This is a genomic window from Streptomyces sp. bgisy100 (assembly GCF_057709105.1).
The window spans coordinates 1-46,287 of record NZ_JBYITE010000054.1 but is presented as its reverse complement, the minus strand read 5'-3'; the positions used below and the strand labels follow the sequence as shown (position 1 = coordinate 46,287).

The 46,287-nt window shown below is 73.1% G+C and carries 35 protein-coding genes and 1 pseudogene; 10 read left to right on the top strand and 26 right to left on the bottom strand.

Annotated elements, in window-relative coordinates; all coding sequences use genetic code 11:
- Nucleotides 1–180: 180 nt before the first annotated feature.
- From AC3EQ1_RS27030 to AC3EQ1_RS27020, 3 genes are all read right to left on the bottom strand, one after another.
- Nucleotides 181–891 (bottom strand): TetR/AcrR family transcriptional regulator, encoded by a 711-nt coding sequence (locus AC3EQ1_RS27030; RefSeq protein ID WP_432096943.1) that lies wholly within the window; start codon nt 889–891, stop codon nt 181–183.
- A gap of 385 nt (nt 892–1,276) precedes the next feature.
- On the bottom strand, nt 1,277–3,289 hold the full coding sequence (locus AC3EQ1_RS27025) for a hypothetical protein (protein WP_432096945.1): 2,013 nt from the start codon (nt 3,287–3,289) through the stop codon (nt 1,277–1,279).
- A 382-nt stretch (nt 3,290–3,671) separates the two neighbouring features.
- Nucleotides 3,672–6,830: an alpha-N-acetylglucosaminidase gene (locus tag AC3EQ1_RS27020; protein ID WP_432096942.1), complete on the bottom strand. Its 3,159-nt coding sequence runs from the start codon at nt 6,828–6,830 to the stop codon at nt 3,672–3,674.
- A 159-nt stretch (nt 6,831–6,989) separates the two neighbouring features.
- Here AC3EQ1_RS27020 and AC3EQ1_RS27015 point away from each other — a divergent pair, with 159 nt between their 5' ends.
- On the top strand, nt 6,990–7,544 hold the full coding sequence (locus tag AC3EQ1_RS27015) for a hypothetical protein (RefSeq protein WP_432096941.1): 555 nt from the start codon (nt 6,990–6,992) through the stop codon (nt 7,542–7,544).
- A 181-nt stretch (nt 7,545–7,725) separates the two neighbouring features.
- Here AC3EQ1_RS27015 and AC3EQ1_RS27010 read toward each other — a convergent pair whose 3' ends face one another.
- Entirely contained in the window at nt 7,726–9,195 is a 1,470-nt protein-coding gene (locus tag AC3EQ1_RS27010; RefSeq protein ID WP_432096940.1) for a DUF1996 domain-containing protein, read from the bottom strand.
- A 293-nt stretch (nt 9,196–9,488) separates the two neighbouring features.
- Here AC3EQ1_RS27010 and AC3EQ1_RS27005 point away from each other — a divergent pair, with 293 nt between their 5' ends.
- Both AC3EQ1_RS27005 and AC3EQ1_RS27000 read left to right on the top strand, forming a co-directional pair.
- Nucleotides 9,489–10,187, top strand: coding sequence for a hypothetical protein (locus AC3EQ1_RS27005; protein WP_432096939.1), 699 nt, complete (start codon nt 9,489–9,491; stop codon nt 10,185–10,187).
- Nucleotides 10,188–10,659: 472 nt separating this feature from the next.
- Nucleotides 10,660–12,444 carry a PepSY-associated TM helix domain-containing protein gene (locus AC3EQ1_RS27000; protein WP_432096938.1) on the top strand — a complete coding sequence of 595 codons (1,785 nt, stop codon included), beginning with the start codon at nt 10,660–10,662 and terminating at the stop codon, nt 12,442–12,444.
- 129 nt (nt 12,445–12,573) lie between these two features.
- On the opposite strand, the gene AC3EQ1_RS26995 is transcribed toward AC3EQ1_RS27000, so the two are convergent.
- The 6 genes and pseudogenes from AC3EQ1_RS26995 to AC3EQ1_RS26970 all read right to left on the bottom strand — a co-directional run bounded on the left by AC3EQ1_RS26995 (nt 12,574) and on the right by AC3EQ1_RS26970 (nt 17,193).
- Nucleotides 12,574–13,194 carry a winged helix-turn-helix domain-containing protein gene (locus tag AC3EQ1_RS26995; RefSeq protein ID WP_432096937.1) on the bottom strand — a complete coding sequence of 207 codons (621 nt, stop codon included), beginning with the start codon at nt 13,192–13,194 and terminating at the stop codon, nt 12,574–12,576.
- 704 nt (nt 13,195–13,898) lie between these two features.
- Nucleotides 13,899–14,204 (bottom strand): annotated as a pseudogene (locus tag AC3EQ1_RS26990) (VOC family protein); the annotation flags it as partial.
- Nucleotides 14,205–14,258: 54 nt separating this feature from the next.
- Nucleotides 14,259–14,777: a hypothetical protein gene (locus tag AC3EQ1_RS26985; protein WP_432096936.1), complete on the bottom strand. Its 519-nt coding sequence runs from the start codon at nt 14,775–14,777 to the stop codon at nt 14,259–14,261.
- A gap of 277 nt (nt 14,778–15,054) precedes the next feature.
- Complete coding sequence (locus tag AC3EQ1_RS26980) at nt 15,055–15,528, bottom strand: hypothetical protein (RefSeq protein WP_432096935.1); 474 nt, start codon at nt 15,526–15,528, stop codon at nt 15,055–15,057.
- Between the two features lie 422 nt (nt 15,529–15,950).
- Nucleotides 15,951–16,277 (bottom strand): divalent-cation tolerance protein CutA, encoded by a 327-nt coding sequence (gene cutA, locus AC3EQ1_RS26975; protein ID WP_388845004.1) that lies wholly within the window; start codon nt 16,275–16,277, stop codon nt 15,951–15,953.
- Between the two features lie 109 nt (nt 16,278–16,386).
- Nucleotides 16,387–17,193: a phosphotransferase family protein gene (locus AC3EQ1_RS26970; protein ID WP_432096934.1), complete on the bottom strand. Its 807-nt coding sequence runs from the start codon at nt 17,191–17,193 to the stop codon at nt 16,387–16,389.
- A gap of 312 nt (nt 17,194–17,505) precedes the next feature.
- Between AC3EQ1_RS26970 and AC3EQ1_RS26965 the strand changes: the two genes are divergently transcribed.
- The 3 genes from AC3EQ1_RS26965 to AC3EQ1_RS26955 all read left to right on the top strand — a co-directional run bounded on the left by AC3EQ1_RS26965 (nt 17,506) and on the right by AC3EQ1_RS26955 (nt 19,868).
- The gene (locus AC3EQ1_RS26965) at nt 17,506–18,906 is read left to right on the top strand and encodes a DNA-binding protein (protein ID WP_432096933.1); all 1,401 of its coding nucleotides are present in this window, start codon (nt 17,506–17,508) and stop codon (nt 18,904–18,906) included.
- Nucleotides 18,907–19,045: 139 nt separating this feature from the next.
- Entirely contained in the window at nt 19,046–19,549 is a 504-nt protein-coding gene (locus AC3EQ1_RS26960) for an NUDIX domain-containing protein (RefSeq protein ID WP_432096932.1), read from the top strand.
- Nucleotides 19,550–19,736: 187 nt separating this feature from the next.
- Nucleotides 19,737–19,868 (top strand): hypothetical protein, encoded by a 132-nt coding sequence (locus AC3EQ1_RS26955; protein ID WP_432096931.1) that lies wholly within the window; start codon nt 19,737–19,739, stop codon nt 19,866–19,868.
- A gap of 112 nt (nt 19,869–19,980) precedes the next feature.
- Here the strand turns inward: AC3EQ1_RS26955 and glnA are convergent, their stop codons facing one another.
- Nucleotides 19,981–21,390 carry a type I glutamate--ammonia ligase gene (gene glnA, locus AC3EQ1_RS26950; protein ID WP_388844995.1) on the bottom strand — a complete coding sequence of 470 codons (1,410 nt, stop codon included), beginning with the start codon at nt 21,388–21,390 and terminating at the stop codon, nt 19,981–19,983.
- Between the two features lie 406 nt (nt 21,391–21,796).
- On the opposite strand from glnA, the gene AC3EQ1_RS26945 reads away from it, so the two are divergent.
- Nucleotides 21,797–22,264, top strand: coding sequence for an RDD family protein (locus AC3EQ1_RS26945; RefSeq protein WP_388844992.1), 468 nt, complete (start codon nt 21,797–21,799; stop codon nt 22,262–22,264).
- A 459-nt stretch (nt 22,265–22,723) separates the two neighbouring features.
- On the opposite strand, the gene AC3EQ1_RS26940 is transcribed toward AC3EQ1_RS26945, so the two are convergent.
- The 4 genes from AC3EQ1_RS26940 to lipB form a co-directional block, all read right to left on the bottom strand.
- Entirely contained in the window at nt 22,724–23,413 is a 690-nt protein-coding gene (locus tag AC3EQ1_RS26940; RefSeq protein ID WP_432096930.1) for a DUF4191 domain-containing protein, read from the bottom strand.
- A 10-nt stretch (nt 23,414–23,423) separates the two neighbouring features.
- Entirely contained in the window at nt 23,424–23,633 is a 210-nt protein-coding gene (locus AC3EQ1_RS26935; protein ID WP_351513726.1) for an SCO2195 family GlnR-regulated protein, read from the bottom strand.
- A 237-nt stretch (nt 23,634–23,870) separates the two neighbouring features.
- The gene (lipA, locus tag AC3EQ1_RS26930) at nt 23,871–24,836 is read right to left on the bottom strand and encodes a lipoyl synthase (RefSeq protein ID WP_432096929.1); all 966 of its coding nucleotides are present in this window, start codon (nt 24,834–24,836) and stop codon (nt 23,871–23,873) included.
- A 133-nt stretch (nt 24,837–24,969) separates the two neighbouring features.
- Nucleotides 24,970–25,800, bottom strand: coding sequence for a lipoyl(octanoyl) transferase LipB (gene lipB, locus AC3EQ1_RS26925; RefSeq protein WP_432096928.1), 831 nt, complete (start codon nt 25,798–25,800; stop codon nt 24,970–24,972).
- Between the two features lie 313 nt (nt 25,801–26,113).
- Between lipB and AC3EQ1_RS26920 the strand changes: the two genes are divergently transcribed.
- Nucleotides 26,114–27,607 carry an NsdA family TPR-like regulatory protein gene (locus AC3EQ1_RS26920; RefSeq protein WP_432096927.1) on the top strand — a complete coding sequence of 498 codons (1,494 nt, stop codon included), beginning with the start codon at nt 26,114–26,116 and terminating at the stop codon, nt 27,605–27,607.
- 182 nt (nt 27,608–27,789) lie between these two features.
- Here AC3EQ1_RS26920 and AC3EQ1_RS26915 read toward each other — a convergent pair whose 3' ends face one another.
- Nucleotides 27,790–29,121 (bottom strand): NAD(P)/FAD-dependent oxidoreductase, encoded by a 1,332-nt coding sequence (locus tag AC3EQ1_RS26915; RefSeq protein ID WP_432096926.1) that lies wholly within the window; start codon nt 29,119–29,121, stop codon nt 27,790–27,792.
- 434 nt (nt 29,122–29,555) lie between these two features.
- The gene (locus tag AC3EQ1_RS26910; RefSeq protein ID WP_432096925.1) at nt 29,556–30,458 is read right to left on the bottom strand and encodes a TIGR01777 family oxidoreductase; all 903 of its coding nucleotides are present in this window, start codon (nt 30,456–30,458) and stop codon (nt 29,556–29,558) included.
- Between the two features lie 73 nt (nt 30,459–30,531).
- Here AC3EQ1_RS26910 and AC3EQ1_RS26905 point away from each other — a divergent pair, with 73 nt between their 5' ends.
- The gene (locus tag AC3EQ1_RS26905) at nt 30,532–31,038 is read left to right on the top strand and encodes a GNAT family N-acetyltransferase (protein WP_432096924.1); all 507 of its coding nucleotides are present in this window, start codon (nt 30,532–30,534) and stop codon (nt 31,036–31,038) included.
- A gap of 195 nt (nt 31,039–31,233) precedes the next feature.
- Here the strand turns inward: AC3EQ1_RS26905 and AC3EQ1_RS26900 are convergent, their stop codons facing one another.
- The 7 genes from AC3EQ1_RS26900 to AC3EQ1_RS26870 all read right to left on the bottom strand — a co-directional run bounded on the left by AC3EQ1_RS26900 (nt 31,234) and on the right by AC3EQ1_RS26870 (nt 41,480).
- Entirely contained in the window at nt 31,234–32,010 is a 777-nt protein-coding gene (locus tag AC3EQ1_RS26900) for a GNAT family N-acetyltransferase (RefSeq protein ID WP_432096923.1), read from the bottom strand.
- Nucleotides 32,011–32,366: 356 nt separating this feature from the next.
- The gene (locus AC3EQ1_RS26895) at nt 32,367–32,885 is read right to left on the bottom strand and encodes a DUF4240 domain-containing protein (protein ID WP_432096944.1); all 519 of its coding nucleotides are present in this window, start codon (nt 32,883–32,885) and stop codon (nt 32,367–32,369) included.
- Nucleotides 32,886–33,317: 432 nt separating this feature from the next.
- A complete protein-coding gene (locus AC3EQ1_RS26890) occupies nt 33,318–34,331 on the bottom strand; it encodes a helix-turn-helix transcriptional regulator (protein ID WP_432096922.1) in 1,014 nt (337 codons plus the stop codon).
- A gap of 466 nt (nt 34,332–34,797) precedes the next feature.
- The gene (sucB, locus tag AC3EQ1_RS26885; RefSeq protein WP_432096921.1) at nt 34,798–36,513 is read right to left on the bottom strand and encodes a 2-oxoglutarate dehydrogenase, E2 component, dihydrolipoamide succinyltransferase; all 1,716 of its coding nucleotides are present in this window, start codon (nt 36,511–36,513) and stop codon (nt 34,798–34,800) included.
- A 52-nt stretch (nt 36,514–36,565) separates the two neighbouring features.
- Nucleotides 36,566–37,954, bottom strand: a complete 1,389-nt coding sequence (gene lpdA / locus AC3EQ1_RS26880) for a dihydrolipoyl dehydrogenase (RefSeq protein ID WP_432096920.1) — start codon at nt 37,952–37,954, stop codon at nt 36,566–36,568.
- Nucleotides 37,955–38,652: 698 nt separating this feature from the next.
- Nucleotides 38,653–40,182 carry a leucyl aminopeptidase gene (locus tag AC3EQ1_RS26875; RefSeq protein ID WP_432096919.1) on the bottom strand — a complete coding sequence of 510 codons (1,530 nt, stop codon included), beginning with the start codon at nt 40,180–40,182 and terminating at the stop codon, nt 38,653–38,655.
- 434 nt (nt 40,183–40,616) lie between these two features.
- Nucleotides 40,617–41,480 (bottom strand): adenosylcobinamide-GDP ribazoletransferase, encoded by an 864-nt coding sequence (locus AC3EQ1_RS26870; protein WP_432096918.1) that lies wholly within the window; start codon nt 41,478–41,480, stop codon nt 40,617–40,619.
- An 85-nt stretch (nt 41,481–41,565) separates the two neighbouring features.
- Between AC3EQ1_RS26870 and AC3EQ1_RS26865 the strand changes: the two genes are divergently transcribed.
- Entirely contained in the window at nt 41,566–42,303 is a 738-nt protein-coding gene (locus AC3EQ1_RS26865; protein WP_432096917.1) for a hypothetical protein, read from the top strand.
- A gap of 744 nt (nt 42,304–43,047) precedes the next feature.
- On the opposite strand, the gene AC3EQ1_RS26860 is transcribed toward AC3EQ1_RS26865, so the two are convergent.
- Entirely contained in the window at nt 43,048–44,916 is a 1,869-nt protein-coding gene (locus tag AC3EQ1_RS26860; protein ID WP_432096916.1) for a phosphatidylglycerol lysyltransferase domain-containing protein, read from the bottom strand.
- A gap of 53 nt (nt 44,917–44,969) precedes the next feature.
- On the bottom strand, nt 44,970–46,064 hold the full coding sequence (gene cobT, locus AC3EQ1_RS26855) for a nicotinate-nucleotide--dimethylbenzimidazole phosphoribosyltransferase (protein ID WP_432096915.1): 1,095 nt from the start codon (nt 46,062–46,064) through the stop codon (nt 44,970–44,972).
- Nucleotides 46,065–46,287 lie beyond the last annotated feature (223 nt).

Genomic DNA, 46,287 nt, shown 5'->3' with positions numbered 1-46,287 from the left:
CCGGAACCCCCCACCCCGCAGGTCCCGGCCCCCGGCACCACGTCCGCACCCCGCGCACAGAGCCGCACCCGGGACGGCCCCCGCACCCCGCGCTCCGAACCCGCACCGGGGCCCGGCCCCCGCACCCCGAACGGAACCCGGCACCCGGACACGGCACCCCGCACCCGGCCCCCGCACCCGCTACAGGCCGGCCCCCGAGCCCCCCGACCCGAACGCGCTCAACCGCGCCGCCAGATCCCCGAACGTCCCGTCCACCGGCTCCTGGTCGACGATCCGCCGCACCAGCGCCGCGGCCTCCTCGTCGTACGCCGCGCTCACCGCGAGCAGCGCCATGAAGCTGTGCACCAGCTGCAACTCCAGTTCGGTGCGGGGAATGTGCCGCCCGTCCAGCCACGTGAGCGCCGTGGTCTCGGACATCCCGATCCAGGACCGGACGGCGAGGGCGATCCGCGGGCCCGGGTCGGTGATCCCCAGGTGGAACAGCATGTGGTCGTACGCCGCCTGCCGCACCTTGTCGATCAGTGCGTTCGCCCGCTCCGAGCCGACCGACGTACCGCCGCGCAGCAGCGCCTCGAACCCCGGCGCGTGGTCGTCGACGAAGTCGAAGAAGCGGGACATCACCCGCAGCAGCCGCGCCCCGAGCGGGCCTTCCTGCGGCTCGGCGAAGCGCCGGGTCAGTTCACCGGCGGCCCGCCGGACCACCTCGTCGTACAGGCTGTTCTTGCCCGGGAAGTAGTGGTAGACGAGGGGGCGGGATATGCCCGCGGCCGACGCGATCTGGTCGATGGACACCTCCCCCGGAGGGCGTTGGCTGAACAGTTCCTGTGCCACGGCGATCAGCTGCTCCCGCCGCTCCTCTACGCCCATCCTGCGGCGCACCCCAGTCGTCATATGAACACCATAACGGGGGAGCGGAAGTTGCCGTTCAGGGCATTGGCGCAGGCAGAGGGCGCGTTCCGGGACGAGCCGACCCTTTGCCGCACCGCCCGAACCGGGCGCCCAGCACCCGAAATCCGCTGCCGCGCCCCGCGCGGCCCCGACCGCATGCGCCCCCGGCACACCCGTCACCAGGGCCCCGGCACACCCGTCACCGAGGCCCGCGGCGCACCCGTCACCAGGGCCCGCGGCGCGCACGCACCATCGCACCCGCCGTCCGCCGGCCCCAGCGCAACGCCGTCAGCGGACGGCCGTCCCCAGCCCTCAGCGGAACGCCGCCAGCCGACCGCCCTCCCCAGCCCTCAGCGGAACGCCGCCAGCCGACCACCGTCCCCAGCCCTCAGCGCAACGCCGCCAGCCGACCGCCGTCCGCCAGCCGCGCGTCGAGATCGGCACGGGCTCCCGGGCCGGCGGGCAGGGCCAGTACACGCCCTTCCGCGCTGCCGCGCACGCCCCCGGACGCCGTGATGGACGCGACATCGCCGCTGCCCGCGGCCAGCACGTACCACCGGCCCGTGCCCGACTTCCACACCACACCCGCCAGCACCCGCGGCGCCCGCGGACCACAGGCCCGGGAGTCGGCCGCGCGGGCGGTCACCGCCCCCGGCGTGCCCACCCGCGCGACCGGCGGCTGGAACTGGGCGAGCACCCTGCTGCCCGCACCCCGCCAGGTCTCCGCCCGGGTGCACACCCAGGCGGCGCTGCCGCCGCCGGCCGGCAGGGTCTGCGTGGCGAACCGCCAGGAGTTGACCGTGCGCACCCCCAGCGAACGCATCGCCGGAAGGTGGCAGGCCGTACGGGCCCAGCTCACCCGTGCCCGGTCGCCCGCCGCCTCCCCGGGCCGCCCGGCGGGGCCGCCGTACGTCAGCCGGGCCGGGGCCAGCTCGCCGAGGTCCGTCACCAGGTGCGGGCCCCGTCCGGCACCCGCCGCGACCGCGTCGCGGAACTCCAGGGCCGGCCAGCTCCGGCAGGTCGCCGAGGGGACCGGGCTCGGCATCGGCTCGGTCACCCCGTCCGCGGCGCGGTGCAGCGGACGTCCCTCCGCTCCCGGCCGCAGCAGGTCCAGCAGCCGCGCGCCGGACACCCAGGGGGCGGTCAGATAGCGCACATTGCCGTCGGTGCGGTTCACCACGAGCGCCGAGGCGGTGGCGGTGTCCGCCCCGTCCGTCCGGGCGAAGTCCAGCGCCGCCCCGCCGCGGTCCGCACCCTTGCCCTCCGCGTACCGCACCACCCGGAGTCCGTCGTACAGCAGCACCACCGTCGCCCGGTCCACATCGCCCGCGTACAGCAACTGCGCCGGCCCCGACGGCGGCCCGGACGCGGTGCCGGGTGTGGCCGACACCTGCACCGCGCGTCCCGGCCGCGCCCAGACGGCGAGGGCGCGCCGCAGCAGCTCCCGGTCGTCGGCGCGGTCGCCCCGGGCGGGCCAGGCGGCGAAGCCGGCACGGTCCGAGGTGCGCCAGTCCCCGGGGGCGGCCCGGGTCAGCGCGGCCGGCTCCAGGGCGCGTTCGGAGGAGGCGTTCCGGGCGTACGGCGGTGCGGCGGCCCCGTCCGGTCCCCATCCCTCGCCGGGCAGCCCGAGGAGGGTGCCGCAGACCACGGCCGCCGCTGCCGCCGCCGCGGCGGCCCGCAGGTGCTGGCGGCGGCGCACCAGGTCGGTGGGGCGGGCGTGGAGCGAGCAGGCGTCGAACTCCGGGGACTCCAGGAGCAGCTCGTCCCGGCTGCCGCTGGGCGGGGTGACCCCGTCCGCCGCGAGCAGCGCGGCATGCGGGTCGCGGACCCCGGCCGCCGTCAGCAGCCGGCGCACCTCCCGGTCGGGCAGCCGCTCCAGCCCGCGCAGCACATACCCGGCACGGGCGGGCGCGGGCACCCGTGACAGGGCCTGGTCCAGCGCGAGTTCATCGGCCCCGCCCGGACGCGGGAACAGCCGCAGCCCCCACACCTGCGGAAAGAGGGGAGGGAGCGGGGAGCGCAGCGGCCGCTGCCAGGAGCGGCGGGGGCGCCCGGCGGCGAGCGCGGCCCGCAACACCCGCAGCCGCACGTAGGCATAACCGGCGGCCCGCGCCTCGGCGGCGTCCTCGGACTCCGCGGCCTCGTCCGCGCGCTGGGCCGGGAGGTCGTACGGGGTGCCGGCGGTGCGGCGCCGGGGGAGTGCCCGCTGGACGACGGCGTGCGCGGTGAGGACCCGGCGGCTGCGGCCGAGCGCGGGCGACAGCACGAGATAGGCCATCCGCACCAGCCGCGGATAGTGCTCGACGAGCGCCGCCTCGGCCAGTTCGGTGCCGACGGGCTCGATCGGCGCGGGCGGGGGACGGTGAGCGGTGGTCGCATCCCGGGAAGTCACGTTCAACAGAACGAGCGAATGGTGGGATGGTCACCTGACCCGGACCGCACCCTTCGGCCGACCCGCCACCGCACCGCCACCCGTACCACCTGCGCCCCGCCACCGCCCTGCGCGGAAGCCGCCCCACACAGCACGGCCCCACACGGCGCCGCACCGCACCACGGGCACCACAAACCCGCACTCACACCGCCCTGCGCCGCACCGCATCACCCGCACCGCATCACCCGCACCGCATCACCCGCACCGCATCACCCGCACCGCATCGCCCGCACCGCCGCACCCCCACCGCCGCACCCCCACCACACCGGGCCGCCGCCGCGTCCCCCGAACCGACGGCCCGGCAGCACCCCCTGCCGGGCCGTCGAAGCGGATCAGCGGGCGCCGCAGCCGGTCAGCGCACCTGCCAGCCGCTGAACTCCGCCGTGCCCCGGGCGTCGCCCCCACCGTTCGAGGCCGTCATGAACAGCCCCGCGTCCTGGGTGGCGGAGGCGCCCGGCACAGTGACCGTCGCGACCGTGCGCCACGTCGCGCCGTCGTCCGTCGAACACGCCCCGGTGTACGCCCCCGAGGCCGCCCGCGTCAGCCGCAGCAGCACCGGGGTGCGCACTCCGGTGAGGCGCTGGTACGCGTCGATGGTGCCGTCGCCGTTGGTGTCGTGGCTCAGGACCACGCCGTTGCCCGGGGTGACCGACAGGTTGAGGAAGCCGGGGGACCCGGCCGTCGCCAGCTTGTTGCGGACGATGATCCCGGCCCGCGCCCAGGGGCCCGTCACCGTCTGGCTGTCCACCCGCACCGTGACCGACCGCCCCGCCGTCAGCACGCCCTCGCGGTAGGCGGCGCCGAACTCGGACGTGGCCTTCCACAGGTCCGCGCCCGCCCCGTTGACGCCGATCCGGTCCGCCAGCTGCCCGAAGACGGCGCCGTTGGTGCTCACCGTCCGCCACGGCCCGTCGAGCGGGTTCCCCACGAAGAGCGTGCCGGGATGCCGGGTGCGCACCCGGTCCTCGCCCTGCGGCCCGTAGTCCGTGCTCAGGTCGTAGGGGAGCGGCTTCAGCGGGTGTTCGAGCGGCCCGGCGGGGGCCGTCACCCGCCAGCGGACCGTGCCGCTGCCGCCCGGCGCCACCCGCGGCAGCGAGACCGGACCCTGCGCCTGGGCGTCCACGCCGGTCAGGGCGAAGTCGACCCGGCCGGTCGGTGCCAGACCGCTGACGTTCCGGAATGTCGCCGTGACCAGCGCGCTCCCGCCCGGCGGCAGCGTCGGCGGCTCGGCGGTCACCGTCACACCGCCCTGGTACGGGGCGGTGGCCAGGGCAGCGTGCACCCGCCGGGCGGTCCGGTACGCGTCGTTCACCGGCCGCAGCGGGTAGGAGCGGCGCTCCCGGGTCCAGGGCTCCTCGATCGCGTACCAGTCGAACGCCTTGGGCTCCCGCCCGTCGGCCAGCGCGTCCTCCAGCTCGTCGAGGAACGCCTGCCACTGCGGCAGATGGAAGTCCCCGATGAGGCCGTGCCAGTCCCGGTTGGCGTAGTTGGCGAGCTTCCCGCCGTCGGCCGTCACCCGGTCCGCCCAGGTGGTGACCAGCACCCGGGCCGACCGCTCCAGCCGCGCCGCCTCGTCCGTGCCGGACGCCATCCGGCGGGCGTCGTCCAGCCAGGGGCCGAGGAGGAAGAGGCGGTGGGCGCCGGTGATGTCCTCGCTCAGCCGCATCAGTTTCAGCCAGAGCCGGGCCAGCGCCCGGACGGTGTCCCGGTCCTTGCGCTCGAAGGCGGTGCGCAGCTGGGGCAGCAGATGCCAGGAACGGTTCGCCAGCGCCTGCCGGGCGGCGTCCGTCAGGTCGTAGCGGTAGGCGTCGGACCCGCGCAGCCCTTCCCGCACGCCCAGCAGCGCGGCGAACGCGGTGTCGAAACCGGCGGCGTCGAACGCCGGGGTGTGGGTGGCGTAGTTCGTGCCGGACCGGGCGGTGAGGCTGGGCCGGGCGGCGAAGATGCTGTCGTGCGGGCGGCCGTCCCGGCTGCTGATCTCGTACGCGGTGTCGCGCAGCGCCGCGAACGCCGCCCGCGCCTGCCGGTCCCGCCCGCCGTACCGCAGATCCGCGTACGCCTCGAACCACGCGGTCCGGTCCACCGCCTCGCGGCGCCACGCCAGCTCGCTGAAGAGTTCCAGCGCCGCCGGGTCGCGCTCCACCGCCTCCGGCATGTACGCCGTGCCGACCAGCTTGCTGCCCGGCTTGTCGCGCCACACGGTGAAGCGCTCCGTCCACATATGGGTCTTGGCGCCGATCGTGGTGCGGCCCCCGAAGTTGGGGATGGTGCCGAACGCGTACGGCGTGCCGCCCCAGTCCTTCTCCCGGTCGGTCACGGTCTCCAGGTCGGAGAGGCCGTCGACGACGAGCATCCGGTCCTTGTCCAGGGCGTCCAGCAGATCCCGGCGCGGGTTGTCCTGCCAGCCCAGAATCACCCAGGTGGCTCCCGGCCGGGCGGTCTGCAGGGCCTTCTCCACGGCCCGCGCCGCGTCGGGCACGGGCACGTCCCCGGCGCTGCCGCCCTCGTGCAGCAGGTCCATCTTGAAGTGGGCGGCGGGCCCGAACAGCTCCCGCTGGTGCCGGTAGAAGGAGGCCGCCACATCACGGAACGCGGCCGTCCGCGGGTCCAGCCAGTCCGGGCGCTTCAGCCCCGCCCAGACGCCCTGCGGCACGGTACGGGCCCCCGGATTGCGCTGCTCGAAGCCGTCCGGGACGGTCCCGAAGTAGCCGGGGAGCACCGGCGCCATGCCCAGCTCGCGCAGCCGCTCGCAGATCCTGCGGCCCAGGTCGGCGCGGCGCGCCAGCAGCTCCGTACTGACCGGCCCGCCGTAGCCGCTCATGTTCTGCAGCAGCCACCACGGCTGGTGGGACGGGGCGGGCAGCCAGGCGCGGGCCTCCGTGTCCGAGTAGCCGAAGTCCTGGAGCAGCCGGTGGTAGACGGCCTCCTGACCAGGGGTCACCAGGACCTCGTTGAGGCCGTGCAGCGCCATGACGTCGATCAGCCGCTCCCAGCGCGCCCAGTCCGCGTACGGCCCGGTGTAGCCGTCGTGGGTGTCGTTGAGCGCGAAGCGGTGCGCCACGGTCGCCGACCGCTCCAGCGCGCGGCCCGGCGCGGGCAGCCGGCGCGGCAGCCCGGTCCGGCTGCCGGCCCAGGAGATGTGCGCCCCGCAGACGTACTTGAGGTACCAGTGGACGCCGGTCAGCAGGACCGCCGGGCCGGTGCCCGACACCTCGATCCGGCCGGTGGAGCCGGTGACCCGGAAGCGTTCCGGGCCGCCGGTGAGGGCCGTCAGCCGGAACTGCTCGGCATGGTCGGGCAGCAGCCGCCGCAGCGCCGCGCGGGCGGGTGCGACGAGGTCTGCGGAAACCTTTTCCCCGGTGGCTGCGGCCCCGGTTCGTGCCGCGGTCCCGGCGGCTCCGGGCCCCGCGGCGATCGCGGGCGTTCCGCTGCCGAGCGCCGTGGCCCCGAGGGCTCCGGCGGTCCCCAGCAGCGTCCGTCTGGCCACGTTTCGGCTGTTCAGGTCAGTCACGTGCGCTCCCCACGAGGCGGGTGGTGCTGCGACAGGTATGAGTGGGGTGCACGTTAATGACCGGAATATGGACGAGCAATGGGACGCGCGATTGAGACGATCACCGATCGTTCCCGTATGCGGTAGTGCCGACGTGCGTCTACTCAGAGGAGGGCATCCATGCGTGTTCGAGGCAGGGGCCGGTCGGGCGCGGTTCTCGCGTCCGCCGTGGTGACCGGAGCGCTGCTGCTCACCGCCGGGTGCGGCAGCGGGGAACAGAAGGAGAAGACGCCGAAGACGGCGACCGGAACCGTGGAGCAGCTCGCGAAGAAGGTCACCTGCAAGCCCGACATGCAGATCGACGCCAAGGAGCTGCGGCAGGGGCTGTGCAAGTCGAAGAAGGCGCGTTATGTCCTCACCACGTTCGCCACGAACAAGGGCCAGATGGACTGGCTGGGTGAGGCACAGAACTACGGCGGGTCCTATCTCGTGGGCCCGAAGTGGGTGGCCGTGGGCGAGCCGAAGACCCTCGGCAAGCTGCGCGGCAAGCTCGGCGGCGAGGTGGAGACGGCGCCTTCGCACGGAGGTTCGCACGGGGGAGGCTCCCATGAGGGCGATTCCCACGAGGGCGGTTCGCACCATGGTTCCGGGGAGGGCGGCTCGCACGACTCCCACAAGGCCTCGGAGCACAGCGGCCACCAGGCGTCGTCGCACCACATGGACATGGGCTCGTAACCCGTTCGCCCCTGGCCGGCTCACCGGCTCGGCTTCGCCCGGACGCTCCCGTCCTCGCGTCCCGTCACACAGAACCGCGGCCGGTGACACCGGAAGGACATCCGGTGTCACCGGCCGCGGCGGTGACCGGTGAGCACGCGGCCGGCACGGATGCCGGCCGCGTTGCCCGCGGGCTGCTCGGCTACTGGCACTCCTCGCCGTTGTTGATGCAGGTGACCATCTTGTTCATCAGGTTGTCCGAGAAGACATTGATGAAGTCGCCGTGGTCGGTGATCGGCTTGTGCAACTGCTCCGGGAAGGAGTCGACCGCGAAGCCGGGGCCGGGCGGCACGTCGTAGACGATGCGCTGCTTCAGCTGCGGAATGGCCTTGAAGCCGTTGTCGCAGGAGCCGTCCTCCTTGGCGAACGCCACATGCGTACGGTGGTTGGCGCTGTCGATGTTCTGACCGTCCCAGCAGCTCTGGAAGGCGAAGGAACGGACGACCTTGCTGCCCTCGGGGCAGATCGGGTACTTGTCCTTCAGCTGACGGTCCTCGAACCCGGTGCAGCTCCACGACGCGTTCGCGTTGGCGTCGCCGTTGGTGAACGCCTTGGCGTCACCGGTGATGATGCGCAGGAACTTCGGCATCGCGACGACATCGCTGCTCGGGTTGCCCACGAACTCGTTCGTCACCTCCACCGGCGTCTGGATCTGGCCGATGTTGCCGTCCTGGCCACCGCCCGCGGCGTTGGCGTCCTGCTCGTTCTGGCCGTTCTGCAGTCGGATGACCGGCCAGTAGTAGGTGGACTGGTCCTCCTGGTTCTTGCACGTGGTCTGACCGGCCGCCAGGTCGTCGTCGCTGGCGAAGGCGTCGTTGGCCTGGTTGCCGATGTAGTCGTGCATGTGGTGCGCGCCGTTGCTCACACCGGGGGCGGCGATCACGTTGTCCGAGTTGCGGAGTGCGTTCTCGTTGACCCCGCAGTCGGAGGTGAACTTGCCGGTGCCGTTGCCCTGGTTCGGGTCCTGGGCGTTCGGCTGGACCTGGGTGATGTCCTGGAAGTCGTCGGGCGAGGGACCGCCGCCCTGCTGGCCGCCCTGGCCCTGGTCCTGGCCGTCTTGCTCCTGGCCGCCCTGCTGCTGGTCCTGACCGGCCTGCTGGCCGTCCTGCTGCTGGCCGTCGAGGGTCTGGCCGTCCCCTCCTGCTGCGTCATTGCCCTTGAGCTGACAATCGGCCAGATCCGTCAGGCCCGCGGGGCTCTGTCCCCAGCGGTCGAGGGAGGAGTTGATCTCATTGATCGACGCTTTGCGCTTGGCCTCCAGTGGATCAAGGATGGAGCTCTGCATGGCGTCGGCGTCCATGGACCCCTTCGCCCGCGCGCTCACCATCTTCTGGTATGCGTCGCCGATCTGGCTGTCCAGCTGTGCGAGGTTCCGGTCGACCTCCGCCCGTGCCTTGCTCGGCACTTCGGGAATCTGGTCGACCACCTCCGGGCAGGCGATCGTCGAAGCGTTCTGTGCGGAGATCTGCTCCGTCGAGCCACCGTCATCGCTCTGTCCGGCGTTGGCGGTGACATTGACGGCGACGAGGCCTCCGCCTCCCAGCAGGAGGGCGGCCGCCGCGGCGATCGCCCTGCCCACGAGCGGGGAGCGTTTGTGCGAATTCTGTTTCATGGAACCCCTCTTGCGTCTTTCCGGGAGATGGGGGGACTCCCGGTCGGAGAAGCTCCGTTTCATACGGCGGGGGTCGTCGCCGTGTTCACACGGGCATCAGATTCTTCGGAATCTGCTTCCGGGGCAGTGGGCAGAGCCGAGCAATTCCGGGCAGGGCGGGTACAGCCGTCGAATGGGCCTGTGTGCGGTGATGTCCGGATATGGCGTCGCGTCCGACAGGCCGGGACGGGGCGGGGCGGACATTTCGTACTGGCGCGCTGCCCGCCGCCACGGGATGGCAGCATGTGCGCACCATGACAGATGCCCGGTCGCTCTCACGCCACCTACGGGCCGCGGTGTTCGCGGCCGTATGTGTGCTGCTCGCCGCGGCCGGACACGTCACGGCATCGGGCCGCCAACTCCCCGCGCACGCACTGCTGGCCGCGTTCGCGGTGACGACGGCCGCCGCCTGGCTCGCCGCCCGCCGCCGACGGGGCATCCTCGCCATCGGAACCGGCCTGCTGACCACCCAGGCGGCCCTCCACCTCCTCTTCTCGGGCGGGCACCGGGGCCTGCGGCCCGACGCGGCCCGCGAGATGGCCGACATGGCCGCCACATCGGCCGCCGACGGCATGCGGCACGCGGCCGGGACACCCGGCACGGCGCACACCGTCGACGCCGGCGATTCCGGTGTCATGCTCATCGCACACCTGGCGGCCGCGCTCTGCTGTGCCCTGTGGCTCTGGCGCGGAGAGGCGGCCTTCTTCCGGCTGTTGGGCGCCCTGAGCGCGCTCGCCTTCAGCCCGCTGCGGCTGCTCCTCGCCGCCGTCCTGCGGCCGACCCTGCCGCGCCCGGCCCGTCCGGCACCCTGCCCGGAGGAGCCGGGACGGGAGCGGCGGCTCCTTCTCGCCCATGTCCTCTCGCGGCGGGGTCCGCCGTACGGCGCGGTGCACCGCCATGTCACCCCCACCGGCGTGAACCTTCCGGGGTTCCGTTCCGTACTCGGTAGCTGACGTCAGCACATCAGGCACTCCGGCGTCTCGGTTCGGCCTCCCGGTGTTCCGGCATTCCGCCGGGGCCCGCGTCCCGCCTTCCGTGTTCCGTATTCCGTGTTCCGGTCCGTGCACCGGGCCCCGTCCGTCAGGAGCGGGTTCCGGTGTCCCGCTCCGGGGAATCCGGCGTTCGTGAGGCCGGTCCCGTGAGGCCCTGACCCCGTGAAGTGGCCTGCGAGGGCCGGTTCCTGTGAGGCCGGGCCTGCGAGGGCCGGTTCCGTAGGTCCGGTCCCGTGAGGTCTGATCGGGGCTCGGGACGTATACCGGGCGCGGTTCCGCGGATTCCGTCCGCGGACGGACCTGCCGGTGGGTGCTTTCCACCACGGCCGTCGGCCGCTGGTGCGGCTGCCTTGCCCTGCCGCCCATCGCACGACGGTCTCCACCCCGCCGCGTACCGGTCCACCCGTACGCGGAGCCGAGACCGAAGGACCCCATGTCCGTTGACGACCCCGTAACGGGGACCGAGAACACCCCCTCCGCGCCGCCCGGCCCGGAGAAGAGCATCGGCTCGCTGAAGTCCACCGACGCCGAGAAGGCCACAGGTTCGGAGAAGGCCACCGGGCCGGAGACGAGCACGGCCGCGGAGAAGACGGCTCCGGAGCAGACGGTCCCGGAGCAGACGGCTCCGGAGAGGAGCACGGCTCCGGAGAAGGCCACAGGCTCGGAGAAGAGCACGTCCCCGGAGGCCGACCCGGGCGACGCCGGATCGCAGGGTGCCTCCTCGGAGTGCATCGATAGGGACACCGACAAGGGCACCGCCCCGTCCACCGGCGCAATCGACGACCCGTCCACCGACCCGTCCACCGACCCGGGCGACGACGGCCGCCGGAGCGGCTGGGCCGCCCTGCGCCCGCTCGTCCTGCGCATGCACTTCTACGCCGGCGTCCTGATAGCCCCGTTCCTGCTGGTCGCGGCCGTCACCGGGCTGCTCTACGCCGCCTCGTACCAGATCGAGAAGGTCGTCTACGCCCACGAGCTGACCGCGCCCGTCGGCGACCACACCGTCCCCCTCTCCCGCCAGGTCGACGCGGCCCTGCGGGCCCACCCGGACGGCAGCCTCACCGCCGTCTGGCCCTCCACGGAGGACGGCGCCACCACCCGGGTCCTGCTGAGCGACCCGAGCGTGGACGAGGGCAAGTCCCTGGCCGTGTTCGTCGACCCGTACACCGCCGAGGTCCGCGGCTCGCTGGAGAGCTACGGCGGATCGGGCGCGCTGCCGTTCCGCACCTGGGTCTCCGAGTTCCACGCCAATCTGAAGCTCGGCGAACCGGGCCGCCTCTACAGCGAACTCGCCGCCAGCTGGCTCTGGGTGGTCGCCCTCGGCGGCCTGCTGCTGTGGATCAAGCGCCGGCGCACCGTCCGCGGCGCCCGCGGTCTGCTGCTGCCGGAGCGCGGTGCGACCGGCCGCCGCCGCACCCTCTCCCGGCACGGCGCGGTGGGCCTGTGGGCCGTGCTCGGCCTGGTCTTCCTCTCGGCGACCGGTCTGACCTGGTCGACCTACGCGGGGGAGAACATCGACGTGCTCCGCACCCAGGTGCACGGCGCGACCCCGGAGATCTCCGCCGAGGTCGGCGGCGGGCACGGCGGTGGCCAGGGCCACGGTGACCACGCGGGCCACCACGGGGGCGGCGGTCACGGCGCCCACACCGGCCAGGACGTCGGCCTCGACCGGGTGCTGGCGACCGCCCTCGACCGGAAGCTCACCGGCCCGATCGAGATCGCCGCCCCCACCGAGCCGGGCACCGCGTACCTCGTCAAGCAGACCGACAAGGAGTGGCCGGTGCACCTGGACGCGGTGGCCGTGGACCCGGCCACCGGCGAGGTCACCGACGAACTGAGCTTCTCCGACTACCCGTTGCTCGCCAAGCTCACCCGTTGGGGCATCGACGCCCACCAGGGGCTGTTCCTCGGGCTGGTCAACCAGATCGCGCTGATCGCGCTCGCGGGGGCGCTGATCCTGCTGATCGTCTGGGGCTACGTCATGTGGTGGCGGCGCCGGCCCGCCCAGAGCACGGGCCTCACGTTCGGCAGGCCGATGCCGCGCGGCGCCTGGCGGCGGGTGCCGTTGCCGGTGCTGCTGCCGCTGGCGGCCGCAACGCTGGTGATCGTCTGGCTGGTTCCGCTGCTCGGGCTGAGCCTGCTGGCGTTCCTCGTCGTGGATGCCGCGCTGGGAGCCGTCGCCCGCCGTCGCGCCGGCTCGACCCAGGCGCATTCCTGACGCAGAGAGCCCCGGGTCCCCGGTACGCCGTTCGCGTACCGGGGACCCGCGCGGTTCGGGGTCGTCCGAGCCGCGCGGTGACGAAGCGGAGATGACCTGCCGGCCGGCGAACTGCCCGGTGGAGTCGGGCTACCGTCCCGGCGGCGTGTACTTGTAGCCCACGCGCCGCACCGTCACGATCGACTCCCGGTGCACGCCCAGCTTGCGGCGCAGCCGGGCGATGTGGACGTCCACGGTCCGGCCGTCACCCACGTGCCCGTACCCCCACACCGTGGTGACGAGCTGGTCGCGGCTGTGCACCCGGTGCGGGTGGGCGACGAGATGGGCGAGCAGTTCGAACTCGAGGTAGGTCAGGTCGAGCGGCCGGCCGTCGACGGTCGCGATGCGCCGGTCGGCGTCGATCCGCACCGGCCCGGCCTCGGGTGCGGTCTCCGGCGCGGGGCGGGTCTCCGGCACCGGTCCGGCTCCCCGCGCCGACTCGTGGGCCGGGTACGACGGATCAGCCGACGGGACGGGGACCACGCCCGCGGCAGGGGCGTCCGCCGGCACCAGGACCAGGTAGCCGACCATCGGCGGCTGGCCCGGCAGGGTCGGGAGTGTGTGCTGCGGCGCGGGCAGCCAGGTGGTGCCGGGCGGCAGGAAGTCGGCGAGTTGCACCACTTCGTCCCGGTCGACGGCGCGGAGCCGGTGCCGGCCCAGCGGAGCGGACGGCGAGACGGGAGCGGCGGACAGCGAACGGGTGTTGGTCATGGAAGCTCAGCTCTTTCGCGCGGAGAAGTCGTCGAGGGACGTACGGCGCGCGGGCCGGTGGCCGACCGGAACGGTCGGCGGCTGACTGCGACGGGACGGCGTCAGCGCTGGAAAGGGGCCTGCGCGGGAATCGCGCGGCAACACACTCGGTCGAAGTCGTGGTGCTGCCGTGAAGGCCAGAACGGCTCGAGGTCGTGGCGACCCGGTGCGGTGTTCTGGAAGCTGGCCATGACCCCATTGAAGCAGAACCGGCATCGCCCGCGCTCTCCTCGACCAGGAGTTGATACGGAATGCGACGCACGTCTCCGGCCGATTCCTTTCGGCGGAACGGCGACCGGGGGTGACCGGGCGGGACGGCAGCCCGGTCGCCCCGGGCCTCACTCCCGGACGAGGCAGAACGGATGGCCGGCCGGATCGGCGTATACGCGCCAACCCGGCTCGTCCTGAACGGAGTCCGAGCCGGGGCCGGAATCGGAGCCGGAGCCGTTCTTGGGAACGGTCGCGGAGCCGGTCCCGGAATCGGCTGCGGAACCGCCCCCGGAATCGGCCGTGGAGCCGGTTTTGGAGTCGGCCGTGGAACCGGGCCCGGAACCGGCCGCGAAACCGCTCCCGGAACCGTTCCCGGAACTGGCCGCGGAGACAGGGTCGGCACCGGTCTCGGAGACAGCGTCGGCGTCCGGCTCGGAACCGGACTCCGTGACCGCCGGAGCGAGCCGTGTGGCCCCCAGGGCGAGCACCCGCGCCTCGGCCCTGTCCAGGTCGCTCACCCCGACGTCGAGGTGGAACTGCTGCGGATGCGCCGGGTCCGGCCAGCGCGGTGGCCGGTGGTCCGCCGCCCGCTGGAAGGCGAGGACGGGGCCGCCCGGGGTGTGCAGGGTCGACCACTCCGCGTCGAGCGACCAGCGGCGGTCGGGCCGGTCGACCTCACCGCCGAGGACCGCGGCGTAGAAGCGGGCGAGGGCCCGCGGGTCGGGACAGTCCAGCACCACACACTGCAGATTGCCGATCATGGGGCCATTCTGCTGCCTGAACGGGACCCGGCCCGGTCACTTGATCCGGCCCAGTCACTTGATGATGGCGTTGGCGATCGCGATGAGCAGGCCCACCGCGGCGTCGGCGAGCCCGATGAGGATCGCCCCGCCCTGCTTGTAGCCCATGCGCAGCGCGGCGAACATGCCCAGTCCGAACAGCAGCACCGTGTTCACGCCGAGCCCCGCCGCCGTGGCCGGTTCCTCGGACCAGTGGGCCAGCTCGGCCACGCACAGCAGGAGCACCGTTGGAAGGGCCGCGGTCACGAGCGGCCACTCGCGCAGCAACGTCCGGAGGAGCATCAGCCAGCGGTGGCCCGCCGTGCCGGGACGATAGGTCGACATATGGCGTGCGTAGCCGTGCGCGAGAGCCGACGAGATGGCCGTGACCAGCACCCACAGGGCGTCGTAGACCGGGGTGTAACTGGCGCCCTCGGCCTGGAGCGCGGAGAGCAGGGCGCTGGCCAGCACCAGCCCGTACACCCCGCCGAAGAGACTGTCGGAGGTCTCGACGTGGTACTCGGCGGGCGCGGGCGGCGACGGCTGCTCGGACACGGGGGCGCTCCTCCCGAAGCAACGGGACGCGGCGATGGCGGCCCCACGCTACGGCAGTTGATCACCCACTTTCGCCCTCCGTGGGGCGTTTCGTCCTTCGGGGTCGCCGAGTCGCCGGTCGTCGGGTCACTGCCGAGGGACGTGCGGGTGCTGCGCCGCAGGCCGCTCCGCCGGGCGGCCTGCGCGGCATCTTGTCCCGGCGGCCCGCAGTGGAGGAGCAGGCCTGGGAGGCCCTGGGGGCCTCGGGCGGGCTTGGGCGGCGTGGATTGCCGCGGACTCAGCCGGTATTGCCCAGCGTTCCGGTGTCGCCAGGTGTTCCGGTCCCGCGGGGAGCGCCGTTCCCGGGGGGAGTGCAGTGCCTGACCGTGTCGACGGGGGACTCGCCACTGGCAGAGGGGGGAGCGGGAGCGTCGCTGCCGTCCTCGTAGGAGAAGGGCTCGATGGACCAGGGCTGGTCCGGCCCGTCCCGGTAGGCGGCATAGCCGGCCGGCAGCGAAGCGGTCTCCGCGAGCGAGGGATCCGCCTCGGCGAGATGGACGAGGCAGTGGACGATGCACGCGCCCGGCAGATTGGGGTCGTTCACGCCGTCCCCGACCAGCCAGTCGCCGTCCGTGTCATGCACCACGGTCAGCGCCGGAAGGTCTCCTTCGGCCACGGTTCGCTGGACCACGGCCCCCAGGTCCCGGGGGAAGCGCCCCTCGGGAAAGGGAAAGGTGACGGTACGGAAGAGCTCATGTTCTTCATGCCTCACGCGCGCAGTGTGTCACTTGAGGCCCGGTTCGTCTGCAGTTACCGAATCATGCACCCCATAGATCTCACCAGCCCCACCAGTCCCACCGAACCGGGACATCCGGGGGCAGGGTGTAGCGCAGGGGACACCGACCGCGCACGCACCGCCCCGGCGCACTGCTGCGGGTCCCGCCCACGGTCGGAGAAGGGCGCGGGTGCACCGCTGCCGGGGCCCTGCCCGGTGCGGACCGGACGCGCGCAGGCCGGCCGGTCACGGGCCCGGACAGGCAGCCCCTCCCCGGTACACACCGGCAGGTCATGGGCCCGGACCGGGGCAGCCGGCCACGGGCCGGGCCGGCTCAGGTCCGCTCAGCTCAGGTGAGTTCAGCCCAGCACGGGTCAGGTGACTTCAGCCCAGCCCAGCCCAGCCCAGCCCAGCCCAGGTCAGCCGACGGTCTCGGTCCGCAGCCACGCGAGGTACTCATCGCTCCCCGCCGTGATGGGGGTGACGATGACCTCGGGGGTGTCATAGGTGTGCACGCGCTTGATGTGCGCCTCGAGCTCCGGGTAGCGGGCGGCGGTGGTCTTGTAGAGCACGCGCCACTCGGCGTCCGCCTCGATCTTCCCCTGCCACTGGTAGACGCTCGTGACGGGCCCGTCGATCTGAGCACACGCCGCGAGCCGCTGCTCCACCGCGCTCGCGGCGAGCCGCTGGGCGCGGTCCTCGCTGTCGGTCGTGGTCAGCACGGCAAGGAACTCGGCATCGGCCACGGTGTCCCGCTCCCTTCGATCATCGGCGCCAGCGACCGTACAGCACGGCACAGACACCGTCCTCGCCCACAGCAAGGCCGCCGAGGGATGTCCGAGCGGGCAGCGGCTCTCAAGCCCCTTCCGCGCCCTCCGCCAGCAGCCATCGGACCCGATCGAAACCGGCCGCCCTCAGCCGTGTCCCCTCCGCTCCCGCTGCCAGGGCCCACGCGGCAACAACGAGCGTGCGCGCCGTGACCAGGAGACCCAGCCGGGGATCGCGCGGATCCGCGCCGTACGCCCGGATCGCCGCGTCCGCCCACTCGGGGCCGTACCCGCTCTCTCCCTCGCCCAGGACCCGTGCACGGGCGGCCAGGCATGCCAGATCCCACAACGGGGGCCCCACGGTGACATCTTCGAAGTCGGTCCACACCAGCCCACGGGGCGTCGCCATCACATTGCCCGCATGGGCGTCGCCGTGCAGAACCTGCTCTCCGGACCCCAACCCGTCCACCGCGGCTCGGACTTCGGCATGACGGTCCCGGATCCGGGCCAAGGTCTCCTCCGGCAGGTCCGCGTCCGGCGACAACCGGTCCCACCACATGGCGCACTCGTCCAGCAGCCCGAGCCGTGGCAGCTCCAACTCCAGCCCCCGCAGCCCCTCGTGCAGCCTGCGCAGGGACAGGCCCGTCTCGACAGGATCCAGCACGGCGGCGGGATCCGGCCGCTCCAGAGCCACAAAGGTGAGGGCCAGCCCGTCGTACAGGTGCGGCCCGGGCGGCAGACGGGACACCGTGACCGCGCCTCGCCCACCGAGGTGCCGCACGACGGCGACCTCCCGCGCGAGCCACTCGGCCGCGCCGTCCCGCAGGTCCCCCATGATTCCGGCGACCCGCGCCACCACCGGATGCGGCGCCAGATGGACGAGCACATTGCTCATCCGCCCGAGAACCACAGGCTCCGTACACCGGAGGCCGTACTCCGCGGCGACACTCACCGCGGCGCGGACCGCGCGATCGTTCGGTAACGAGGACATGCCCGGCATCCTCTCAGCACGGCCAACTCCCTTACCCGGAAGGCGGGCGGGGGAGGTCGCACCATCGGCGGGACGTCCGAACAGGGCAGAGCAACCGGATTGTGCAGTGTCCAGCGGATTCGGTCGGACTGATCTCGATACTTCCGTTCCTGCGTGAAGTGGCCCGGCCCCGGCCTAGACTCCCCGCACATCTGACCCACAGCCAACGGGGGACGCGTGGACCATCTCCTCACGGTCACCGGACAGTCGGCCGAGCCGGCGACGCCGACGACCCTGGCCACCGAGAGCCTGTACGAGCGCAAGCACCTGCAGGAATGGGTGATCGCCAACCCGGAGATCCTGGGTGACTCCGTGCTGGTCGTCACGGCGGAGTACGACCGCTGGGCCGACACCGACGGGGTGCCGGCACGTGACCGGCTGGACGTGCTGGGCCTGGACACCACCGGGCAGCTCGTGGTCGCGGAACTCAAACGCGGTATGGCGGACCGGGACGTCCATCTCCAGGCGATCACCTATGCCGCGTTGGTGTCCCGGTTCAGCCTCGACACGCTGGCCGAGGCGCACCGCGACTTCCTGGCGGGAAGGGGCGAGCCCCTCGGCCTGGACGACTGCCGGAATCGCCTGCTCGATCACGTGGGCGGTGAGTTGTCGCCCGAGGTGCTGCGACGGCCCCGCCAGGTGATCATCGCCGGGTCCTTCCCCAAGCAGGTGACGCACACCGTGGTGTGGCTGTCGGAGATGAACCTCGACATCGACCTCATCGAGGTGAATCTCTGGAAAGTGGAGGAACGCCTCGTCGCCGGCTTCACCAAGGTCTATCCGACCCCGGAGGCGGAGGAGTTCACCCTCGCCCCGGCCCGGAAGGAATCCGGTGTCGTCGCCCAGACCTTGCAGGAGCGCTCACAGTCCAGGAACGCGGTCCACAAGCTGTTCGCAGCCGCGTTGCTTCCGGATGGGGCCCGGCTCCGTCTGATCCCCCGGCACGGTGCTCCGCAATACATCCAGGAGAGGATCCGTGAGTGGGCGGGCGAGGAAGCCGGCCGATCCACCGCCACCTGGACCAACGACGTGACCAAGCCGCTGACCTGGGACGCCGACGGCTTGCAGTACACCCCGACCGGCCTGGCCGATCACATCTTCCAGGCGGTGGAAGGGCGAAAGGTCAGCGGCATCCAGGGCACCACCTGGTGGGACGTGGACACAAGCGTTGTCCCTGAAGGAGTGGACCCGGACGAATGGTCGGCACTGGCCGGCCTGAGCTTGTCAAACCTGGCCGGGCAGGTCGGAAGCACAGGGCGGGACTGGACGAGCCTCCACAGCCTGCTCCGTGCCCTGCCTCCAACGCGGTGGACCACGTACGGAGACGTGGCCGCCGTCATCGGAAGCCACGCCGTTCCGGTGGGCTCCCACCTGGCCAACTGCGGCGACTGCCCCAACCCGTGGCGCGTCCTCAACGCAAAGGGCAAGGTCAGCACCGGATTCCGATGGTCCGACCCCGGCCGCACCGACTCACCGGCCGAAATGCTGGCGGCGGACGGCGTCCCCATGAAGGCAGGAACCGCAGCCCCGTCCGCCCGCCTGTCCGTCCCGGAACTCCGGAGCTTGCTCGACGGCTGAGGGCAGGCGCACCCACCGGTACGCGATGGCCTCACTATCCACCAGCGCCACCAAAGCCCGGAGCCGCCGAACTCGCCCGCCGCGCACCCGAAGCACGGGCCTGAGCTGCCCACCAACCGGCCGACGAAGGGATACAGCCGTGGCTCAGCGGACAACCGACGACCAGCCCAAAGCTCTCAAGCCCGCCCTCGACTCCATGACCCTGCTGGTCGCCGCAGTCATCGTCCACGACAAGGCCACCGACCGCGTCGTCCTTCTCCAACGCAGCCGGAACGCCAAGTTCGCCCAAGGCATGTGGGACCTTCCCGTCGGCAAGAGCGAACCCGGCGAGCCGATCACGGAAACCGCCGTGCGCGAGCTGTACGAAGAGACCGGCCTGACAGTGAAGCCGGAGGCCCTACAGGTCGCCCACATCATCCACGGAGCCTGGGGGGTCGAAGCGCCCAACGGCTTTCTCACCGTTGTCTTCGCCGCCCACGAATGGACCGGCGAACCCGAGAACCGCGAGCCGCGCAAGCATGCCCAGGTCCGGTGGGTCGCAGCCGACGCGATTCCCGGCGAGTTCGTGGACACAACGGCCGGCGCCCTCCATCGCTACCTGGCTGGTGGGCGGCCTCAGGTATCCCTGGACGGTTGGGGCTGAAATCCTGCTGGGAGAGATCGCCGAAGGGATGGACCGATCACCCGGGTTCCCACCCACGATGCGCATGGTGATCGACCCCGCAATTCGGACGCTTCTCTAGACGGGGGTGTTCAGGTGCCCCGGCGCCACGGTCACCATGACTCGGATCGGCACGCCGTCTTCGCCGTACCCCACCCGGGAGTGACGCGTGACGGGACGCACGTACACGCACCTGATGCCGAACAGCCAGGATCGCGCACGGAAGGCCATCGACGGCGCGTTCGGTGCAGCCCCGGAGGGTGAGGACGGCAACGAGGACGGGGCTCCGGTCGCGGCCTGAGCCCCGTCCTCCCTGAAAGGCCGTCGGCCGTGCCTTCCGGGAGCGGAAGAACACGGCCGACGGCCCACAGACGGCCCAGGGGAGCGGAAACCCACCCTGACCTGCGGCGTTCTTAGATGTCGAAGTACATCTCGAACTCGTGCGGGTGCGGGCGCAGCTGGATCGGGGCGATCTCGTTCGTCCGCTTGTAGTCGATCCAGGTCTCGATGAGGTCGCTGGTGAAGACGCCGCCGGCCTGCAGGTACTCGTTGTCCGCCTCCAGGGCGTCGAGCACCGCGGGGAGCGAGGTCGGGACCTGCGGGACGCTTGCGTGCTCCTCGGGGGCGAGCTCGTAGAGGTCCTTGTCGATCGGCTCGGCCGGCTCGATCTTGTTCTTGACGCCGTCCAGACCGGCCAGCAGCAGCGCCGAGAAGGCGAGGTACGGGTTGCTGGACGGGTCCGGGGCGCGGAACTCGACGCGCTTGGCCTTCGGGTTCGAGCCGGTGATCGGGATACGCATCGCGGCGGAACGGTTCCGCTGCGAGTACACCATGTTCACCGGGGCCTCGAAGCCCGGCACCAGGCGGTGGTACGAGTTCACCGTCGGGTTGGTGAAGGCCAGCAGCGACGGGGCGTGCTTGAGGATGCCGCCGATGTAGTAGCGGGCGGTGTCCGAGAGACCCGCGTAGCCCGCCTCGTCGTAGAACAGCGGGGAGCCGTTGGACCACAGCGACTGGTGGACGTGCATGCCCGAGCCGTTGTCGCCGAAGATCGGCTTCGGCATGAAGGTCGCGGTCTTGCCGTTGCGCCAGGCGACGTTCTTCACGATGTACTTGAAGAGCATCAGGTCGTCGGCCGCGGCGAGCAGCGTGTTGAACTTGTAGTTGATCTCGGCCTGGCCGGCGGTGCCGACCTCGTGGTGCTGGCGCTCGACCTTCAGGCCGGCCGCGTCCAGCTCCAGGGAGATCTCGGCGCGCAGGTCGGCGAAGTGGTCGACCGGCGGGGCCGGGAAGTAGCCGCCCTTGTAGCGGACCTTGTAGCCGCGGTTGTTCTCGACGGCACCGGTGTTCCAGGCGCCGGCCTCGGAGTCGATGTGGTAGAAGGACTCGTTCGCGCTGGTGTTGAACCGCACGCTGTCGAAGACGTAGAACTCGGCCTCGGGCCCGAAGAACGCGGTGTCGGCGATGCCGGTGGAGGCCAGGTAGGCCTCGGCCTTCTTCGCGATGTTCCGCGGGTCACGGCTGTACTGCTCGCCGGTGATCGGGTCGTGGATGAAGAAGTTGATGTTGAGCGTCTTGTCCTTGCGGAACGGGTCGACACGGGCGGTCGACAGGTCCGCGCGGAGAGCCATGTCGGACTCGTGGATGGCCTGGAAGCCACGGATCGACGAGCCGTCGAAGGCCAGCTCCTCGTCCGCGTCGAACGCCTCCGCCGGAACGGTGAAGTGCTGCATCACACCAGGCAGGTCGCAGAACCGGACGTCAACGAATTTGACGTCCTCGTCCGCGATGAACTTCTTCGCGTCGTCGGCGTTCTGGAACATCCAACTCCTCCTAGCCCGCCGCCAGGGGGCGGGATTGCTGCTCGGGGCGTGGCCAGTGCGGTGGCACGCTGGCCCCGACCATAGGATTCCGGGATTTCCCGAGCATGACCCAATTGTTTCGCTGAGGTTAACCGCCGGGCGTCGCTGTCCGCCTCCGCAGATGAGGCGGGCATACGCCCGTCACACCCTATGAAACACCTCCTCGGAAGTTGTGCGGCGCAGCCCCGCGCAACGGGCCGGGAAGGCCGCTCAGCAGCCGTGGCGCCGTCCGGACGCCCGTGACCAGCGCGGACCCGGACCGGCGGGCCCGGAGGCCGGGCTCCGGCCCCTGCCCGGCCGGGGCCGGGGGCGGTTCTACGGGGGCCTGGCCGTCGGGGAATGTATGCGGTCCCAGTACCGTGGTCGGGTGGACAATAGGCAAGCAATCGGATCGTGGCTCTCCGGTCCCCGCGCCGCAGCCGAGGAGATGGGGGTCGATTTCGGCCACCGCGGTGAGCGCCTCGGACTCCCGGAGAACGGACCGGGCTCGATCGCTCCCCTCGGGCGGCGCTTCGGAGCCCTTTTCATCGACTGGGCGCTGTGCGTACTGATCGGCTACGGGCTGCTGGCCCGCGGTGACCTCTCGGCCGCGAACAACTGGGCCCTGCTGGTCTTCGTGGTGCTGAGCGTGCTCACGGTCGGCACGGTGGGTTACACGCCCGGCAAGCGGCTGCTGGGGATCCGCGTCATCGCCGTGGACGGCACGCGCCTGTCCCTGCCGTACGCCGTGCTCCGCTCGGCCCTGCTCGCGCTGCTGGTCCCGGCCCTGATCTGGGACCGCGACGGCCGGGGGCTGCACGACCGGCTGGCGCGGGCGGTCCAGGTCCGGATCTGAGGCTCCCGCCCGGGAGCAGGCGGTCCGGGTCCGGATCCGGGGCTCAGGCCCGGGAGCGGGCGACCCAGGTACGGATCTGAGGCACCGGATCCGGATCCGAGGTACCGGCGGGAGTGGGCGGCCCACAGAAGCCGCCGTGTCCGCCCGGGGCCCGGCCGCCCGGCCCCCGCCCCGGCCTCGCAGGCGAGCCGACGGTGACGGCCACCTCCTGTGCCCCGCAGGCACGCCGCCCCTCAACCCGCATCCGCCCCACAAGCGGCACCCGCCCACAAGCGGCACCCGACCCGCAAACGCGGAGCCCCACAAACGCGAAGGGCGGCCCGGAACCGAGTTCCGGGCCGCCCTTCGCGTTGCTCGACGCGCTCGCGCGCCGGTCGCTGAGTGCGCCGTCGTCCGCCGCACCAGCAGCCCACCGCGAGCGGCGGTCCACCGTGAGCGCGCGGGCTCACCTGCGCCGGCTCAGCGCATCTTGCCGCCCCGCGGCATCCGCATGCCCTTCGGCATCGGGCCCTTCGGGATCGGCATGTTGCTCATCAGGTCGCCGAGCGCGCGCAGCCGGTCGTTCACCACCGTGACCTGGGAGCCGGGGAGCACCCGCGGCAGCTTCATCAGGGTGGTGCGGAGCCGCTTCAGCGGGACCTGGCCCTCGTCGTCACCGACGACGACGTCGTGCACCGGTACGTCGACGACGACGCGCGCCATCTTCTTCTTCTCGGACGCCAGCAGGGCCTTGACCCGGTTCGGGTTGCCCTCGGCCACCAGCACGATGCCGGCCTTGCCGACGGCCCGGTGGACGATGTCCTGGTTCCGGTTCATCGCCACAGCGGGGGTCACGGACCAGCCGCGGCCGATGTTCTCCAGCACCGCGGCCGCGGCTCCGGGCTGGCCTTCCATCTGCCCGAAGGCAGCGCGCTCGGCCCGGCGTCCGAAGACGATCGCCATCGCGAGGAAGGCCAGCAGGAAGCCCAGGAGGCCCAGGTAGACCGGGTGGTCGATCAGGAAGCCGATCGCAAGGAGGACACCGAAGGTGACAATTCCCACAGCCGCGACGACAAGACCGACCTTGGAGTCGACCCGCTTGGTCATCTTGTAGGTCAGGGCGATCTGCTGCAGCCGCCCGGGGTTCTCGGATGTTTCCTTCCTCGCCATGCCCCAGAGTTTACGTGGCCTGCGGAGCGCGGGTTGCCACGGCCTCCAGCACGTGCTGAGCCTCCCGCCGGTCGTTCGCCCGGCGACGGTCCTCCAGGACCGCGGTCCAGGCGTTCTGGCGGGCGGTGCGCTGGCCGCCGCGGAGCAGCACCTCCTCCACGGCGCGGAGGGCGTCGGTGACGGACGGGATGGCGGTGGCGCGGACGGGCGCGGCCTGCATGGCGAAAGTCCCCTCGGAGCGGGTGGGCGGGAACGGAACTGCGCTGTGCTTACCAACTGCGCTGTGCTTACCCGGGGTCACTCCCCGGTCCCATCAGAGTCACTGATGGGTGTTACCAGCACGTGACCGGTTGGTCAAACACCAATGAAACCCATACGTGGCCCGTACACACCTTGACGCGGCCCGTACGTGGGAACGTACGGGCCGCGTCACCGACCGAATGGCGGAACCGGCGCCTCAGCCCGCCTGCGGGGCGGCCGCGGCGGAGCGGCGGTCCATGGCCTGCCGGAAGAGCCGGCCGGCGCGGTAGGAGGACCGGACCAGCGGCCCGGACATCACACCGGAGTAGCCGATCTCCTCGGCCTCCTCCGAGAGCTCCACGAACTCCTGCGGCTTCACCCAGCGCTCCACCGGGTGGTGCCGGACGGTCGGCCGCAGGTACTGGGTGATGGTGATCAGCTCGCAGCCCGCGTCGTGCAGGTCCAGCAGCGCCTGGCTGATCTCCTCGCGGGTCTCGCCCATGCCCAGGATCAGGTTGGACTTGGTCACCAGACCGGCCTCACGGGCCTTGGTGATGACCTCCAGCGACCGCTCGTAGCGGAACCCGGGGCGGATCCGCTTGAAGATCCGCGGCACCGTCTCCACGTTGTGCGCGAACACCTCGGGACGGGAGGAGAAGACCTCGGCGAGCTGGTCGGGGTCGGCGTTGAAGTCGGGGGCCAGCAGCTCGACCTTGGTGCGGCCGTCCGTGCGCTCCGCGGTCATCGCGTGGATCTGCCGCACCGTCTCCGCGTACAGCCAGGCGCCGCCGTCCTCCAGGTCGTCGCGGGCGACGCCGGTGATCGTGGCGTAGTTGAGGTCCATGGTGACCACGGACTCACCGACGCGGCGGGGCTCGTCCCGGTCCAGCGGCTCCGGGCGGCCGGTGTCGATCTGGCAGAAGTCACAGCGCCGGGTGCACTGGTCACCGCCGATGAGGAAGGTCGCCTCGCGGTCCTCCCAGCACTCGAAGATGTTCGGACAGCCCGCCTCCTGGCACACCGTGTGCAGGCCCTCACGCTTCACCAGGCTCTGCATCTGGGTGTACTCGGGCCCCATCTTCGCCCGGGTCTTGATCCACTCGGGCTTGCGCTCGATGGGCGTCTGGCTGTTCCGGACCTCCAGGCGCAGCATCTTGCGTCCGTCGGGTGCAACTGCGGACACGTCCGGCTCCCTACGACTTCGATTCTTCGGCGCACACCAGGGTACGCCCGTTGTTCATACGGTCCTACGCGGTGGCCAACCCGTACGCCTGTGGGGACATTCCCCCGGACGGCGCCGGACCGGGCCGGCCCGGCTACTCGGCGTGCGCGACCTGGCGGGGCAGCGGGTTCGCCGCCTCCAGGACCGCCCGCAGATGCTTCTCGACCACCGGCACGACCTCGGTCACGGAGACCCGGCGGCCCAGCTCGTCGGAGATCGAGGTGACCCCGGCGTCGCGGATGCCGCACGGCACGATCCGGTCGTACGCGGTGTTGTCGGGATCACAGTTGAGGGCGAAGCCGTGCATCGTGACGCCCTTGGCGACCCGGATGCCGATGGCGGCGAGCTTGCGGTCCTCGCGGCGCTGGCCGGCGTTGGACGGGGCGTACTCGGGGCCGTGCAGCCGGGGGTCGAACTCGTCGTCGTCCAGCCGCGGGTCGAGGTGCAGCGCCAGGCTGCCCGTCGACGGGCGCTGGTCGATCGGGTCGCCGAGCACCCAGACCCCGCTGCGGCCCTCGACCCGGGTGGTCTCCACGCCGAACTCGGCGCAGGTCAGGATCAGCGCCTCCTCCAGGCGGCGGACGTGCGCGACCACGTCCACCGGGCGGGGCAGCTTCAGGATCGGGTAGCCGACGAGCTGGCCCGGGCCGTGCCAGGTGATCTTGCCGCCGCGGTCCACGTCGACCACCGGGGTCCCGTCCAGGGGGCGCTCACTGTCGGTGGTGCGCCGTCCCGCCGTGTAGACGGGCGGGTGCTCCAGCAGCAGACAGGTGTCCGGGATCTCGTCCGCGAACCGCGCCGCGTGCACCTGCCGCTGTTCCTCCCACGCCGCCGTGTACTCGACGGCGGCGTCCCCGAAGCCCAGGTGGACGAAGCGCAGGGACTCGGACACGGGGGCCGTCTCCTGGGAGGGGGCAGCGCTCACGGGGGCTCCTTCGAACTCACGTCTTGCTTCTCTCACGCGGTAGCCACTGTACGGCCGGGGTCCCGAAATGTCGGCACGCGGGTTCCCGGGCCCCGGGCGGCCCCGCCCGGTCCCGCGTGCGGCGCCTGGCCGTCGCTCCCGCCCGGCGTTTGCTCACACGATCGGATGAATACGACGCGATGGCCGCGATCAGGGCGGCCACGGCCGTTAAGTTCGCGCCGTTCCACATGGGTGATCGGGGGGAAGCGGCAGGCTCGTCGCCTTTTCGCGCCCTCTGCTCCCAGGGCCCGGAAGGCAGGAGACCGCACAGCCGATGACGGATCGACCCCAGCAGCGCATTCCCAACCGTCAGCTCGCCGCGCTCATCGCGGAGGCCGGGTTCTCCAACGCCGGGCTCGCCCGCAGGGTCGACCAGCTCGGCCTCGAACACGGCCTCGACCTGCGCTACGACAAGACCTCGGTGACCCGCTGGCTGCGCGGCCAGCAGCCGCGCGGCACGACGCCCGCGCTGATCGCCGAGGTGTTCACCCGGCGCCTGGGCCGCCGGCTCTCCGCCCAGGACCTGGGGCTGGACGCCTGCGCCCCGGTCTACGCGGGCCTGGAGTTCGCGGCGAGCCCCGCCGAGGCGGTGGACATCGTCAGCGGGCTGTGGCGCAAGGACTCCGGCAGCCACGCCGAGCTGCGCAAGATCGCGTTCACCCCGGCGGGGCTGGTCGTGCCCAGCCGGGACTGGCTGATCGGGCGGCCCGACGAACGGGTCGGCCGCGGCGTCGAGGCGCCCGCGGCACCGGCCCCCCGGTCCGGCGGTGCTCCCGGCGCCCCGGGGGACACCGGCGGGCGGGCGCAGGCCCCCGGCCGGGTCCAGGTGCCCCGGCAGCGGCAGACCGACCGGGTGGCGGGCCAGCGGGTCACCTCGGGCGACATCGCGGCCCTGCGCTCGGTGGCGGAGCTGTTCCGCACCCTCGACCAGGCGTACGGCGGCGGGCACGCCCGGCAGGCCCTGGTCCGCTACCTGGAGCACGAGGCCGAGCCGATGCTGCGCGGGGCGTACGGGGAGTCGACGGGACGCCGGCTGTTCGCCGCCGTCGCCGACCTGACCCGGCTCGCGGGCTGGACCTCGTTCGACATCGCCGCCCACGGGCTCGCGCAGCGCTACTTCGTCCAGGCCCTGCGGCTCGCCCAGGCGGCGGGGGACCGCCCGTACGGCAGCTATGTGCTGGTGACCATGAGCCGGCAGGCCGTCTACCTGGGGCACGGCCGGGAGGCGGTGCAGCTCGCCCGGGTCGCCCAGCAGGGCGTCGGCAGCGGAGCGCCGCCGGTGGTGCAGGCACTGCTGCACGCCGTGGAGGCGCGCGGGCACGGCGTGGTCGGCGACGTCCGGGCCTGCACCACCTCGCTCGCCCGGGCGGAGAAGGCGCTGGAGGCGGCACGGCCCGGTGACGAGGTGCCGCACTGGGCGCGGTTCTTCGACGAGGCGCAGCTCGCCGACGAGTTCGGCCACTGCCACCGCGACCTCCAGCAGTACCGGGTCGCCGCGCAGCACGCGGAGCGCTCCCTGCAGCTGCGCGGCACGGCGTTCGCCCGCAGCAGGCTGTTCTGCCGGGTGGTGCTGGCCTCGGCGCGGCTGGGCATGGGCGAGCTGGAGCAGGCGTGCGCGCTGGGGGCTGAGGCCGCCCAGCAGGCGACCGAGATGCGGTCGGCGCGTGCCGTGGAGTACGTCCGGGACTTCGAACGGCGGCTGGAGCCCTACAAGGAGGCGCCGGCGGTCCGGGGGTACCGGGAGCGGGTGGCGGCGCTCGGCGTGTGAGGCCCGGCAGGGGGGAGGGCACGATGGGGGTGTGGGGACGGGCGGTGCGGGCCGGTGACCGGGCCGTCCCCCTGGCTGGGCGGGATGTGTCCGGGCAGGACGCGCCTGCGAGCGGGACGCACACGGACGCGACGGGGCGCACCGGCGACCGCCGGCCGGCCCCGGCGCCGGTGCGTCCTCCCTCAGGCCGCCACGGGCAGCGCCGGCGGTTCCTCGGCAGGCGGGAGGCCGAAGTCCCGCAGGGCGGCGTGCGCGGCGCGACGGCCCGAGAGGATCGCGCCGCGGGCCGTACTGGTGTCGCGGTGGTCCCCGCAGACGTACAGGCCCGACAGCACCCGCACCGGACGCCGCGGGTCGTGCGGCGCGCCCATGGCGGGCACCGCCTCCGGGTCGTGGTGGGCGCCGAGCAGCCGCCAGCCGTCCGCGGAGGTGCCGTAGAGCTCGCCGAGCTGGCCGCGGGCCGCCTTGTCGAGCACGTCCGGCGACTGGGCGGCGGCGGAGCCGAGCACCGTCGAGGTGATGAGGACCCCGCCGGGCGGCGTCCGCGACGGATCGGCCTCGCTGACGACCGCCGTGTGCGAGACCGGCCCGCGCCGTTCGCCGTCCAGCAGGAGCGTCGGTTCGGTCAGCGGGGAGACCTCGGCCGTGTGGTGCAGCACGGTCACCGGGTGGAAGTCCGGGACCCGCAGGCCCGGAAGGAGTTCGGCCGCGGCGCGCGCACCGGTGGCCACCAGCACCGCCCGGCAGGCGAACTGCCCGTGCTCGGCGGTGTCGACGCAGGTGGTGGACGCCGCGACGGCGCGCACCCCGGTCTGCACGGTGCCCGGGGGCAGCGCCGCTGCCATCAGCTCCGGGACGGTGGCGGCACCGCCCGCCGGCAGGCAGAGCCGGCCCCGGGCGAAGCCGCGCAGCGCCAGCTCGGCGCAGCGGCTGGAGGTGTTCATGCCCGGGTCGCTGAGCAGGGCGGTCAGCAGCGGCCGGAGGAAGCCGTCGACGGTACGGCCCGGCAGCCCCCGGGAGTGCAGGGCCTCGGCGGCGGTCTGCTCGGGGCGCGTGAGCAGCCGGTCGGCCGGGAGAGCGGCGAGCCGGTTCAGGAATGCCGAGGCGCGCGCCGGGTCGAGGGCGCCGCCCAGCGGCGACCGCGCGGCCGACGCGAGGGCGCGGGCCGCGGTCAGCGCGCCGCGGGAGCTCCGGGCGTCGCCGAACCGCTGGTGCCGGCCGCCGAGCTGCACCAGGACTCCGGACGACAGCGGGCGGAGCGTCAGACCGCCGAGGCCCGGAGTCCGGAGCACTTCGGGGTAGAAGGTGTTGAGGAGCTGCGGGGTGCGGTCGAGCCGGAAGCCGTCGACCACGTCCGTTGCCATCCGGCCCCCGACATGAGGGGCCGCCTCCAGGACCGTGACCCCGACGCCCGCCTCGGTCAACTGGTGCGCCGCGGAGAGACCCGCCAGCCCGGCGCCCACGACGACGACGTCCGTCCGGTGTGTGTTGTGGCGTGCTGCGCTGCTGAGCACGGGCCCCTCCCCGAGGTCGGCGGTGTCTCGCGCTGAGCGGCCCTGCCCGGCCGCTGGGGACCTCATGCCCTCAACGGCCTCTCGGGATGCTCGAGTTATGGACGAGCGTAGGAACGAATTCGGTCGTAGTCAGTCGCGCATCGACCGGGCACGGGCGCACACCCGTCGCACGATGAACGCATAGGGATTGTTGGCTGGTCAAGAGGTGGAAGAGAGCGGTCGAAAGCGGTCAATCGACGCCTGTCCGGAACCTGTCGCCGGCTGCCCGCCGACCCCGGCCCGTCGCAGCTCGCCCGCGGCTGCCGGACCCCGTCGGGGCGGTACGCGGAACGGGCCGGGCGCCGGGCGGTCGAACGGGCCGCGGCGGACCCCGTATCTCACGTCCTCCCCGGGGCGGGGACCGGGGCGGGCGGGACCGGGTTACCGGCCGGCGGTCAGGTCAGCGCGGAGCGCACCGCGGCGTCCATCGTCGGATACGCGAAGGAGAAGCCCGTTTCGAGCAGCCGCCGGGGCAGCACCCGCTTGCTGCCGAGCAGTTCCTCGGAGAGCTCGCCGAGGCCCAGCCGCAGTGCCGGGGCCGGGACGGCGAGGGCGGTCGGCCGCCGCAGCGCACGCCCCATCGCGGCGGTCACGTCGCGGTTCGTCGCGGGCTCCGGCGCGGTGCAGTTGACCGGCCCCGACAGCTCCTCCGTCTGCAGGATGTGGCGCAGCGCCGCCACCTCGTCCCGCAGCGCGACGAGACTCCAGTACTGGCTGCCGTCGCCGAGCCGGCCGCCCAGCCCCAGTTTGAAGAGCGGGATGATCCGGCGGCCCCAGGCCCCGCCCTCGCCCGAGACCACCAGCCCGGTGCGTGCGAACGCCGTGCGGATGCCCGCCTCCTGGGCCGGCGCCGCCGCCTCCTCCCAGTCCACGCAGAGCCGTGCGAGGAACCCGTCGCCGGGCGGGGCGGACTCGTCCACGGTCCGGTCACCGGTGTCGCCGTAGAAGCCGACCGCGCTGCCGCTCAGCAGCACCCGGGGCGGGTTGTCCATCGAGGCCAGCGCCTCGGCGACGGTGGCCGTGCCCAGCACCCGGCTGTCCCGCAGCTTCCGCTTGTACGCCGCGGTCCAGTAGCGGTCCCCGATCCCCGCGGCCGCGAGGTGCACCATCCCGTCGCAGCCCATCAGGCCGGCCGTGTCGACATATCCATGTTCCGGGTCCCACTCGACTTCGTCCGCCGCCCGGGGCGCCCGCCGCACCAGGCGGACCACCTCGTGTCCGTCGGACCGCAGCGAGCGGACGAGTGCCGTTCCGATGAGACCGGTCGAGCCGGTGACCGCGATGCGCATGTCCGACATCCTGCCCCGGCCGCTCCCCGGGATGCCGGAAAAGGCACCGGGCGGACACGCACGGGATGGCACAGTGTCCCTCATGCCCGACTCGCACATACGTACCGTGATTCGTCGTGCTGTCCCCGACGACGAAGCCGTGCTGGCCGCACTGGACCGGCGCACCTGGTCGACGCTGCACGCGGTGACCCCGAGCCCGCCGCTGGAGACCGACCCCTTCTTCGACGAGCGGCACCTCCCCGCCCACTTCCTGGTGGCCGAGTGCGAGGGGCGCGTGGCCGGCTACCTGCGGCTGATCCGGCCCACGCCGCTTCCCACCAACGCCCATGTGCGGCTGATCCAGGGCCTCGCGGTCGACACCTGGGCCCGCGGCCGGGGCGTCGCGCGGGCGCTCCTCGACGCCGCCTGCGACGAGGCCCGCCGGCAGGGCGCGACCCGCATCACCCTGCGGGTGCTCGGGCACAACACCCCGGCCCGGCGGCTCTACGCGGCGGCGGGCTTCGTGGTGGAGGGCGTGCTGCCGGGGGAGTTCCTGGTGGCGGGCGAGTACGTCGACGACGTGGTGATGGGGCGGTGGCTCACCCCCTGAGCGAGCGGCCCGCTGTCCGGTGCCCCACCGGCCGGCACCACCGCCGGCAGGCACCGCCAGCCGGCACCACCGGCCGACCGGCGCCCCCCGTCCTGGGGACTGCACCGGCCGATGAGGTCCACCGGACCGAACGGTCCCACCGGCCGGCAGCGGGCTCGGCTCCGCCGGCGGGCGGGCTCCGGTACCTCGCGGGAGTCAGGGCCGGTACATGAACGGTGTCGTGGTGCTCAGCCGGACGAATCCGAGCCGCGCCAGGATCGGGGCGCTCATGCTGGAGGCGTCGACCTGGAGGTAGTCGTAGCCGCGCTCGGCGGCGATCCGGGCCCGGTGGGCGATCAGTGCCCGGTAGATGCCCCGCCCGCGCCACGACGCCACGGTGCCGCCGCCCCAGAGCCCGGCGAACCCGGTGCCCGGATACAGCTCCATCCGCGCCGCGGACACCGGCAGCCCCTCGGCCATCGCGACCACCGCGTGGACGGTGTCCGGATGCGAGGCCAGTTGGGCGTGCATCCGCTCCCGCAGACCGGCGGCGCCGGTGCCGAACGCCTCCTCGTGGACGGCCGCCAGGAGGTCCACGTCCGCCGGGGTGGTGACCGGGTGCAGCCGGACGCCGTCGGGCAGCTCGATGCGGGTCGCCAGGTCGCCGACCCGGGCCACCATCAGGGACTCCTGCGGACCGGGCTCGAACCCGGCCGCCGTCAGCCGCTCGGACAGGTCGTCCGGCCGGTCATGGGCGTAGAGCTTCCACTCGAACTCCCGCCCCAGCGCCGTGAAGTACCGCACCTGCTCCGCGATGGCGGCGTCCGCGGTCCGCGGGGTCAGGTCCGACCAGACGACGCCGTTCCAGCCGCTGTCCGCACCCACCTGCCGCACCACGTCTCCGGACCGCTCGACCCGGGCGCCGGGGCCGTCGGCCGGTACGTCGCGCCGCATCCGTCGGTCGAACAGGTCGAGCATCGACTCATGATCCATCCGCAGAGTCCAGCACCGCGCGGCCCCGGCCCACAACCGGTTTTGCGGCGGCTGCGGCCCGGAACAGGGGTGGGGGGAATGCCGCGGTACGGGCGTGGGCACGACGGCGCGCGTGAGGAGGACGTACGGGGGCGGGGCGTACGGGGCGGGGCGTGCGGAGCAAGGAGTGGAGGCGGCGTACGTGCACCGGCCGGGGGAGGGGCGAAGGACCCACGGGCCCCGGCTCGCTCCGGGACGAGCGGGCCCCAGGGCTGGGACGAGCGGGCCTCAGGGCCGGGACGAGCAGGCCCCAGGATCGGAACACTCGGGCCTCAGGGCCGGAAACGGCCGGGCCCCAGGGGGGAACGTCCCGAACCTCAGGCCCGGAACGCGTCCCACAGCTTGGGGAAGCGTTCCGTCAGGGCCCTGTCGTCCTCGAAGTCGAGGGCCGTGCCCGCGGGCTCCCGGGGCGGCGGGGCCAGGCCCAGTTCCGGCGTCTCCAGCCCGGTCAGCTGCTCGTACGCCTCGTCGGCCGCGTAGCCCAGCTCCTCGGCGTCGCCGTCGACCTCCTCGTCGAAGTCGTCGAGCAGCTCCGCCAGGTCGTCCGGTTCGTGCAGCGCCCCCTCGAAGACCTCCCGGCCCTGGCCGATCAGCCAGCAGCGGAAGTTGTCGAAGGCGTCGTCGCTGGAGCCGCCCAGCAGGACCCAGGCGGCGCCCCAGAGATCCCACCGGTAGGCGCGGTTGAAACGCGCCTCGAAGTGGCGGGCGAAGTCCAGTACGGCCTCCGGGTCGAACTGCAGCAGCCGGTCCACGAGCAGCTCTGCCTGCTCCTCCGGGTCGCCCTCGGCGGCCTCACGGGCGCTGTCGATGATCTCCCAGAAGTCCGTCTCGTCCATCACGGGACCAGGATCGGCCCTGCCACCCCCCGACGCACGCGGAGCGGCGAGGCTGCGGCTGTGTCGTTACCGGCCGGGGTGCCGCGCCGTGATCGAAGTGATCTTGCGACTGTCCTACGGCCCGCCCGGTCGGCGCAGCGCCCGGGGCGGTGCCGGCGAGGCTGCGGCCTCCGGCGCACGGGACGCACTCCCGGGGCCCGGGTGCCCGTGAGCGGCCACCCGAGCGTGCGTGAGCGGCCACCAGGGCGTGCGTCGGGGAGCGGTGCCAGGTCCCGTGCACCCGCCAGGGCTCGTGCGCCCGCCAGGTCCCCTGCGCCCGGGAACGGCGCCAGGCCCGTGCCCCCGGGAACGTGCCTCTTCTGCCGCTCGGCAGGACGACGGCACCGGTCCTCCGCCCTCCCGCCGCGCGGCGGGACCGGTTCCCGCGCCGGCTCACCGTGCGTCGGCCGGGTCCTCCTCCGCTCCCGGCCCGCCGGACGCCCGGCCGTAGAGGGCCGCCGAGCGCTCCGCCGCCTCGGCGCAGCGCTGCCGCAGCTCCGGCGGCTCCCGCACCTCCGCCTCCGGGCCGAGGCCCAGGAGCTGCGCGTAGGCGACCTCCAGCGATTCCACGGCCAGGGTGACCGTCACCCGGCCCTGCGCGTCGGGCGGCCCGGCCGCCGCCAGTGCCTCCGCTGCCGCCGCCCGGTCCGTCACCTGCGGCAGCCACCGGGCGCCCGCCTCCGACAGTCGCAGGACGACGCGGTCGCGCAGGATGGAGCGGGCGAATGCCGCCGCCCGCTCCGCCCAGAAGGCCGGCAGGTCGAAGTCCGCGTCCCGGACGAACCGCTCCGGGACGGCGGTCACCGCGGCGAACCGGTCCACCCGGTAGACCCGGAACTGCCCTGTCACCCGGGCCGCCACGTACCAGACGCCCGCCTTGAGCACGAGGCCGTGCGGCTCCAGCTCCCGGGCCACCTCCGACCCGTCGCGCACATAGCGGGCCGCGAGCCGGCGGTCGTCCCACACCGCCTCGGCGACCTCGGGCAGCAGCTCCGGCGTCACCGGCTCCTGCCACCAGCCCGGAGCGTCGAGGTGGAAGCGCTGCGCGGTGTCCTCGGGCGCGTCCCGGAGCTCCGGCAGCAGCGCGGCGGCCACCTTGAGCCGGGCCGCCGCCCCGGCGTCCGCGAGCCCCATCCCGGCCAGTGCCGAGGGCACGCCGGAGAGGAAGAGCGCCGCCGCCTCCGCCCGGCCCAGCCCCGTCAGCCGGGTGCGGTAGCCGCCGACCAGCCGGTAGCCGCCGGTCCGTCCCCGGTCCGCGTACACCGGAACCCCGGCCTCGGAGAGCGCCAGGACGTCGCGTGACACCGTGCGCTCCGAGACCTCCAGCTCCCGTGCCAGTTCGCCGCCGGTCATGCTGCCGCGGCTCTGCAGCAGCAGAACCAGACGCATCAGCCGTGCCGCCCGCACCGGTTCTCCTTCCTCGGCCCGCCCCCGCCGCCGGCAGGGACGCCGTGGCCGACGGGAACGGTTCCGGGGCCCGCTGCTTTACGGCGTCCGGGGCCGCCGCTCCGGGACCGACCGGCGCTCCGGGTTCACCGAGCCGGGGCCCGGAGCCGGGGCCCGCCCCGGCCGCGCACACCGCCCGGCCGGGGTGCCGTAGCGCCCTGCCGGATCACCTGCCGCCCGGCCGGGTCGCACCGGAACGATACGCGCCGCCCGCGCGCCGGGCCGCGGACCGGCGAACGCCCCCGCCGCACCGGGCACGGGAGGGGGAGAACCACGGAACGGGAGGGGAGAACCGCGGAACGGGAGGGGAGAACCGCGGAACGGGAGGGGAGAACGTCGGACGGGACGGGAGAACCGCGGAACGGCCGCGCCCCCGCCCCGCGAGTGCGGGAGCGGGGGCGCGGCCGTCGTGCGTGCCTGCTGCGGCTCAGAGCCCGAGGTCGACCTCGAACTCGCCGGCCTCCAGGATCTCCTTGACGGCCGTGAGGTAACGGGCCGCGTCGGCACCGTCCACCAGGCGGTGGTCGTAGGAGAGCGCCAGGTAGGTCATGTCGCGGACACCGATGACGGTGCCCTCCGGGGTCTCCAGGACCGCCGGGCGCTTGACCGTGGCGCCGATGCCCAGGATGCCGACCTGGTTCGGGGGCACGATGACCGTGTCGAACAGCGCACCGCGCGAGCCGGTGTTGCTGATCGTGAAGGTCGCGCCGGACAGCTCGTCCGGGGTGATCTTGTTCGACCGGACCTTGCTGGCCAGCTCCGCGGTCTTCTTCGAGAGACCGGCGATGTTGAGGTCGCCCGCACCCTTGATGACCGGGGTCATCAGACCCTTCTCGGAGTCCACCGCGATACCGATGTTCTCGGTGTCGAAGTAGGTGATCGTGCCCTCGTCCTCGTTGATCCGGGCGTTGATGACCGGGTGGGCCTTCAGCGCCTGGGCCGCGGCCTTGACGAAGAACGGCATCGGCGAGAGCTTGACGCCCTCACGCTGCGCGAAGCCGTCCTTGGCCTGGCCACGCAGCTTCATGATCTTGGTGACGTCCACCTCGACCACGGTGGTCAGCTGCGCCTGGTCGTGCAGGGCCTTCTTCATGTTGTCGCCGATGACCTTGCGCATCCGGGTCATCTTGACCGTCTGGCCGCGCAGCGGCGACACCTCGACGGCGGCGGCCTTCTTCGGCGCGGCGGCGGACGCGGCCGGAGCCGCGGCCTTGGCGGCCTCGGCGGCGGCGATGACGTCCTGCTTGCGGATGCGGCCACCGACACCGGTGCCCTTCACGCCCGCCAGGTCGACGCCGTTCTCCGAGGCCAGCTTGCGCACCAGCGGAGTGACGTACGCGCCGTCGGCCTCACCGGCCGGGGCGGCCGGAGCGGCGGGCGCCGCCGGAGCCGGAGCCGGCGCGGGGGCCGGAGCAGGGGCCGGGGCGGGAGCCGGAGCGGCCGGGGCCTGCGGAGCCGGAGCCTCCTGCTTCGGGGCCTCCTGCTTCGGAGCCTCCTCGGCCGGCGCGGGCGCGGGCGCGGCCGGGGCGGCGGCCGGAGCGGCACCGGCCGCACCGATGACCGCCAGCTTGGCGCCGACCTCGGCCGACTCGTCCTCGCCGACCAGGATCTCGAGCAGGGTGCCCGCGGCCGGGGCCGGGATCTCGGTGTCGACCTTGTCGGTCGAGACCTCGAGCAGCGGCTCGTCGACCGCGACCTCTTCGCCGACCTGCTTCAGCCAGCGGGTCACGGTGCCCTCGGTGACCGACTCGCCCAGCGCCGGGAGCACCACGTCGGTGCCCTCGGCGGAGCCCGCGGCCGGAGCGGCGGCGGGGGCCTCGGCCTGCGCCGGGGCCGGCTCGGGCTCCGGCTCGGCCTGCGGGGCCGGCTCGGCGGCCGGGGCAGCGGCCTCGGCGGGGGCGCCGGAGCCGTCGTCGATGACGGCCAGCTCGGCGCCGACCTCCACCGTCTCGTCCTCGGCCACCTTGATGGAGGACAGGACACCCGACGCGGGGGCCGGGATCTCGGTGTCGACCTTGTCGGTCGAGACCTCGAGCAGCGGCTCGTCGGCCTCGACCCGCTCGCCCTCGGCCTTGAGCCAACGGGTGACGGTGCCCTCGGAGACGCTCTCGCCGAGCGCCGGAAGGGTTACGGAAACCGCCATGGTTACGGTTGCTCCTTAAAAATCTGTGCGGATGGGGTCGCGCCCGTGACGGTCAGTCGTGGGAGTGCAGAGGCTTGCCGGCCAGGGCCAGGTGGGCCTCGCCGAGCGCCTCGTTCTGGGTCGGGTGCGCGTGGATGAGCTGCGCGACCTCGGCCGGCAGCGCCTCCCAGTTGTAGATCAGCTGCGCCTCGCCGACCTGCTCGCCCATACGGTCACCGACCATGTGGACGCCGACCACGGCACCGTCCCGCACCTGGACGAGCTTGATCTCGCCCGCGGTCTTCAGGATCTTGCTCTTGCCGTTGCCGCCGAGGTTGTACTTGAGCGCGACGACCTTGTCGGAGCCGTACAGCTCCTTGGCCTTCGCCTCGGTGATGCCGACGGACGCGACCTCCGGGTGGCAGTACGTCACCCGCGGCACACCGTCGTAGTCGATCGGCACGGTCTTGAGACCGGCCAGGCGCTCCGCCACCAGGATGCCCTCGGCGAAGCCGACGTGGGCGAGCTGGAGGGTCGGAACGAGGTCGCCCACGGCCGAGATGGTCGGCACGTTGGTCTGCATGTACTCGTCGACGAGGACGTAGCCGCGGTCCATGCCGACCCCGGCCTCCTCGTAGCCCAGGCCCTGCGACACCGGGCCGCGGCCGACGGCGACGAGCAGCACCTCGGCCTCGTAGGTCTTGCCGTTCTCCAGCGAGACCTTCACGCCGTCGGCGGTGTGCTCGACGCCGGAGAAGCGGGAGCCGAGGGAGAAGTTGATGCCGCGCTTGCGGAAGGCGCGCTCCAGCAGCTTGGAGCTGTTCTCGTCCTCGACCGGGACGAGGTGCGGAAGCGCCTCGACGATCGTGACGTCGGCCCCGAAGGACTTCCAGGCGGAGGCGAACTCGACGCCGATGACACCGCCGCCGAGCACGATCGCGGACTTCGGCACGCGGTCGAGCACCAGGGCGTGGTCGGAGGAGATGACGCGCTCGCCGTCGATCTCCAGGCCGGGCAGCGACTTCGGTACGGAACCGGTCGCCAGCAGGATGTGACGGCCCTCGTAGCGCTCGCCGTTCACCTCCACGGTGGTGGGCGAGGTCAGCCGGCCCTCGCCGGTCACGTAGGTGACCTTGCGGGAGGCGACCAGGCCCTGCAGGCCCTTGTACAGGCCGGAGATCACGCCGTCCTTGTACTTGTGCACGCCCGCCATGTCGATGCCGTCGAGCGAGGTCTGCACGCCGAAGGACGCGCCGTCGCGCGCCTGGTCGGCGATCTCACCGGCGTGGAGCAGAGCCTTGGTGGGGATGCATCCGCGGTGCAGGCAGGTGCCGCCCAGCTTGTCCTTCTCGATCAGGGCGACGTCCAGGCCCAGCTGCGCCCCGCGCAGGGCAGCGGCGTAACCACCGCTACCGCCTCCGAGGATCACTAGGTCGAAAACGGTGCTGGCGTCGTTCGCCACGTCACGTCCTCCATGCATGGGTACGCCGGAGCCGGTCCTGCCGACCGGCGGCGGCTGTTGTTCGGCCGCTTTGCTTCGGCCCTTGCGTCGGGCTCGGGGTGTGAATGAGCCTGGGCCCTGTTCTGCCGAGACAACATCTTCGCACTTGTTCGCGGGCGGCGGGACGCGGGGCCAGGCTGTGAGATGCCTCTCCCGTCAGGGATAAGGGTTACTTGCGCGTAAGTGGTTGCGGATTTCGTTGAGGGCGAACTCGCCGATCCGCGGCGGGCGCCGGGGACGTCCCGGCGGAGCCCCCTCCTCCGGGACCGAGGACCGGGCACGGACCGGCCCGAGCCCCGTGCGGGAGGCGGCTCCAGGGGTGCGGTGGCCCGCCGGAGGGCGCGCCCGGCGTCCGGGGACGAACCTCTGTGGCTCCTGTGGTTCCTGTGGCGCTCGGGGCTTCCGAGTCCGTGGCCCACTTCCGGTACTCCTGCGTCAGCAGTGAGCTGCGATGCGGCCGCAGTCCGCCGGTGCGCCCGGTGCGTCCATTGCACTTGTTACTCCCGGGGCTGCCGGGGCTCCCGGGGCCGCTCGCAGGCTCGGGCGCGGGCTCGGGTGCGGTCCGCCCGGCCGTCGGCACAGGCGCGGGCGCCCGTTCTCCGCCCCCCGCGGCCCGCCGGGACGGGCCCGGACGAAGCCGCGGGGGCAGCGGTGATCCGTCAGGCGAGGCCGCCGCCGGCGGCCCGCTCGGCCAGCCGCACCAGGGTGCGCAGGCCGGAGCCGGTGCCGCCCTTGGGGGTGTAGCCGAACGGCGCGCTCTCGTGGAACGCCGGGCCCGCGATGTCCAGGTGGGCCCAGTCGATGCCCTCGCCGATGAACTCCTTCAGGAAGAGACCGGCGACCAGGCCGCCGCCCGCGCGCTCGCCGATGTTGGCCATGTCGGCGACCGGGGAGTCCATGCTCTTGCGGAGCTCCTTCGGCATCGGCATCGGCCAGCACTGCTCGCCGGCCTCCAGGGCGGTCTCGTGGACCGTGTCGCGGAAGGCGTCGGTGTTGGCCATGACCGCGAAGGTGCGGTTGCCCAGGGCGACCACCATGGCGCCGGTGAGGGTCGCCACGTCGACGATCGCGTCCGGCTTCTCCTCGCAGGCGCGGGTGAGCGCGTCGGCCAGCACCAGCCGGCCCTCGGCGTCGGTGTTGAGCACCTCGACGGTCTTGCCGGAGTACATCCGCAGCACGTCGCCGGGGCGGGTGGCGGAGCCGGACGGCATGTTCTCGGCGAGCGCCAGCCAGCCGGTCACGTTCACCTTCAGGCCCAGCCGGGATGCGGCGACCACCGCGCCGAGCACCGCCGCGGCGCCGCTCATGTCGCACTTCATCGTCTCGTTGTGGCCGGCCGGCTTCAGCGAGATGCCGCCCGAGTCGTAGGTGATGCCCTTGCCGACGAAGGCCAGGTGCTGCTTCGCCTTGGGGTGGGTGTAGCTGAGCTTCACCAGCCGCGGCGGGTTCTCCGAGCCCTTGCCGACGCCGATCAGGCCGCCGTAGCCGCCCTTGGTGAGCGCCTTCTCGTCGAGCACCTCGACCTTGAGGCCGTGCTCCTTGGCCGCGGACTGCGCGGCGGCGGCGAACGACGCCGGAGTCAGGTCGTTCGAAGGGGTGTTGACGAGGTCGCGGGCGCGGTTGACCTCGGCGGCCAGCGCGGTCGCCCGCTCGGCCGCGGCCTTGAACGCCTTGTCGCGCGGCTTGGTGCCGAGCAGGGCGACCTCGGCGAGCGGGGCGGACTTGTCGTCCGCCGCCTTCTTCTTGCCGCCGTCGGTCCGGTAGGCGGTGAAGGTGTACGCGCCCAGCAGCGCGCCCTCGGCCACCGCGGCGGCGTCCGCCGCGTCCGTCACGGGCAGCGCGAACGCGCCCTTCGCGGAGCCGGACAGCGCACGGGCCGCGGCTCCGGCGGCCCGGCGCAGCGTCTCGGCGTCGAAGTTCTCGCCCTTGCCGGGGTTCTCGCCCAGCCCGACCGCCAGCACGACCGGCGCCTTGAAGCCGGACGGTGCCGGGAGCTTGGTCACCTCGCCCTCGCCGCCCGAGGCGCCGAGTGTCTCGAGGACGGCGGCCAGCTTTCCGTCGAACGCCTTGTCCACGTCCTCGGCTCCGGACGCGACGATCGGGCCCTTCTCGCCCTTGGCCACGCCGATGACGATGGCGTCCGCGCGGAGCGACGCCGCTGAGGAGGTGCTGAGAGTCAGAGCAGTCACGGTGTTGGGGTTCCTCTTCCGTTGCGTTCCTCGGCCAGTCGGTGGGCCGGCCGCCGCTCGGGCCCGTCGCCGGGCCCAGCCCACCAGCCGTGCATCCACGCACGGCCCCGGGCGCTCCGTGCATCGTATTCCGAGTGTTCCGACCGGCTGTACGAAGCCTGGGCCCGCGGATGCCCGCCGGAATGGGGGCCGGGGGCGCCGTTGTGCGCGACCAAGGGCGGAACGAATCCCTCCGCCGCTTGATCCCGGGGTACGGGGCCAGGAGGCCTTGCCGCGGCGGAATGTGATGTTGCGTCAGAAATTAAGCCCGGCACCCGCGGCCCGGCACCCGCGGCCTGTCCCCGCAGCCCCGACTCGCAGCCCCGACTCGCAGCCCGGACTCGCAGCCCGGACCCGCGGCCCGGCCCCAGCGGGCCGGCCCCGTGACGGCCCGGTCAGCCGAGGGCCGTCACCAGCAGTGCGGCCGTCGCCGCGGTCTCCGCCAGGGCGCCGAACACATCACCCGTGACCCCGCCGAAGCGGCGCCGGCACCGGCGCAGCAGCACCTCGGCGGCGGCCACGGCGACGAGCGGCGCCGCCGCGTACCGGACCGCCGCGTCCGGCCCGAAGGCCGCGCCCGCGGCGGCGCAGAGAACGGCCGTGACGGCGGTCGCCGCGACCGCCGACCGCACCGGGACCACGCCCGCGACCGCCGCGCCCAGCCCCTCCGGCCGGGCGGCCGGAACCCCGGCCCGCGCCGCGAGGGTGAGGGCCAGCCGGGCCGCCACCGCCGCGACGACCGCCGCGGCGGCGCCGCGCGCCCAGCCCTCCGCGTACAGCTCGCTCACCGCCGCCACCTGGCCCAGCAGCACGAACAGGAGGGTCACGACGCCGAACGGGCCGATGTCCGAACGCTTCATGATGCGCAGGGCGTCCTCGGCCGGCTTGCCGCTGCCCAGGCCGTCCGCGGTGTCGGCGAGCCCGTCCAGATGCAGTCCGCGGGTCAGCGCCGCCGGCACCGCCACGGTCGCCACCGCGGCGAGCAGTGGCCCGCCGCCGAGCAGCAGCAACAGCACGCCGAGCGCCGCCGACGCGAGGCCCACCACCGCGCCCGTCAGCGGGGCGGCGAGCATGCCGCCCCGGGCCGCGGCCCGGTCCCAGCGGGAGACCCGTACCCGGAGCACGGTCAGCGTGCCGAAGGCGAAGCGCAGCCCGTCGCCCAGCGAGGCGCGGGCGGCCGGGCCCGCGGCGCCCTCGGGCTCGGTGGAGTCGGTGGGACCGGTGGGGCCGGAGGCCGGTTCCGGAGTCGTGTCGGTCATCGCGCGCAGGGTATCGGGCACGTCCCGGGGCTAGATTGCTCATACGTGATCAGGCCGGGCATTGCGGGAACCGGGAGCGGGTGTCATGGGTCACTGGTGGGAGCACAACATCGGGGAGCCGGGGAAGCTGCCCCTGCTGCTCGCTCTCACCGCGTTCATCCTGACGTTCCTCATCACCCGCTCCATCACCCGGATGATCCGGGCCGGGAAGGGGCCGTTCCGCAACGTCAGCTCGGGCGGCGTCCACGTCCATCACGTCGTCCCCGGCATCATCCTCACCGTCATCGGCGGCTTCGGTGTGATCGCCGGCGACCGGCACGGCTTCGGCACCGCCCTCGCCGCGGTTCTCTTCGGCATCGGCGTGGGACTGGTCCTCGACGAGTTCGCGCTCGTCCTGCACCTCTCCGACGTCTACTGGACCGATCAGGGGCGGCAGAGCGTCGAGGCGGTCGTCCTCACCGCGGCCGTCGTCGGGCTGATGCTCGTCGGCTTCCTCCCCTTCGGCGTGAACGACCTGTCGGCCGACGAGCAGCAGGACCGGGCCACCGTGGCGCTCACCGTGGCGGTGAACTTCCTGATCGTCCTCATCGCCCTGCTGAAGGGGAAGACCCAGCTCGCGGTGATCGGCGTCCTGGTGCCGTATCTGGCGCTCATCGGCGCCGTACGCCTCGCCCTGCCCGGCTCGTTCTGGGCGAAGCGCTGCTACCGCAACCGGCCGCGGGCCCGGGCGAGATCACGGCTGCGGGCGTATCGGCACGACAAGCGCTGGAACCATCTGCGACGGCGGCTGTCGGACCTGGTGGCCGGCGCCCCCAGCCGGTGAACCGGTGGCCGGTGAGCCGGCCGGCCGCCGGGGCGCCCGGCCGTCCGGCCCAGCGCCGGCGCGCGGACCTGACCCGCGCCGCCCGCCACAGCGACCGCACCGCCCACAGCGCCAGCACACCGCCCAGCGCGGCCAGATGCTCCTTGCCCGCCAGATTCGGCTTGACGATCACTTCGACGACCATGGCCAGCACCACGGCCCCGCCGGTGAACCAGGCGCGGTGGGTCCACGACAGATGCACCGCGAGCGCGACGACCGCGGCCGACGGGCCGGTGTCGTGGACGAACGCGTCCTCGGCGGGCAGGCCGAGGAACCCGCCGGGGCCGGCCGAGGTGCCGTACCGGGCGTACAGGCTCCCGGTGAGCGTGGCCAGATAGGCGATCGCCAGCGTCCGCAGCCGGCCCAGGCAGATCTCGCAGAGGCCGAAGACGACCAGGATCTGGGCCAGCGCGCCCCACACCGGCAGGTCGAGGGCGGGGACGAAGAGCGAGAGAGGGGTACGGAGGAGGGCGAGCCACCAGGGCAGGGAGGCCTGGACGGCGCCGAGGTCCTGGACTGGCCCGTAGCCCCAGGGCTGGTTCTGCACCAGCTGGAGGAGCGCGGTCAGGGCGACCGCGCCGAGCGTCAGCGGCAGGGCACGCAGTAAGACGGGTCTCTTCCGGGGGGGCCCGCCCCGCACCGCGGCGTACAGCGCGCCCCACTCCGCGCGGGCCGCGCGGTGCAGCGCCGGGCGGACCGCGACGGTCATCGTCTCGACCCGAGGCGGTGACGGCGGGTCAGCCAGGACGGCAGCGCCGGTGCCTCCAGGAAGCCCTCCGCGCGGGCGCTGGCGATGCCGATCCGGGGCAGCTCGACGCTCTTCCCGAACAGCAGGTAGCGCGGCTCCCAGATCGGCCGGTACTTCGCGTTGGCCCGGTACAGCGACTCGATCTGCCACCAGCGCGAGAAGAAGCTCAGCAGCGACCGCCACAGCCGCAGCACCGGCCCGGCGCCCAGCCGGGCGCCGCGCTCGAAGACCGACCGGAACATCGCGAAGTTCAGCGACACCTGAGTGATGCCGACCTCCGAGGCCCGCTGCAGGAGTTCGATCACCATGAACTCCATCAGGCCGTTCTCCGCGTCCCGGTCGCGCCGCATCAGGTCCAGCGACAGGCCCTTCGGCCCCCAGGGGACGAAGCTCAGCAGCGCCCGCAGCTCACCGTCGCCGTCGTGGCACTCCAGCATCACGCACCGGCCGTCGTCCGGGTCGCCGAGCCGGCCGAGCGCCATGGAGAAGCCGCGCTCGGTCGCCCCGTCGCGCCAGTCGTCGGCCCGCCGCAGCAGGTCCGCCATCTCCGGCTCCGGAATGTCCTCGTGACGGCGGATCCGGACGGTGTAACCGGCCCGGCGCACCCGGTTGTACGCCTGGCGCACGGTCCGCATGGCGCGCCCCTCCAGGGTGAACTCGCCCACCTCCACCAGGGCCTCGTCGCCCAGCTCCAGGGCGTCCAGACCGTGCCGGGCGTAGATGGTGCCGCCCTCCTCGCTCGCCCCCATCACCGCGGGGATCCAGGCGTGCTCCCGGCACTCGGCGAGCCAGCGGTCGATCACCCCCGGCCAGGCCTCCGGGTCGCCGATCGGATCACCGGAGGCCAGCGAGACGCCCCCGACCACCCGGTAGGTGATCGCGGCCTTGCCCGACGGGGACCAGATCACGCTCTTGTCCCGGCGCAGCGCGAAGTAGCCCAGCGAGTCCCGCTCGCCGTGCCGCTCCAGCAGGGCGCGCAGCCGCTCCTCGTCCTCCGGCCCGATCGGATCGGTGGCGCGCCGGGAGCGGAACGCCGCCCACAGCACGGCGAGCAGCAGCAGGGTGCTCATCACGTTGATGAACACATCGACCCACGGCGGCGTGCTGATCCCGTCGAAGACCGACTCGTCGGCCTCCAGGGAGATCAGCCGCAGCACCGCGTACTGGAAGCGGGCCAGGAACGTCGAACGGTGGCCGCCGTCGGCGCCGTTGCTGAAGGTGACCAGCGCGGTGGCGATCAGGGACGCGACGAGGAACCCGCCGGCCGCGACCACCGCCGCGAGCCGGGGGTTGGACCGGTCACCCTTCGCCGCGAAGGAACGCCGCCCCACCAGCAGCGACAGCAGGAACAGCAGGGTGAGGCCCAGGGAGATCCAGTTCTGCACGTGCCGGTTGAAGTCCGGCAGCGTCATCACCAGGCACAGCAGCAGCGAGAACAGCCCCGCCAGCACCAGGTTGAGGATCCACGCCGCCCGCTTGCGGCGGCGCATCGTGACCGCCAGGAAGAGCGTGAAGACACCCGAGGCGAAGCCCGCGGTGAGCAGGTACGGCGTGAAGAACTCGTCGACGTTGTGCCGCCGGACGTCCTGCCCCAGGGAGACCCAGACCGCGCTCAGCAGATTGACGAAGGTGACCAGGCGCAGGTACCAGACGGCGAACGCCGCGCTGCGGGACCGCCACCGGTCGAGCCACGTCCGGGACTCCGGGTCCCGGGCGCGAGCCTTCTCGTCCTCCGGCTCGCCGGCCTGGCGCGGCGGGCGAGCCGGGGCTGATACGCGGTCAGCCGCATCGGAGCGACGATCGTGACTCAAGCGGACGTCTCCCATGAAAATTGATCATATGGCTCGGGTGGCGCGGTGGGAGAGACCGGACGATCGCGCTAGTCGCGTTCGGACACCTCCGACGGTTCGGCCGTCTCGGGCTCCGGGGACGGCCGCTCGGGGAGCTCCGCCCACAGGGCGGCAGCCGCCTGCACGACCGGCAGTGCGAGCAACGCCCCCGTTCCCTCACCCACTGTGACGCCGTGATCGAGCACGGGGTTGAGTGCCATCCGGTCGAACGCCTTGACCTGCGCCGGTTCGCCGGTCGCCTGGCCCGCCAGCCACCAGTCCGGCGCCCGGAACGCCACCCGCTGCGCGACCAGCGCACAGGCGGCCGAGACGACGCCGTCCAGCACCACGGGCGTGCGGCGCACGGCGCACTGCAGCAGAAAACCGGTGATCGCCGTGAGGTCGGCGCCACCGGTCGTGGCGAGCAGTTCGAGCTGGTCGCCCAGGACGGGGCGGGCCCGGCGCAGGGCGTCCCGGATCGCGGCGCACTTGTGCATCCAGGCGGTGTCGTCGATCCCGGCGCCGCCCCGGCCGGTCACCACGGACGCGTCCGTGCCGCACAGCGCGGCGATCAGGGTCCCGGCAGCGGTGGTGCCGCCCACGCTCAGATCCCCCAGCACCACCAGGTCGGTGCCGGAGTCGGCCTCCTCGTCGGCGACCGCCATCCCGGCCCGGAACGCCCGCTCCGCCTCCTCGGCGGTCAGCGCGTCCTCGATGTCGATCCGGCCCGAACCGCGGCGCACCCGGTGCCGTACGACGTCCTCGGGCAGCTCGGCCGGGTCGCAGTCGACGGCCATGTCGACCACCCGCACCGGAACGTCGAAACGGCGGGCGAGAACGGAGACCGGACTCGCGCCCTCCAGGACGGACCGGACCAGACGCTGCGTGGTCCCCGCCGGCCGGCCGGAGACACCGAGCTCCGCCACTCCGTGATCACCCGCGAACAGCACCACCCGGGGGCGTTCGACCGGCCGCACGGGAACCGCGCCCTGCGCGGCCGCGAGCCACTCACCGAGCTCGTCGAGGCGCCCCAGCGCACCGGCGGGCGCCACGAGACGCTCCCGGCGCTCCTCGGCGTCGCGCCGGACACCGGAGTCGGGGCGCTCGATCAGATTGCCGAAGTCGTCGAGATCAAGACCACTCATCCGCCGAACCCTACCGGGGAAGGCCGAACTCCCACCGGATCGGGTCATCGAACCGCAGCGCCCCTCGGACGCCCAGCCCCTCGGACCGCCGGGCCGGAGCCGACCGTTGGCCCACCCGGAACACTCAACGTGCACGAGACCGCGACCGGACGGCCGACGAGCGAAGGGAAAGGGGCCACCGGCGGGAGGGGACGGGGCCGCAGGGGTGGGGGGTTCCGGAAGC

What these genes read in the sequence shown, in the direction of transcription:
- AC3EQ1_RS27030 (WP_432096943.1), bottom strand. Translation starts at nt 891, where the DNA reads ATGACGACTGGGGTGCGCCGCAGGATGGGCGTAGAGGAGCGGCGGGAG.
- AC3EQ1_RS27015 (WP_432096941.1), top strand. Translation starts at nt 6,990, where the DNA reads ATGCGTGTTCGAGGCAGGGGCCGGTCGGGCGCGGTTCTCGCGTCCGCC.
- AC3EQ1_RS27010 (WP_432096940.1), bottom strand. Translation starts at nt 9,195, where the DNA reads ATGAAACAGAATTCGCACAAACGCTCCCCGCTCGTGGGCAGGGCGATC.
- AC3EQ1_RS27005 (WP_432096939.1), top strand. Translation starts at nt 9,489, where the DNA reads ATGACAGATGCCCGGTCGCTCTCACGCCACCTACGGGCCGCGGTGTTC.
- AC3EQ1_RS27000 (WP_432096938.1), top strand. Translation starts at nt 10,660, where the DNA reads ATGTCCGTTGACGACCCCGTAACGGGGACCGAGAACACCCCCTCCGCG.
- AC3EQ1_RS26995 (WP_432096937.1), bottom strand. Translation starts at nt 13,194, where the DNA reads ATGACCAACACCCGTTCGCTGTCCGCCGCTCCCGTCTCGCCGTCCGCT.
- AC3EQ1_RS26970 (WP_432096934.1), bottom strand. Translation starts at nt 17,193, where the DNA reads ATGAGCAATGTGCTCGTCCATCTGGCGCCGCATCCGGTGGTGGCGCGG.
- glnA (WP_388844995.1), bottom strand. Translation starts at nt 21,390, where the DNA reads ATGTTCCAGAACGCCGACGACGCGAAGAAGTTCATCGCGGACGAGGAC.
- AC3EQ1_RS26940 (WP_432096930.1), bottom strand. Translation starts at nt 23,413, where the DNA reads ATGGCGAGGAAGGAAACATCCGAGAACCCCGGGCGGCTGCAGCAGATC.
- AC3EQ1_RS26935 (WP_351513726.1), bottom strand. Translation starts at nt 23,633, where the DNA reads ATGCAGGCCGCGCCCGTCCGCGCCACCGCCATCCCGTCCGTCACCGAC.
- AC3EQ1_RS26920 (WP_432096927.1), top strand. Translation starts at nt 26,114, where the DNA reads ATGACGGATCGACCCCAGCAGCGCATTCCCAACCGTCAGCTCGCCGCG.
- AC3EQ1_RS26910 (WP_432096925.1), bottom strand. Translation starts at nt 30,458, where the DNA reads ATGTCGGACATGCGCATCGCGGTCACCGGCTCGACCGGTCTCATCGGA.
- AC3EQ1_RS26905 (WP_432096924.1), top strand. Translation starts at nt 30,532, where the DNA reads ATGCCCGACTCGCACATACGTACCGTGATTCGTCGTGCTGTCCCCGAC.
- AC3EQ1_RS26900 (WP_432096923.1), bottom strand. Translation starts at nt 32,010, where the DNA reads ATGGATCATGAGTCGATGCTCGACCTGTTCGACCGACGGATGCGGCGC.
- AC3EQ1_RS26895 (WP_432096944.1), bottom strand. Translation starts at nt 32,885, where the DNA reads ATGGACGAGACGGACTTCTGGGAGATCATCGACAGCGCCCGTGAGGCC.
- sucB (WP_432096921.1), bottom strand. Translation starts at nt 36,513, where the DNA reads ATGGCGGTTTCCGTAACCCTTCCGGCGCTCGGCGAGAGCGTCTCCGAG.
- AC3EQ1_RS26870 (WP_432096918.1), bottom strand. Translation starts at nt 41,480, where the DNA reads ATGACCGACACGACTCCGGAACCGGCCTCCGGCCCCACCGGTCCCACC.
- AC3EQ1_RS26865 (WP_432096917.1), top strand. Translation starts at nt 41,566, where the DNA reads ATGGGTCACTGGTGGGAGCACAACATCGGGGAGCCGGGGAAGCTGCCC.
- AC3EQ1_RS26860 (WP_432096916.1), bottom strand. Translation starts at nt 44,916, where the DNA reads ATGGGAGACGTCCGCTTGAGTCACGATCGTCGCTCCGATGCGGCTGAC.
- cobT (WP_432096915.1), bottom strand. Translation starts at nt 46,064, where the DNA reads ATGAGTGGTCTTGATCTCGACGACTTCGGCAATCTGATCGAGCGCCCC.